Annotated in this window: 40 protein-coding genes, 1 tRNA gene, 2 pseudogenes and 1 riboswitch; of the genes and pseudogenes, 42 read left to right on the top strand and 1 reads right to left on the bottom strand. The window is 52.1% G+C overall.

Translation table 11 applies throughout. From position 1 onward, the window contains the following. From TX77_RS01330 to TX77_RS01310, 5 genes and pseudogenes are all read left to right on the top strand, one after another. Positions 1-315: flavodoxin family protein (locus TX77_RS01330; RefSeq protein ID WP_230197993.1), on the top strand; the 315-nt coding region annotated here is incomplete at its 5' end. Next, a complete protein-coding gene (gene hutW / locus TX77_RS01325) occupies positions 312-1,862 on the top strand; it encodes a heme anaerobic degradation radical SAM methyltransferase ChuW/HutW (RefSeq protein ID WP_044503041.1) in 1,551 nt (516 codons plus the stop codon). The genes TX77_RS01330 and hutW, both read left to right, overlap by 4 nt. Before the next feature lie 159 nt (positions 1,863-2,021). Continuing rightward, positions 2,022-2,837 (top strand): pyridoxamine 5'-phosphate oxidase family protein, encoded by an 816-nt coding sequence (locus TX77_RS01320; RefSeq protein ID WP_044503040.1) that lies wholly within the window; start codon positions 2,022-2,024, stop codon positions 2,835-2,837. Between the two features lie 10 nt (positions 2,838-2,847). Continuing rightward, on the top strand, positions 2,848-3,810 hold the full coding sequence (locus tag TX77_RS01315) for a helix-turn-helix domain-containing protein (RefSeq protein WP_049917261.1): 963 nt from the start codon (positions 2,848-2,850) through the stop codon (positions 3,808-3,810). A gap of 240 nt (positions 3,811-4,050) precedes the next feature. After that, positions 4,051-5,940 (top strand): annotated as a pseudogene (locus TX77_RS01310) (TonB-dependent receptor plug domain-containing protein). 144 nt (positions 5,941-6,084) lie between these two features. Here TX77_RS01310 and TX77_RS14305 read toward each other — a convergent pair. After that, entirely contained in the window at positions 6,085-6,513 is a 429-nt protein-coding gene (locus TX77_RS14305) for a hypothetical protein (protein ID WP_288159864.1), read from the bottom strand. A gap of 1,026 nt (positions 6,514-7,539) precedes the next feature. Here TX77_RS14305 and TX77_RS13980 point away from each other — a divergent pair. The 37 genes and pseudogenes from TX77_RS13980 to sufU all read left to right on the top strand — a co-directional run bounded on the left by TX77_RS13980 (position 7,540) and on the right by sufU (position 51,077). Next, a pseudogene (locus TX77_RS13980) lies at positions 7,540-9,113 on the top strand (type I restriction-modification system subunit M). Beyond that, positions 9,110-10,120: a hypothetical protein gene (locus TX77_RS13975; RefSeq protein WP_230197991.1), complete on the top strand. Its 1,011-nt coding sequence runs from the start codon at positions 9,110-9,112 to the stop codon at positions 10,118-10,120. The pseudogene TX77_RS13980 and the gene TX77_RS13975 overlap by 4 nt, the downstream one beginning before the upstream one ends. Next, positions 10,113-14,498, top strand: coding sequence for a type I restriction endonuclease subunit R, EcoR124 family (locus TX77_RS01290; RefSeq protein WP_081651670.1), 4,386 nt, complete (start codon positions 10,113-10,115; stop codon positions 14,496-14,498). Before TX77_RS13975 ends, TX77_RS01290 begins: the two co-directional genes overlap by 8 nt. A gap of 47 nt (positions 14,499-14,545) precedes the next feature. Next, positions 14,546-15,475 (top strand): site-specific integrase, encoded by a 930-nt coding sequence (locus tag TX77_RS01285; protein ID WP_044503036.1) that lies wholly within the window; start codon positions 14,546-14,548, stop codon positions 15,473-15,475. Between the two features lie 107 nt (positions 15,476-15,582). Then, on the top strand, positions 15,583-16,422 hold the full coding sequence (locus TX77_RS01280) for a DUF4357 domain-containing protein (RefSeq protein WP_044503035.1): 840 nt from the start codon (positions 15,583-15,585) through the stop codon (positions 16,420-16,422). A gap of 268 nt (positions 16,423-16,690) precedes the next feature. Then, positions 16,691-16,767: transfer RNA gene (locus tag TX77_RS01275), tRNA-Val, on the top strand. 182 nt (positions 16,768-16,949) lie between these two features. Further along, entirely contained in the window at positions 16,950-17,243 is a 294-nt protein-coding gene (locus TX77_RS01270) for a helix-turn-helix domain-containing protein (RefSeq protein WP_044503034.1), read from the top strand. A 275-nt stretch (positions 17,244-17,518) separates the two neighbouring features. Beyond that, positions 17,519-18,391 (top strand): Rossmann-like and DUF2520 domain-containing protein, encoded by an 873-nt coding sequence (locus tag TX77_RS01265; protein WP_044503033.1) that lies wholly within the window; start codon positions 17,519-17,521, stop codon positions 18,389-18,391. Beyond that, the gene (panB, locus tag TX77_RS01260; RefSeq protein WP_044503032.1) at positions 18,384-19,223 is read left to right on the top strand and encodes a 3-methyl-2-oxobutanoate hydroxymethyltransferase; all 840 of its coding nucleotides are present in this window, start codon (positions 18,384-18,386) and stop codon (positions 19,221-19,223) included. Before TX77_RS01265 ends, panB begins: the two co-directional genes overlap by 8 nt. 281 nt (positions 19,224-19,504) lie before the next feature. Next, positions 19,505-20,323, top strand: coding sequence for a transketolase (locus tag TX77_RS01255; protein WP_044503031.1), 819 nt, complete (start codon positions 19,505-19,507; stop codon positions 20,321-20,323). Next, positions 20,320-21,255, top strand: a complete 936-nt coding sequence (locus TX77_RS01250; protein ID WP_044503030.1) for a transketolase family protein — start codon at positions 20,320-20,322, stop codon at positions 21,253-21,255. The genes TX77_RS01255 and TX77_RS01250 overlap by 4 nt, the downstream gene beginning before the upstream one ends. Before the next feature lie 182 nt (positions 21,256-21,437). After that, the gene (locus TX77_RS01245) at positions 21,438-22,889 is read left to right on the top strand and encodes a nicotinate phosphoribosyltransferase (protein WP_044503029.1); all 1,452 of its coding nucleotides are present in this window, start codon (positions 21,438-21,440) and stop codon (positions 22,887-22,889) included. 133 nt (positions 22,890-23,022) lie between these two features. Continuing rightward, positions 23,023-23,856 carry an ATP-dependent sacrificial sulfur transferase LarE gene (larE, locus tag TX77_RS01240; protein WP_044503028.1) on the top strand — a complete coding sequence of 278 codons (834 nt, stop codon included), beginning with the start codon at positions 23,023-23,025 and terminating at the stop codon, positions 23,854-23,856. A 1-nt stretch (position 23,857) separates the two neighbouring features. After that, the gene (nth, locus tag TX77_RS01235; protein WP_044503027.1) at positions 23,858-24,505 is read left to right on the top strand and encodes an endonuclease III; all 648 of its coding nucleotides are present in this window, start codon (positions 23,858-23,860) and stop codon (positions 24,503-24,505) included. A 73-nt stretch (positions 24,506-24,578) separates the two neighbouring features. Next, positions 24,579-24,677, top strand: a riboswitch (SAM riboswitch). A gap of 85 nt (positions 24,678-24,762) precedes the next feature. Then, a complete protein-coding gene (locus TX77_RS01230; RefSeq protein ID WP_044503026.1) occupies positions 24,763-26,079 on the top strand; it encodes a branched-chain amino acid transport system II carrier protein in 1,317 nt (438 codons plus the stop codon). A 111-nt stretch (positions 26,080-26,190) separates the two neighbouring features. Continuing rightward, positions 26,191-27,603 (top strand): aldehyde dehydrogenase family protein, encoded by a 1,413-nt coding sequence (locus TX77_RS01225; protein ID WP_044503025.1) that lies wholly within the window; start codon positions 26,191-26,193, stop codon positions 27,601-27,603. A 24-nt stretch (positions 27,604-27,627) separates the two neighbouring features. Then, on the top strand, positions 27,628-28,884 hold the full coding sequence (locus tag TX77_RS01220; RefSeq protein WP_044503024.1) for an NAD(P)-dependent malic enzyme: 1,257 nt from the start codon (positions 27,628-27,630) through the stop codon (positions 28,882-28,884). Positions 28,885-29,125: 241 nt separating this feature from the next. Beyond that, complete coding sequence (gene nadA, locus TX77_RS01215) at positions 29,126-30,031, top strand: quinolinate synthase NadA (RefSeq protein WP_044503023.1); 906 nt, start codon at positions 29,126-29,128, stop codon at positions 30,029-30,031. A gap of 15 nt (positions 30,032-30,046) precedes the next feature. Then, positions 30,047-31,372 carry an L-aspartate oxidase gene (locus TX77_RS01210; protein WP_044503022.1) on the top strand — a complete coding sequence of 442 codons (1,326 nt, stop codon included), beginning with the start codon at positions 30,047-30,049 and terminating at the stop codon, positions 31,370-31,372. Beyond that, entirely contained in the window at positions 31,341-32,192 is an 852-nt protein-coding gene (gene nadC / locus TX77_RS01205) for a carboxylating nicotinate-nucleotide diphosphorylase (RefSeq protein ID WP_044503021.1), read from the top strand. The genes TX77_RS01210 and nadC overlap by 32 nt, the downstream gene beginning before the upstream one ends. A gap of 125 nt (positions 32,193-32,317) precedes the next feature. Next, on the top strand, positions 32,318-33,376 hold the full coding sequence (gene mutY / locus TX77_RS01200) for an A/G-specific adenine glycosylase (RefSeq protein WP_044503020.1): 1,059 nt from the start codon (positions 32,318-32,320) through the stop codon (positions 33,374-33,376). Positions 33,377-33,379: 3 nt separating this feature from the next. Beyond that, complete coding sequence (locus TX77_RS01195) at positions 33,380-34,606, top strand: metallophosphoesterase (protein ID WP_044503019.1); 1,227 nt, start codon at positions 33,380-33,382, stop codon at positions 34,604-34,606. 15 nt (positions 34,607-34,621) lie between these two features. Next, positions 34,622-35,623, top strand: coding sequence for a nucleoid-associated protein (locus tag TX77_RS01190; protein ID WP_044503018.1), 1,002 nt, complete (start codon positions 34,622-34,624; stop codon positions 35,621-35,623). Between the two features lie 47 nt (positions 35,624-35,670). Next, positions 35,671-37,791, top strand: a complete 2,121-nt coding sequence (gene uvrB, locus TX77_RS01185) for an excinuclease ABC subunit UvrB (RefSeq protein WP_230197990.1) — start codon at positions 35,671-35,673, stop codon at positions 37,789-37,791. Positions 37,792-37,827: 36 nt separating this feature from the next. Then, positions 37,828-40,683 (top strand): excinuclease ABC subunit UvrA, encoded by a 2,856-nt coding sequence (uvrA, locus tag TX77_RS01180; RefSeq protein WP_044503016.1) that lies wholly within the window; start codon positions 37,828-37,830, stop codon positions 40,681-40,683. Positions 40,684-40,686: 3 nt separating this feature from the next. Beyond that, complete coding sequence (uvrC, locus tag TX77_RS01175) at positions 40,687-42,513, top strand: excinuclease ABC subunit UvrC (RefSeq protein WP_044503015.1); 1,827 nt, start codon at positions 40,687-40,689, stop codon at positions 42,511-42,513. A 48-nt stretch (positions 42,514-42,561) separates the two neighbouring features. Further along, on the top strand, positions 42,562-43,212 hold the full coding sequence (locus tag TX77_RS01170) for an RsiV family protein (protein WP_044503014.1): 651 nt from the start codon (positions 42,562-42,564) through the stop codon (positions 43,210-43,212). A gap of 92 nt (positions 43,213-43,304) precedes the next feature. After that, a complete protein-coding gene (gene rd / locus TX77_RS01165; RefSeq protein ID WP_044503013.1) occupies positions 43,305-43,466 on the top strand; it encodes a rubredoxin in 162 nt (53 codons plus the stop codon). Between the two features lie 130 nt (positions 43,467-43,596). Beyond that, complete coding sequence (locus TX77_RS01160; protein WP_044503012.1) at positions 43,597-43,992, top strand: hypothetical protein; 396 nt, start codon at positions 43,597-43,599, stop codon at positions 43,990-43,992. A gap of 73 nt (positions 43,993-44,065) precedes the next feature. Next, positions 44,066-44,206 carry a six-cysteine ranthipeptide SCIFF gene (gene scfA / locus TX77_RS13090; RefSeq protein WP_014017076.1) on the top strand — a complete coding sequence of 47 codons (141 nt, stop codon included), beginning with the start codon at positions 44,066-44,068 and terminating at the stop codon, positions 44,204-44,206. Between the two features lie 69 nt (positions 44,207-44,275). Next, the gene (gene scfB / locus TX77_RS01155; RefSeq protein ID WP_044503011.1) at positions 44,276-45,715 is read left to right on the top strand and encodes a thioether cross-link-forming SCIFF peptide maturase; all 1,440 of its coding nucleotides are present in this window, start codon (positions 44,276-44,278) and stop codon (positions 45,713-45,715) included. Next, positions 45,708-45,914, top strand: coding sequence for a hypothetical protein (locus TX77_RS01150; protein WP_044503010.1), 207 nt, complete (start codon positions 45,708-45,710; stop codon positions 45,912-45,914). Before scfB ends, TX77_RS01150 begins: the two co-directional genes overlap by 8 nt. A 170-nt stretch (positions 45,915-46,084) precedes the next feature. Continuing rightward, complete coding sequence (gene sufC / locus TX77_RS01145; RefSeq protein WP_044503009.1) at positions 46,085-46,819, top strand: Fe-S cluster assembly ATPase SufC; 735 nt, start codon at positions 46,085-46,087, stop codon at positions 46,817-46,819. A gap of 56 nt (positions 46,820-46,875) precedes the next feature. Further along, the gene (gene sufB, locus TX77_RS01140; protein WP_154651841.1) at positions 46,876-48,288 is read left to right on the top strand and encodes a Fe-S cluster assembly protein SufB; all 1,413 of its coding nucleotides are present in this window, start codon (positions 46,876-46,878) and stop codon (positions 48,286-48,288) included. 14 nt (positions 48,289-48,302) lie between these two features. Next, the gene (locus TX77_RS01135) at positions 48,303-49,439 is read left to right on the top strand and encodes a SufB/SufD family protein (protein ID WP_044503007.1); all 1,137 of its coding nucleotides are present in this window, start codon (positions 48,303-48,305) and stop codon (positions 49,437-49,439) included. Further along, on the top strand, positions 49,402-50,622 hold the full coding sequence (locus TX77_RS01130) for an aminotransferase class V-fold PLP-dependent enzyme (RefSeq protein ID WP_044503006.1): 1,221 nt from the start codon (positions 49,402-49,404) through the stop codon (positions 50,620-50,622). The genes TX77_RS01135 and TX77_RS01130 overlap by 38 nt, the downstream gene beginning before the upstream one ends. A 17-nt stretch (positions 50,623-50,639) precedes the next feature. Then, the gene (sufU, locus tag TX77_RS01125; protein WP_044503005.1) at positions 50,640-51,077 is read left to right on the top strand and encodes a Fe-S cluster assembly sulfur transfer protein SufU; all 438 of its coding nucleotides are present in this window, start codon (positions 50,640-50,642) and stop codon (positions 51,075-51,077) included. Positions 51,078-51,109: the final 32 nt, after the last annotated feature.

Raw genomic sequence — 51,109 nt, 5'->3', positions numbered from 1 at the left:
CCGAAGGTCGCCCTCTTTGCAACCCTCGGCGCAGATCCCCGGTCGGAACACGCGCAAAAGAGCCTCGACGAAGGTGCACGACTCCTGCCCGAAGGGACGGACGTCGTCGGGACCTTCATCTGCCAGGGCGCAGTGGATCCGAAAATCATTGAAATGATGTATAAAAAATTTCCTGCCGGCCATCCCCACGGACGCTCTCCGGAACGGGATGCTCGCCATGCCGAAGCGGCTAAGCACCCCGATGAAGACGACTTGCAGCGAGCCTTTGATTTTGCTGCCGATATCCTGCACTGGCTGGAAGGAGGCGGGCAATGAGCTTACAGGCTTATTACGACAGTCTGTCGCCGGAAGAGCAGGCCCTGCAGTTTGGCCTCTCCGGCGGCGATCCCTTAGGGCACGCCTTCCCGAGAAAGCGCGTCGTCCACGCCGGATTGAGCGGAAAGATCATCGCTCCGGCCGAGTCGCAGCAGATCTGGCAGGACGTCATGAGCCGTCGGCCTGCTGGGCGGGAAATCCAAACGGCATACATCCACATTCCGTTTTGCAAAACAAAATGCTTGTATTGCGGTTTCTTTCAAAACGGAACCGAGCAGGAGGCCGAAGACGAATACGTTCGCTGTCTCGTCGACGAACTGGAACAATCTGCCGACAGCCCCCGCCTGCGGGACGGTTTGATCCATGCCGTCTTCATCGGCGGCGGCACGCCGACATCGCTGTCGCCGGCTAATGCCGACTTGCTTTTGAAAACGATTCGCCGCTGCCTGCCCTTGGCCAATGACTACGAACTGACCTTGGAAGGGCGGATCCACGACGTCGTCCCGGAAAAGATGGATATTTGGTTTGAAAACGGCGTCAACCGCGTGTCTCTCGGCGTCCAGTCCTTTGATACGGCTGTCCGCCGCTCCGTCGGCCGCCTCGACGACGAGGAGACCGTCCTCCGCCGACTCGATGACGTAAGGGCTTATAACCAGGCGGTCATCGTCATCGATTTGATGTACGGCCTGCCCGGTCAGACCATGGATGTCTGGCGCCGCGACCTGCGCCTTTTGACGGAATGTGCCGCCGACGGGGCCGACTTATATCAGCTCAACGTCTTCGACGGCAGCGACTTGAATAAAGCTATTTCCGAAGGTCGATTGGAACGGGCGGCCGAAACGTCCGTCCAAGCGCAGATGTTCCACGAGGCGAAAGTCTATTTGGAACAACGGGCTTATCGGCGCCTTAATATCTGCCACTGGAGCCGGACCAACCGGGAGCGCAGCCTGTATAACGTGCTGGCCCGGTCGGGGGCCGCCATGTTTCCCTTCGGCAGCGGCGCCGGCGGTCACGTCGACGGCTACGAAACGATGCTTCACCGGGCCATTTCGCCGTATCAAATGTTTGTCCGCCAGGGGCAGAAGCCCTTCATGGCCCTCATGAAACAGTCGCCCCTGCGGCCGCTGATCGACTTCGTCCAGGTCCAAATGGAACAGGGCTATCTCGATTTGAACGGTCTCATCGCCAAGGACAGTCGCTTAGGCGATTTGAAGTGGCTTTACGACCTTTGGCAGGCGCGGGGACTGGTGACCGACAACGGCACCCTCTATATGCTCACCGAAGCCGGGCAGTTCTGGCAGGTCAACCTGACCCAGACGACGCTGGAATGCATGCAGTATCTCCTGACAGGAGAATCGGTCATGAACTTAGCTGCCGTCGCTGCTCAAGATTCAGCCAAGTCCGAGGCCATGGCGGCGGCGATGAAAAAAATGAAAGAGAAGGGCGTTCAGCCCGGCATGGAAGCCATGAAAAAGATGGCAGAAGCGATGCAGCATCTTTCACCGGAAGAACTGAGCGCTGTCATGAAGCGCATGGGTTCTATGTAACTCCCCTATAGATGGGCCGGCCCTTCACCGGTCCGAAGCGACTGCTGCCCGGAGCCACTCCCTTGCTTCGGGCGGCAGTTTTTACTTGTATTTGACAAGGTTTACGGCTATCCATTAAAATTATAATGAGAGTCAATATTATTTATAAAGGAGGCTCTAATGAATACGCTCTATCTCTATGAGGATGAGGCAACCAGAAAAATAGCCCTTATGGTCAGCCGAATGGTCGGCATGGGGGCCTGCGCGTTTTATGAATCGCCTCCGTCGTGGCAGCGTTACGGCCGGGTTGTCTTGGTCATGGGGGAAAGGGGAGACATGCTCTCGTCCCTTCCCGAATGGCGGGAGCCCCTTTCAGGGAAAGCCTTGGTTCTTTTGCTTACGGCCAAGACTGAAATCAGAGAAGGCCCGGCGGCTGTCGAAGAGGGACTGGGACGGTCTTTAGCGGCGTCCTTTTTCGTTTCTAGTGAAAATTTTCTCGAAGACACGATGGAAACGGCTCGGCGCCTCAAGGCCCTGTGGTCGGAGCCTTTTGCCGATGAAGAGGCTGTGCAGGCCATGGAAGATTTTCTGGCCCAGCATAATACGGGTGTTCTGACGACTGGAAGCAACGGCACCTTGCGGGCTACGCCCATCGAGTACGTTTTCGTCGGGCAAAAGCTCTATTTCTTCAGTGAAGGCGGAGAAAAATTCATTCATCTCTACCGAAATCCCCGGGCGGCCTTTGCCGTCTTCGATGCTTTTACCGATACGGACCACTTGGGAGGCCTTCAAATCGAAGGCTCCGTACGACTGTTAGAACCCGATGACCCGGCCTATCAAGCTGCGGCGGCCGCCAAGGGGATTTCCGAAAAACGGCTGGCAGCCATGGCCGTCGTTCTCCACGGCATCGAATTGACGCCGCAGCGGATGACCTTTGTCTGGTCCGGCTTTGCCAAACGGAAGCAGCCTTTACGCCAGACTTGGTGCATACTTTAAGGAGGTTATCATGGATTATACGACGACGATCAAGATGGTTCGCCACGACGGACCGCTGACGGTCCTGTCTTTAGAAAATGAAACGGGGACGGCCGAAATGAACAACTGGGAAGTCTACCCCGGCATTACCCTCAGCTATCTCGAAGCCCATATGGAAGAATTTTCCTGCTATGCGCCTCTGCGGCCCGACGTCTTTGCCATCAATCACTGCGAAGAAGGCCGCATCGAATGCCGATTTAAAAACGGAGAATACCTGTACATGGGCAAGGGCGACATGTCCGTCGGCCGCCGCAGCTGCAGCGATTACTGCCACATGGCTTATTTCCCGTCATCCCACTATCACGGCTTGTCGGTCCTGGTCGATGAAAAACGGGCTCAATCCGTCGTGGACCGCCTGCTGGAACAGGAGAGCTTCTCTTTGATGTCCCTGTGCGACCGCTTTTGCAGCGATTCCGATTTCGGCATTATCGTTCAGGAAAACGAGGCCATGAAGCATCTGTTTTATGAACTCTACCACGTGCCGCCGGCCATCCGCCATCGATATTTCCGCCTGAAGATTTTAGAAATTTTTCTCTTCCTCAGCACCTTTGAAGGCAAGATGCGACTGGACCGCCCGTACCTGACGCGGCGCCAAGTCGAAACCGTGAAGGCGGTCCACCAGGAATTGGTGGCTGATCTGAGCTGCCACTGCACGATAGAAGCCATGGCCGAACGCTACAACATGGCGCCGACGTCGCTGAAGCGCTGCTTCAAGGATGTCTACGGGACGACGATGTATCAGTACCAGAAAGAACTGCGCATGGCTAAAGCCATGGAACTCTTGGTGAAGACTGAAAAGAGCGTCCTCGAAGTCGCCAACTGCGTGGGCTATGAAAACAGCAGTAAATTTGCCGTGGCCTTCAAAAAAACGGCCGGCTGCCTGCCTCGGGAATACCGCAAGCAGCAGGCCTTTTCGGACCGATTGGAGGCCTGAGTTCACCGGCTGGTGAAAGCGCTCGATCAGGCGGAGGAAGACCTTGATTTGTGAAAAAAATGTCGTAATGGAGTGCTTTTTGGCTGAATGGAGTAGAATGTGACTACGAGATATGGTACCCTTTTAAACGAGAAATGTTTTCAAAATCACTAATGAAAGAGGGGACTTATCAAACGATGAGGCATAAAAGCGCTGCTTATGTAACTTGGGGCATACTGATGGCCCTGTCCCTGCCGGCCTATGCGGCAGATGCACAGGGATACGGAACAAGGATTGACGACGAAGGATGTCGTCGTTACGGCGACCAGGACGGAAGCGGAGGTCAAGACCGTGCCGCAGACCGTCGAAGTCATTACCGCCGAGGACATTGAAAAATTAGGCGCCACCGACGTCTATTCGGCCCTGCGGTTGGCCGATAATATACAGATCATGAATACCAGCACCGGCTTCGGTCACCGCATTTCCATGCGCGGCATGGCCAGCAACAGTGCCCTTATCCTGATCAACGGCCAGCGGACGGCCATTGAAGATACGTCGACGACACAGAACCTGTTGGCCCTCGACCGACTGAACGTCCATACCATCGAGCGTATCGAAATCGTCCGCGGTGCCGCCTCGGCCCAGTACGGTTCCGATGCCCTGTCCGGCGTCATCAACATCATTACCAAGAAGTCGTCCGGCGAACCGTCGGTTACCATGGGCGTTGCCACGGGGACGACCAACATATCCAATTACTACCACATCGATTTAGGGAAGCAGGGCAAGTTCAGCGGCACCTTCGATATGAATTTTTCCAAGGACCGCCAGTGGACGGAACATGAGGTATCGGGCCTTCCGGTCAAGAACCTCGAAGGGCCGAAGCAGAGCTACAATTTCAGCGGTACCTATGAACTCGGCGAAAATAAGAACCTCAACCTCGACCTCGGTTACTATAAAGATAAGCTGACCGGCGACTGGAGCCATAAAGAATATAACCTCGGCGCCTGGGGCGGCATCGTTCGCCTGGCCGACGCCAAGCTGGAAACGGAACGGCGCGACGCCAGCCTGAGCCTGACCGGTAAGACCGAGAACGACGACTATATGATCCGCACCTTCTACAGCAAGCTGAATAAATTCCGCTTCCTGCCCTATACGGCCTTGGCCAAAGAATACGGAGAAACGAATAACTACAGCATCTGGGGCATTGAAGGCAAGAACAGCCATAAGATCAACGGCGACCATACCCTGACGTACGGCACGGAATACAATCGCTACAGCGTCGACGGCGTCAACTTCGGAAGCGACGGAAGCGACGGCAAGGACGTCAGCACTTACGCCGCCTACATCCAGGACGAATGGCTCATCGGCGACAAATGGGTCATCATCCCGGCCGTCCGCTACGACCATCACAGCCAGTTTGGCAGCAAGACGACGCCCCACATCGGGGCGACGTACTTCCTCAACGACAACAACCGCTTCAAGGTCAATTGGGGCGAAGGCTACAAGGCGCCGAGCGTCAGCGAACTCTACATGGACTATACCCACATGGGGGTCCTGACCTTGGGCAATCCCGACCTGAAGCCCGAAGAATCGAAGAATTGAGACATCAGCTATGAAGGGGAATGGGGCAAGACCTTCGGCAAACTGACCTACTTCCACAACGATATTGAAAACATGATATCGACGCATACCGTCGGCAGCGGCCGCAGCGGTTGGAGCCAGTATTACAACATCGACGGCACGACCAAGACCCACGGCGTCGAATTGACCTTAGGCCGCAAACTGTCCGACCGCTGGGATACGAAGGTGACCAGCAACTGGACGTCGGCCAGCAATAAATCGGCATCGGCAGAAGCATCAGCTCACGGCGTCGACGGCATTGCCGACAACATCACGACCTGGCAGCTTACCTATGACGACCATAAGAAAACGGGCTGGAATGCCACGATTTGGGAACAGTGGGTCCATAATTACTACGAAAGCGATACCCATAAAGCCTACAACTATCAAACCTTCAACTTCGTCGTCAACCGTAAATTCAATGAAAAGACCCGCCTTTTCGCCGGCATCGACAACGTCTTCAATAAAAAGATCGACGCCATCTACCTCGACGGACGCATTTGGCGCACGGGCATTGAAATTACCTTCTAATACACCGGCTTCTTCCTCGTAAGTACCGGTCAGCCAATCCCTTTTTCCCTATAGCCATGTTCCGGACGAATGCCGTTCGGGCATGGCTTTTTTTATGGAGTTAACGCGACTACTCGTTTGACAATAAAAGTCGAAAAACGTATACTAAAGAAAAGTCAAAGTACGACTGACCTTTGGAAAACCTATTTCAGGGCCAAAAACCCCGTAGGTTTGAAAATTTCCAAAATGGCTACAAATGGCGTAACCAAGCCGATAATCGCCATTGCCTGATTTTTGTTTTTCACCTGGGTCCCCGAAAAAGACGAAAAAAGCCGGAGGTTTGAAAAAATCGCCTGTGAGCCCAGTCTGGGAGCGGGTACTGAGAGACAGAGTCGGCGTACCAAAATCCCCGTAAGGGGACTGAAACGCGTACGATCCGGAAACAACCAGATATTTTCCGTGGCTTTTCGTCGGCGTACCAAAATCCCCGTAAGGGGACTGAAACGGTAGATACTGCCACCATGCGGCTTGAAGCAATTGGCGTCGGCGTACCAAAATCCCCGTAAGGGGACTGAAACAAGTCAAATCCAACATCGATTACATACCTATATTCGTGTCGGCGTACCAAAATCCCCGGATTTAACTAGACTCCTTTTAGGAAAAGGAGTTTGTGCCATAGGGGGACCGAAACAGGATTGTCTTGATATTCCGCGGCTTTCCGGGTTTATCAGTAAGAGTACCAAATCCCCGTAAGGGGACTGAAACTCCGGCAACGGCGCATAAGTGGCAGAAATCGTCATCGTCAGAGTACTAAAATCCCCGTAAGGGGACTGAAACTTTACAAACCACGCAACTTCTTCGACGGCTTTATCGGATAAGCCAGAGTACCAAAATCCCCGTAAGGGGACTGAAACGTTCAGTTGACCAAGACATGCGATCTGTGTTGTTGGCAGTCGCATTACCAAAATCCCCAGGTCTAAATTGACTCCTTTTAGAAAAAGGAGTTTGTGCCATAGGGGGACTGAAACAAGCTTTCGCCGAACAAGTTTGACCAGCTCAACCGTCGCATTACTAAAATCTCCAGATTTAATTGGACTCCTTTTAGAAAAAGGAGGTAATGCTATAGGGGGACTGAAAACTGAATCTTGCATGAGAAAAGCCGATATAGGGCATCTTTTAGGGATGTCTTGTATCGGCTTTTGTTAGGTTGTTTTATTCTGTTTGTAAGAATACTTTTGGAATGATAACTTACTTGTCTTCTAAAAACTCTAACTTTGTCTCCAAAGATATTGATCCTCATGGAAAAGACATAGCTGCTTTCGTATAAAAACGTAAAACGACCTTTAAAGGCAAATAAGATCATCGTTTGACTCTGAATAAACAGGATGTTCTGTGACTTTGTCATAGGATATCCTGTTTTCATCCTATTGTTACTGACGGATGAGTGATGATACGGACTCCTGTCGGTGTTTCTTTTCTAAAGGATGGAATGATGATATACTATTTATTATGCAGGATAATCGTTAATAATAAGGAATATTACGATGATAACGGCACTTTATTGAGATTAGAATCAAACGTTTGACTATTGAACGAATATATAGTAAGGAGTATACTTCAATGAATAAACAACAGCTGGCTGCGAAAATATGGGAATCTGCAAACCGTATGCGGTCGAAAATCGAACCTAATGAATATAAAGACTATATCCTTGGCTTTATCTTTTATAAATATTTGTCTGATAAGGAAGAGCAGTGGCTTCTGTCCCAAGAATATACGAAGGAAGATATTATAAATTATGTAAATGAAGAGGATTTCGAAACGGTTCGTACTGTTCAGAAAAATCTCGGGTACTTTATCTCCTATAAAGATCTCTTTTCAACTTGGATTCACTTAGGTTCTGATTTTTCTGTAGACAATGTGCGTACCGCATTATCTTCCTTTACTCGTCTCATTTCTCCTTCTCATAAAAAAGTATTTGAAGGGATTTTTAATACCCTCGAGACGGGACTTTCCAAGCTGGGTGAAAACACTAAGTCCCAAACCAAATCTGTTCGTGATCTGGCGCATCTCATTGATGAAATCCCTATGCAGAAAAAACAGGATTATGATGTATTGGGCTTCATTTATGAATATTTGATCTCAAACTTTGCCGCCAATGCCGGAAAGAAGGCAGGGGAATTTTATACACCCCATGAAGTTTCTCTCCTCATGTCTGAAATTGTGGCCAATCAACTGAGAGGCAGAGAAAACATCAAGATTTATGATCCGACGAGTGGCTCCGGCAGTCTTCTTATCAACATAGGCCAGACGACGGCAAAATATATGGAAGATAAAAATCGTATTCGCTATTATGCACAGGAACTAAAGTCCAATACTTACAATCTGACCCGGATGAATCTTGTTATGCGCGGTATCTTGCCGGATAATATCGTGACTCGCAATGGAGATACCCTGGAAGATGACTGGCCGTATTTTGAAGACTCCGATCCGGTCGGGACGTATGATCCACTCTATGTGGATGCTGTCGTTTCTAATCCGCCCTATTCTCAACGCTGGGATTCGTCTGGAAGAGAAAATGATTTACGCTATTCCAGGTACGGCCTTGCGCCTAAGTCTAAAGCTGATTATGCATTTTTACTGCATGATCTCTATCACTTGCGGCCTGATGGTATTATGGCAATCGTCTTGCCTCATGGGGTTCTGTTCCGTGGCGGTGAAGAAGGACAAATTCGTAAGAACCTTATTGAACAGAATAATATTGATGCGATTATCGGACTTCCGGCGAATATCTTTTTCGGTACAGGGATTCCAACCATTATTATGATATTGCGGCAAAAAAGAGAAAATACAGATGTCCTTGTAATCGACGCCTCTAAGGGATTTACAAAGGAGGGAAAAAATAATAGATTGAGGCCTTCTGATATTCGCCGTGTCGTGGATACAGTGAAAGGACGGCTGAGTATAGAAAAATATCCCGCTTGGTCAGCCGTGATGAAATTAGGGCCAATGACTATAATTTGAATATTCCGCGTTACGTGGATTCTTCGGAAGAGACGGGAAGTTATGATATTTACGCTTCCATGTTTGGCGGGATTCCTGTGAGTGAACTTGCTGTCCTAGATTCTTATTGGGAGGTTTTTCCATCTCTTAAAGAAATCTCTTTACCGGCGATGATGAATATGTTTCTGTGAAGAATGAGGACATTAAAACAACGATTCGGAATAATCTTGATGTTCAGAATTTTCTGGGACGTTTTCACAGTCGATTTGCTGATTTCGGGGAATATTTGGATAAAAATCTGATTGATCAGTCTTTGTCGCTCTCTATCCCTAAAATGGAGGAACAAATTGCTTCAGATCTTTTTGATCATTTTTCGGGTATTCCGATTTTAGACCCTTACCAGGCGTATGAAAGTTTTGAAGAAAAGTATAGCATCATCTCTGGAGACTTAGAGCTCGTTCAGTCAGAAGGAATAGATACTTTTAAAAAAGTTGATCCCAACATGGTTGTAAAGAAACAAAAAGGGAAAGAAGTTGAGGTTCAAGAGGGGTGGAAAGGGCATGCATTTGAATTCGAGTTGGTCCAAGAATTTTACCTTTCTGAGCAATTGAATGCATTGTCGAAAAAACGCGATGAGCTCGCTGAAATTCCCCATGCTTATGAAGAACTGATTGAGACTTTGAGTGAAGACGATAAAAACACTATTAGCGATGCTTTGAATGAATCAAATGATGAGTTTGTATTCAAGAATATAAAAGGTGTCATAAAAGTACTCAAGGAAGATGAAGCGGACAACAAGGTATTGATTCAAATTCTTAAGAGTGCTCAAAGTTTGAATGACAAGGAAAAAAGTCTAAAAAAACAAATCAAAGAAGAAGAAACTTCGTTGCATCTTTTGACAAAAGAGACGATTGAAAACTTTTCTGATGAAGATGTACGGCAGCTTCTTCATAAAAAATGGGTTACCCCGATTGTAAATAACATCGCCGCTCTTGCTGATGCCATGATTGACGATTTTACGAAACGAGTGGAATTACTGGCACAAAAATATTCTGTCACTATGAAGGATATTGAAGACGATATTAGACGTACGGAGAAATTACTATCTTCTATGCTATCGGATCTGACCGGGTCTGATGCCGATATGGCGGGAATCCGAGAATTACAAAAATTGATAGGTGGTGAAACTGATGAATAAGACGAAAAAACCACGCATTCGCTTTAAAGGCTTCACTGATGATTGGGAACAGCGTAAGTTAGGAGACATTGCCACATTTATAAACGGGAGAGCGTATTCTCAAACTGAATTATTAGATGAAGGAAAATATAGAGTTTTGCGTGTAGGGAATTTCTATACAAATGACTCGTGGTACTATTCTAATATTGAACTTCCAGAAAGATATTATGCAAATGACGGAGATTTATTATATACATGGTCTGCTACTTTTGGCCCTCATATTTGGCACGGGGAAAAAGTCATTTATCATTACCATATTTGGAAAATTGAGTTAGCTAATACGGGTAAGAAACATTTTATGGTTCAATTACTTGATAGGGATAAAGAGGCGTTATTGGCAGGGCATAATGGCTCAACAATGATTCATATTACAAAGTCAGGGATGGAGCAAAAACATGTAATGATTCCAGTCGATGCCACGGAACAAGATAAAATAGGTGTGTTTTTCACGTATTTAGATAAAACCATTACCCTTCATCAGCGTAAGTGTGAAAAGTTGAAAATTATTAAAAAATCGATGATTGAAAATTGTTTTCCGAAAAATGGACAAAAAGTGCCGAAAATTCGATTTTCTGGTTTTACGGGCGATTGGGAACAGCGTAAGTTGGGTCACATAGTTGGACGAGTTACAAGAAAAAATAAAGACCTTGTATCTAATCTACCACTGACAATATCGGCTCAATATGGATTAATCGATCAGAATGAATTTTTTGACAAACGTATTGCGAGTAAAGATGTCAGTAATTATTATCTTATTCATAAAGGTGAATTTGCTTACAATAAAAGCACATCTACTGATGCGCCTTGGGGAGCAATTAAACGCCTTGATCGATATGAGAATGGGGTTTTATCGACACTATATATTATTTTTAGAATTCTTGATGAAAACCAGGTGGATTCAGATTATCTTGCTTCTTATTATAATACTGCTTTATGGTATAAAAGTATTCGGATGATTGCAGCAGAAGGAGCAAGAAATCATGGATTGCTGAATATTGCTCCGGATGATTTTTTTGAAACAACTTTAATGATACCTAGGGATATAGCTGAACAGAAGAAAATCGGAGCTTATCTAAAAAATCTTGACGATCTCATTACCCTTCATCAACGAAAGCTGAATTTATGGAAATTTTGTAAGAATAGGAGTAAAGTTATGGATGATTTTGATAAAGAAGTAGATTTTGAAGCGGCCTTGATTACTGCATTGCAGCGTTACGGTTGGGGACAGGATGTCATTAAGTATCCGACAGAAAAAGAATTGATTCAAAACTGGGCGAATATTCTTTTTGAAAACAATCGGAGTATCGACCGCTTGGGTGATTTTCCTCTTGTTCAAGAAGAAATCGATGATCTTCTGGAACAAATCAATCGTCTTCGGACTCCTTTGGCTTTAAACGGCTTCATCAATGGGAAAACTGTATCCATAACTCGAAAAAACCCTAAAGATACCTTGCACTATGGCAAAGAAGTAAGCTTGAAAATCTATGACCGCATGGAAATTGCCGCCGGACAAAGTCGCTACCAGATCGTTCAACAACCTCGATTTGCCCGTCACGAAAAAGTATTGCAAGACCGACGCGGTGACTTGATGTTACTGATTAACGGCATGCCTGTTTTTCATATCGAACTGAAGAAGTCCGGTGTTCCCGTAATTGAAGCGGCCAATCAAATTGAAAAATACGCTCATGAAGGGCTTTTTACTGGCTTTTTCTCTCTTATCCAGATTTTTGTGGCAATGAATCCGACCGAGACTTTGTATTTTTCGAATCCGGGCCCCGATGGACGGTTCAATCCAGATTTTTATTTCCACTGCGCAGATTTGAATAATGATCCTATCAACGATTGGAAGCGTGTTGCCGAGCTGCTTTTGTCAATTCCCATGGCTCATCAGTTAGTCGGGTTCTATACCGTTGCAGATGATGCTGACGGGGTTTTGAAAGTCATGCGGAGCTACCAATATTATGCTGCCAATAGGATTTCTGACCGTGTGGCTAAACATGACTGGGAAGAAGGAAATCAGCTTGGGGGTTATATTTGGCATACAACGGGATCTGGCAAGACGATGACTTCCTTTAAATCAGCTCAGCTTATCGCAGCTTCGAAAGATGCGGATAAAGTCGTATTCTTGATGGATCGGATTGAACTTGGTACACAGTCGCTCAAGGAATATCGGGCTTTTGCCGATAATGCCGATGACGTGCAGGAAACAGAAGATACGGTCACTCTGATAAGCAAGATGAAAAGCAATGATCCTAAAAATACCTTGATTGTTTCTTCCATTCAGAAGATGAGCAATATCAAAGACGATGCAGAAGTTAGCATGAAGGCAAAAGACCTTGAGGCCATGAAATCTAAACGTCTCGTATTTATTATTGATGAATGTCATCGTTCTACCTTTGGCGAAATGCTTTCCACTATTAAGGCGACATTCCCCCATGCGCTCTTTTTCGGATTTACGGGAACGCCTGTATTCCGTGAAAATGAAAAAGTTATGACGACGACGGCTGATATTTTTGGTGATGAATTGCATCGCTATAGTATTGCAGATGGTATTCGTGATAAAAATGTTCTCGGCTTCGACCCCACGATGGTAATGGTCTATAAAGACAACGAGTTGCGAAAGAAAGTTGCCTTGCAGGAATCCGGGGCAAGTTCTGAGGAAGAGGCTGTAACGAATCCAAGTATGAGCAAGAAGTACTATCATTTCATGTCGCCATCTGAAGTGCCCATGGCAGGACAACGCCAGGAGGACGGAAAATACCTGAAGGGGATAGAAGACTATGTAGGAGATGAAGCCTGGCAGACCGATGAATATGAATGGGCGATAGTCGATAATATCGCCGAAAACTGGTTGACCCTGTCAAGAAATCATAAATTTCATGCTTTATTTGCTACCAGCAGCATTCCGGAAGCTGTCCGTTACTATCGTAAATTCAGGGAAAAATATCCCAAACTGAAAGTAACCGGGCTTTTTGATCCGACGATTGATAATCAAGGTGGAAAACGTTCGCTTGATAAAGAAGACGGACTAAAAGCGATGCTCGAAGATTATAATAAAACCTTCGGCCAGTGCTTCGATATCGGCGGATACGCTAAGTTTAAAAAAGATGTATCGGCAAGATTGGCCCACAAGAAGCCCTATGAACGAGTCGAACCTGAAATGCAGTTGGACTTGCTGATTGTCGTCAATCAAATGCTGACCGGCTTCGATTCTAAGTGGATTAACGTCCTTTATTTGGATAAGGTTTTGGTTTATCAGAATTTAATCCAGGCATTTTCGCGTACTAACCGGCTTTTTAACATCAATGAAAAACCGTTTGGTTCCATTCGTTATTACCGAATGCCTCATACGATGAAGCGGAATATTGAAGACGCTGTGCAGCTCTATTCCGGCGATCGTCCCCAAGGTCTTTTTGCGGACCATCTGCCTGATAATGTTCGCCATATGAATGTAACTTTTGCCGATATGGTAGATATTTTTAAAAATGCCGATGTCCCGGCTATGGATAGATTACCGGAAGATCTTCCTTCAAAAGCAAAATTTGCCAAACTTTTCCGTGAATTTTCTACCTATTTGCAGGCGGCAAGAATTCAGGGCTTTACTTGGGATAAGACTGAATATTCTTCTATCATTGATGCAGAAGATACGAGCAAGGAAGAAATCATTCATCTGCTGCCGACGGAAGAACAGTATAATATCCTCCTTCAGCGGTACAAAGAATTGCGCAAACCTGATGATGGAAATAGAGGGGATGATGATGACATTACCTTCCCCATCGATCCTTATCTCACCGAACAGAACACGGGGGTTATTGACAACGACTATATGAACTCTCGTTTTGAAAAGTGGAGAAAACAACTGAGCGATCCCAATGCGGATCCGGCTGCTGTAGAAGCGACGCTGACGGAACTCCACAAATCGTTTGCCTTCCTCTCACAGGAAGAACAAAAGTATGCTAACCTCTTTCTTCACGATGTACAGACCGGGGATGTTTGCTTTACGGAAGGCAAGACTTTCAGAGATTATATTGTAGAGTACGCTAGCAATGCAAAGAGACGGCAAGAACGGAGACTTTCTGACTCCCTTGGCTGTTCTGAGGAGCTCCTGCAAAAAATGATGGATGCTCATGTAACAAAAGATAATTTGAATGAATACGGGCGGTTTGATGAATTGAAAGCGACGGTAGTAAGAGAAAAGGCCCAAAAGTATTTCACGAAAGTCGATGGGAAAAGCTTACCTCCATTCCGCGTGAATAACCGCGTGGATGAACTGCTCACTAAGTTTATCCTCGAAGGCGGGATTGACATTCCGGATCCGGATGAAGAAGAAAAATCGTAAATAATTAATGGCCTCCAATCCTTCATCGGCGTAGGGAGGAGGCACTTATGGCAATTGAAAACAGATCAACGGATTATTTGAAGGATTATTACCGAAACTGGATTGCTGTGTATAAGGAAGGCGCTATTCGCAGTGTGACCCTTTCTAAGTACCGTATGAGCCTTTCTTGGCTGGAGCGTCTGGCTCCGAATCTTAGACTTTGCGATGTGACGCGGGTGGCCTATCAGCAAATCATTAACGAATATGCCAAGGAACATGAACGTCAGACAACCATGGATTTTCATCATCAGTTAAAAGGGTCAATCCTTGATGCTGTTGATGAAGGTCTTATCCCTCGCGATCCGACCAGAAAAGTTATTATCAAAGGAAAAGCCCAGTCCCAAAAGAAAATCAAATATTTGAATCAGTTTGAACTTCATACGTTATTGAAAAGCCTGAATCTCGGGAATGAGGTTAATTGGGACTGGTTTATCCTTTTGGTTGCCAAGACGGGAATGCGTTTTTCAGAAGCCCTTGCAATCACTCCGGCTGACTTTGACTTTGCCCATCAGACACTTTCTGTCAGCAAAACATGGGATTATAAAAATGGGGGAGGTTTTTCGCCGACAAAGAATAAGTCTTCTGTCCGAAAAATTCAAATTGATTGGCAAGTAATTATGCAATTTGCTTTTCTTGTTAAAGATATGCCGCCGGATAAACCGATTTTTATCACCAAGAAAAAGGTATATAATTCTACTGTAAATGATATCCTGGAACGTTGCTGTAAGAAACTTGAAATTCCTGTAATTTCTGTTCATGGACTTCGTCATACCCATGCATCTATTCTGCTTTTTGCCGGGGTTTCCATTGCAAGTGTGGCACGGCGGCTCGGGCATGCCAGTATGACGACTACACAGAAAACATATCTGCATATTATACAGGAACTTGAAAATCAGGATATAGATCTTATTATGCGATCATTGTCTAATCTTATGTAACTAGTAAATGAGACTGCGCCGATGGAGGATTTTTACACAAAAATCGACATGCGGCCTCAGTTAGAAGCAAGTCGATCTAAAAATATAATTTAAGGAGTGATTGTTCAATGCGCGGCCTAAAAATATATTTAGCGGATGGTACTTATGAGGGCACCGTTACGATGAGCAGCGATTCATCGAAAATATCCGTAATTAAAGTCAAAAAAGAAAATATAAAGGACTATGAAAATGAATTAAATGGGCCGGGTATTTATTTGCTCCTTGTTGCATCCGAGGCGGTATATGTTGGACAGACGGGATTGGATACGATTCAAAGAAGAATTTTGAATACGCATTCAGGCGACATCGATTCATCGTGGCATACTGTTTTAGGGTGCAAGTTTGCCGATCCGAATATCAGTAGTAATGAGCTGCAATTCATTGAAAATGCCATGTGTGAATATGCACATAATCACTTTAGAAAATGTCTGACTACTAGTCCTAAAAAGATGAATTGTACGCGGTCGTTTAGAAAACGACATTATCATCTTAACGGAGGGCAGATACATACTTGTGAAAATTATATTCAAGATATCGAATTTTACCTGGATATATTTCCCAATGGGATTTTTGGCTATACGCACAGTAAATCAGATATAGAAATTCTTCATCTTGCAAGTAGACAGGTCGCGGCAACGGCTTATATTGCGGGGAATCGCTTTGTCGTGTGCAAGGGCTCCAGTTTCAGTGCAGTAGAACGCCCGTCGTGCCCTAATTCTATCCATAACCGTCGAAGAATGTTGATCGCTGAGAACAAAATTAAAAACGGATGCTTCGTCGAGAATGTAGCTTTCGACAGCCCTTCTACGGCTGCTGCCTGTATTATTGGCGGAAGTGCAAATGGTCGAATTATGTGGTTGTATCCAGATGGCCAGAGCATTAAGGACAAGGAATCTCATGAATCTTGAGGTAGGTACTATACGCGATAGTCTTTTAGTACAAAGAGCAGTTAAGGATGGATAAGGTCGTCAAAAGATTTAGGTTGAACCTATCCTGTAGGTAAGTTGAAATAAAAGATATGCTTAAAAGATTCAGACATTGCAGGCCAGTTTCTTTGCAATGTCTGAATCTTTATTTACTATGTGACTGACCTTCAAAATAAAAATAATCAAAAGGACTTGCCAAGACATCGAGGATGCGTTATAATAATAAAGTCGCATGACAAATTCATATTGAGGGCGGTTAGCTCAGTTGGTTAGAGTATCTCGTTGACATCGAGGGGGTCGATGGTTCGAATCCATTACCGCCCACCACAGCAAACATATCCGAATGTGGCAGGAATGCCGATTCGGATATGTTTATTTTTTTGCCCTAATTACGGCGTATCTGTAACGACGTGCGGCGTAGGGCGCTAGCTATTTGTTTAAGATACAGCCGGTTCTTTTCTTGATTATACCCGATTGAATAGGGTATGATGGGGATAGAGGTGATTGATATGAGTGAAGCTTTTGATATCTTGTCCGGGGCATTAGAAGAAGCTATAGCTGATACTCGAACTAAAGCGTTGCCGCGGCGTACTCGAAGGATTGTGATTGAACCGTTGGCATCGTATTCTTCTCAGGACATTAAGGCGATTCGGCAAGGCATGGGGTATACGCAGGCGTTATTTGCCGAGTTCTTTGGCGTATCTTTAAAGACGGTGGAAGCTTGGGAGTCGGGCAGGAATAAGCCGTCCGGTCCGTCGCGTCGATTGCTGGCTTTAATTGCCAATAAGAAAATCTCTATTTGAAGGATGTTCAGATAGTTCTATTATCTCGATTGCGCCGGGCGAAGATGAATGTCTATTCCTAAATGATATTGGTAAAATTTTCACAAATAGTGTATTCTGTAGTTGTAACCGGGATTGGACGGAATCCGTGGGATCCGTACCGCTAAGGTCTCGGCTGCACATATTTTTAATTTCATAGCATGTCGCTTGGATCGAAAGACTGGGACGAAATTTGTAGACGTAGGCTTTTTGTGCGCATTCCCGGGTGGAATGCGCTTTTTTTGAGGGAGTACATCATGCGTTTAGGGATTATCGGTGCCGGCAGAGTCGGCACTTCTTTTGTTTTAGCCATGCCTTCGGCCGTTGAAGGTATTCTTTGTTCCACAAAAGAACATACGACGCAGCGGGCGCAGTCCCTTCAGGTCAAGGCCTATTCCGACGGGGCCGATCTTCTTCGGCACTGTGATGTCCTGCTGCTGACGGTACGTGACGATGTGATCGGGAGCGTTGCCGGGGCGCTGGCAGAGGCTCTTTCCGGGGATGACGGGGCTTGTGATACGGTTATCCTTCACTGCAGCGGGGCCATGGATTTGTCTTCTCTTGAGCCGTTGTCGGCCTTGGGATTTTCTGTAGGCAGCCTTCATCCGCTGCAGAGCTTTGCCGCACCGTCGGGAGATTTGCTACGCCATATTTATATGGCTGTCGACGGCGATGACCGGGCTAAGGAAGCGGCCCTTTCGCTGGTGACGTCTCTTGACAGCAAGCCTCTTTTTGTGCCGCCGGAAGAACGGGTCCTCTACCACGCCGCTGCTTGTTTTTGCTCCAATTACGTCGTGACGGCTGTCGCGCTCGGGCAGCGGCTCATGCGGCGCTGGACGGAGACGGACAAGGAGGCTGCACAGTCGCTGATGCCTCTCCTTAAGGGGACGGTAGGAAACCTCGAAGGCACCGATCGCTGGCAGAAGGCCTTGACCGGGCCTGTTTCTCGCGGCGATACGGGGACGGTGGCCAAACACCTGGAAGTCATGCCGGCCGATTTGGTGGGGCCTTATTGTGCCTTTAGCCGGGCCGCGGGAGAACTCTCTTTAGAAAACGGAACGATTACGGAAAACCAGTATGAAGTACTGAAAGAAATCCTTGCGATGGCGGAAGGAGTTCACAATGAATAAGAAAGTAACGAATCTGACCATCAAGAAAATGAAAGGGGAAGGGACGCCCATTTCCATGATTACGGCTTATGACTATGTCATGGCGCAGAACGTCGACGAAGCCGGGATCGACATGATCCTCGTCGGTGATTCTTTGGGCAACGTCGTCATGGGTCATACGTCGACCCTGCCGGTCACCATGGATGATATGGTCCATCATACGGCAGCTGTCGTCCGCGGGACGAAGCGGGCTTTGGTCGTCGCCGACATGCCTTTCATGAGCTATCAGGAAAGTGTCTGCCAGGCCCTTCACAATGCCGGACGGTTGATGAAGGAAACGGGCTGTGATGCCGTAAAATTAGAAGGCGGCGCCAGTGTCTGTGAAGCTGTCAAAGCCATGACGACGGCAGGCATTCCCGTCGTCGGCCATATCGGCCTTACGCCGCAGTCGGTCCATCAGCTCGGCGGCTACCGCGTGCAGGGGAAAAATGCCGAAACGGCGAAACGCTTAATTCAGGAAGCCTTGGCCCTAGAAGAAGCCGGTGCCTTTGCCATCGTCTTGGAATGCGTACCGACGGATATTGCAGCGGAAATTACGAAGGCCTTGAAACAGGCGGCCACTATCGGGATCGGTGCCGGCAATGTCTGCGACGGTCAGGTCTTGGTTTGCACGGACCTCCTCGGCATGAGCGGCGGTTTCCGTCCGAAGTTCGTCAAGACCTATGCCGACCTCCATCAGACCATCGTCGATGCCGTCGGTCAGTACATCAAAGACGTACAGGATCGGAGTTTCCCCAATGAGGAATATAGTTTTGCTGTCGATCCGGAAGTCGTCAAAGCCATGAAGGAGTAGTCGATTTTACAATTGCTGAGAAAGCCTTGTCTTTTCTGACAGGGCTTTTTTTGCGTTTTGGAGATGGGGGAGAGGCCCTTGCGATACTTGCATAAAGCGGCTTTGGGCCGTTGATTGCGATTGACTTGCGTATGTAATCATTGTACAATTAATTGAAGAAACGGAAGCGAATAACTGAGGTCGTTTGTCCGAACGCACGCGTACCGCCTGCCCGATGAAAGGGGAGTACTGCGGCGTTTTTTTCTTAATCGACCTGTATATTATTAGGAGGCTATGCGTTCATGAGGCATGATCTACGCGACGTCTGTATGCAGATACGGCGGGATACCGTGCGGTCTATTTACCGTGCCGGGTCGGGCCACCCGGGCAGCTCTTTATCGGCTGTCGAAATTATGGCCACGCTCTATTTTACCGATATATTTACGTGTTTTCCCGACAGGCCTCATGCGCCGGAACGGGATCGTTTCGTCTTGTCGAAGGGCCATGCGGCGCCGGCTTTTTACAGCACCCTGGCCCATAAGGGCTATTTCCCCTTGGAATGGCTCGATACGCTGCGGACCGTAGGAAGTCCCCTTCAGGGCCATCCTAACCTGCAGAAGCTGCCCTGTCTCGACTGTGCCGTCGGTTCTTTGGGGCAGGGCCTGTCCATTGCCAACGGCATGGCTTTGGGCTTGAAGCGAAAGGGGCAGATGCAGCAGGTATTCTGTCTCATCGGCGACGGTGAGCAGCAGGAGGGACAGGTCTGGGAAGCGGCGGCCTTTGCCGGTCAGCACCATTTGGACAACGTCTGTCTCATCGTCGACTGCAACGGCTTGCAGCTCGTCGATTCCATGGCCGGCATCAAGGATATGGAGCCCATGGATGCCAAGTGGGACAGCTTCGGCTGGCATGTCCTGCGCGTCGACGGCCACGATACGGACGCCCTCTATGATGCCTACGGGGAGGCCAAGGCCCGCACGGATAAACCGACGGTCATCCTGGCCAAGACGGTCAAGGGCAAGGGTGTTTCTTATATGGAAAACCAGGCCGAATGGCACGGGGCTGCGCCCGATGAAGCCCAGTACGAGCAGGCTATGAAAGAATTGGAGGTGCGGTCATGAACCGAGTACCGATGCGTGACGGCTATGGCAAGGCCCTCTTAGAATTATGCCGCCTTCACGATGACGTCATGGTCCTCGACGCCGACGTGGCCAAGTCGACGCGGACCGAATGGATTCGCAAGGAATTCCCGGATAAATACATCAATGTCGGCATTTCGGAACAAGATCTCGTCGGCACGGCAGCCGGCCTGTCTTTGACGGGCTTCGTCCCCTTTGTGTCGACGTACGGCGTCTTTTTGACGGGCCGCGGCTGGGGACAGATCCGCAACACGGTCTGCTATAATAAATTAAACGTCAAGCTCGGCGGCGCTCACGCCGGCATTTCCGTCGGTCCCGACGGAGCGACCCATCAGGCTCTCGAGGATATCGCTCTCATGCGGACCATTCCCAACATGACGGTCATCACGCCCTGCGACTGGTGGGAAACGTACAAGGCGACCCTGGCCGTCTATGACATTCAGGGGCCGTCGTACGTCCGCTTCGGCCGCAATCCGGCACCGGTCATTACGTCGGAAGACACGCCTTTTGACCTCTATAAGGCGGCTGTTTTCCGCGACGGAACCGATGTGACCCTCTTTGCCAACGGCCTCATGGTCCATGAAGCCTTGGTGGCGGCAGAAGCCCTTGAAAAGGAAGGGATTTCGGCCCGCGTCGTAAACGTCCGCATCGTAAAACCCCTCGACGTCGATACGATCTGTACCTGTGCGGCTGAAACGGGGGCGGCCGTCGTCTGCGAGGAACATCAGATCATGGGAGGCCTGGGCGGTGCCATCTGCGAAGCCTTGGCCCAGCATCATCCTATTCCCGTCGAACTGGTCGGCATTCAGGACCGCTTCGGCGAATCGGGGAAGCCCGATGATTTATTGAAGGCCTATCATTTATCGGCCGAAGACGTCATCGCCGCTGCCCGTAAGGTTATGAAAAGAAAATAATGACCAAGCTGCTCATCCTGTATGAATCGGAAGAGCAGCTTGTTTCATATCCGGCATACATAAAGGGCTGTCATGCTAAGTTTGTATAACATTTTGAAAAGCATGCAAAATCGGTAATTGATTATCTCTTTTGGACTAACTGATGTATAATAGGTATAACATCTTTTTGGAGGCGAGTTATTTTGTACACGAAAGCGTTGTTGACAGACCTGTATCAGTTGACGATGATGCAGGGCTTATTTTTTGAAGGCAAGCACGAGCAGCAGTGCGTGTTTGACCGCTATTACCGCAGTAATCCTTTTAAGGGAGGCTATACGGTCGTCGCCGGCTTGGAACACCTCATCGACTATGTGGAAAACATCCACTTCAGCGACGATGATTTGGCGTACTTGAAGAGTACCGGCTTTTTCCGTCAGGAATTCCTCGATTATTTGAAGGAACTGCGCTTTACCGGCGATATTTATGCCATGCCCGAAGGCACCGTCGCCTTTCCGCAGGAAGTCCTCCTTCGCGTCCAGACCAAGAAGGACGAAGCCTTGCTCTTGGAAACGTGCATGTCCATGATCATGAACCATGAAAGTCTCATTGCCACGAAAGCTCGCCGCGTTCGGACTGTTGCCGGCAATGACAATCTTATGGAATTCGGCCTGCGCCGCGCTCAGGGCAAATCGGCCGGTGTCTACGGCGCCCGTTCGGCTATGATCGGCGGTTTCAATGGGACCAGTAACGTCCTGGCCGGGGCCAGATTCGGCATGCCCGTCTTAGGGACGATGGCCCACAGCTGGGTCATGAGCTTCTCGTCGGAACTGGAAGCCTTCCGTCACTATGCCGAACAGTATCCCAACAACCTCATTTTGTTGGCCGATACGTATAATACGTTGAAGCAGGGCGTTCCCGATGCCATTACGATCTTCAAGGAAATGAAGGCGGCCGGAACCCTGCCCAAGGTCTACGGTATCCGCCTCGACAGCGGCGACTTGGCTTATCTTTCGAAGGAAGCCCATAAGATGTTTACCGCTGCCGGTTTCCCCGATGCCATCATTGCGGCCTCGAACGACCTCGATGAAAACCTCATTTCCGAATTAAAAGCCCAGGGCTGCGCCATCAATTCCTGGGGCGTCGGCACCAACCTCATCACGGCCAAGGACAGCCCGTCCTTGGGCGGCGTCTTCAAGCTCGTCGGACAGTACGACGACGGCAAGTTCGTACCGAAGATCAAGATGAGCGACAATGCCGAAAAGATTTCCAATCCGGGCCTCAAGAACGTCCTTCGCGTCTATGACAAGAAGACGGGCAAGATGAAGGCTGACATCATCATCCTCGAAGGGGAAAGCATCGATGAGTCGAAGGATCTGCTCTTAAAGAGCGACAAGGCTCCCTGGCGTTTCCGGACGATTCCGGCCGGGACCTACCGCGTTCAGGAAATGCTCATCCCTATCTTTAAAAAGGGTGAATTAGTATATAAAAAACCGAATCTCAAGGACATCATGACCTATGCCGATGAACAGATTCAGACCTTGTGGCCTGAATACCTGCGCTTGGTCAATCCGGAAGAAATGTGGGTCCAGCGCAGCAGCAAGCTGTCGGCCCTGCGGGATGCCGTGTTGAAGGAAGAATCGGCTCATTTCTTCTAAGCCGGCCATTGAGGGGACGATGGCCGAACAGGGAGGCTCTTTCTGCTTTCCTTTCCGCGGCGGCTCTTGGGGGCCCTCTCGGGAAGAGGGGAGAAGGCGCCTTTTCTGCACTATTGTATAAGGGGGAATCCTTATGGTTTCAACAGATACGCGCAAGAAATATGAAAAACTGCAAGATATATTAAAGTCGCTGGGCAGTGTCGTCGTCGGCTTTTCCGGCGGCGTGGACAGTACTTTTTTGACCTATGCCGCCCATGAAGCGCTGGGTGATAAGGTCCTGGCCATTACGGCCGTATCGGCCACCCTGCCGGGGAGTGAAGCGGCTGATGCCAAGGCCATGGCGGAATTCATCGGCGTCGAACACCGGTTGGTCAATTCGACGGAGTTCGACGATCCGACGTTTGTGGAAAATCCGCCGGAACGCTGCTATTACTGTAAGAAGATTCGCTTCACGGCCTTGGTGAACCTAGCTAGGTCCGAAGGCTATCAGTGGGTCATCGACGGCGGCAATGTCGACGATCTCGGCGATTACCGGCCGGGCATGAAGGCCCTTAAAGAGCTGTCTGATTCGGTCCGCAGTCCCATGATCGAAGCCGGCTTAGACAAGGCCGATATCCGGGCCCTGTCGAAGGAATTCGGTCTCCAGACCTGGAATAAGCAGAGTGCCGCTTGTTTGGCCAGCCGCGTTCCTTACGGCGTCCGCCTGACGCCGCATCTCCTGGCTCAGATCGATGCTGCCGAAGCCGCTGTGGCTCCTTACGTTCAAGGGTCGCTGCGGGTCCGCTATCACGGCGACGTAGCCCGTATCGAAGTCGGCTTAGACGAGATCCCGTCGGTGTTGGCCCATCGCCAGGAAATCGTCCGGGCCATTAAGGATACGGGGTTCTCCTACGTTACCCTCGACCTTGGCGGCTATGAAATGGGAAGTCTCAATGATGTCATCGATACCGATGAGGAAGTAAAGTGATATGGCTGTTACCAAGAAAGTAAAAGATGAAATGCTCCAGCGTTTCCAGGATCAATACGGCATCATGAAGCCGGCCCTGCACTACAATTCGCCCTTTGAACTGATGATTGCCGTCATCTTGTCGGCTCAGTGCACGGACGAACGGGTCAATATCGTGACGGCCGGCCTCTTCCCGGAATATAATACGGCAGAAAAGATGCTGTCCCTCGGCCTCGACGGCCTCGAAGAAAAGATTCGCACCTGCGGCCTTTATCACAGCAAGGCCAAGAATATCCTGGCCAACTGCGCCATCCTCTGTGAAGACTATGGTGGTGAAGTACCGCAGACCTTTGACGAATTGGTGAAACTGCCCGGTGTCGGCCGCAAGACGGCCAATGTCCTGGTCAGTGTCTTGTTCGACATCCCGGCCATCGCCGTCGATACCCACGTCTTCCGCGTATCCAATCGGCTTCAGCTGGCCAAGGGCAAGACGCCCCTTGAAGTCGAAAAGGGACTGCAGAAGGCCATTCCCAAGGAATGGTGGAGCCGGGCTCATCATTGGCTCATCTGGCACGGACGACGGGTCTGCAAGGCCCGAAAGCCTTTATGCGACGAATGCTTCCTCTCTGATTTATGCCCGGGAAGTCAAAATAAGCCGTCGAAGAAGTAATTTTGTTAAAAAGTTATTGACAAACAGCGAAAAGTTTTATAAAATACTAGCAATACATACAAAATTTCATACCGCAATATCCAGAGCAGCTGAGGGATGGGCCCGATGACGCTGCGGCAACCTGCCAATGGTAAGGTGCCAATTCCTACAGGCTATTCCTGAAAGATATGATGTGAATTGAGGCGCAGCTTGAGGGCAGCGCCTCTTTTTTGTATGATGCACTTATTCTTTATTATGGGGTTGGGGGGACTTTTCTTATGAATGATTCCAGCAGACAGACGATTCGGAAACGGGATGTCATCATCCTGGGCTTTGCTTTTTTTGCCACCTATTTCGGGGCCGGCAATCTTATTTTTCCGCCGCACTTGGGGCTCAACAGCGGCAGTGATTTCTTGTCGGGCCTGGCCGGCTTGACCTTGTCGGGGATTTTCCTGCCTATTTTTACGCTCATCGTCATCGGCCTCAACGGCGACGTCCATACGATTACGGACAAGGTCGGAAAATATACGTACCGCATTCTCTTGGCGGCTTTGATGCTGGTCTGTACCTTCGTGTCCATTCCGCGGACGGCGGCGACGGCCATCCAGCTCGGCGTACAGGGGAATTTTCCGGCAGCGCCCATGATTCCTTTAGTCGTCCTTTATTTCCTGCTCTGCTATTTCTTCGTCGCCGACCCGCATAACGTCATGGACCGCATGGGCAAGTATTTGACGCCGGCCTTGGCCTTCATTTTGGTGGCCATCGCCATTGCCGGGATTTTCTTCCCCTTGGGGACGCCGGCGGAACCTGCCGCAGACAATCCCTTCGTCAATGCCTTCCTCGGCGGCTACAATACGGGCGACGTCCTGGTCAGCTTCATCATGGCTGCCGTCTTCCTCAGCTCCATTCGCGGCAAGGGCTATACGGGCGTCGGCCAGCGCAATAAGGTCCTCATCTACTGCGGCGTCGTCTCCTTCGTCCTGCTGCTCATCATCTACGGCAGCCTGCTCTACATGGGGGCCAGCGTCAGTTCCTACTATCCCCAGTCCATCGGCCGGGCTGAACTCTTGGTAGCCATCATCCACCGCATCGGCACCTGGGTCATGATTCCCATGGGCATCGCCGTCGTCTTGGCCTGCCTGACGACAGCCATCGGTCAGATCGCTGCCGTTGCGGAATTCACCAGTACGACCGTTGGTGGCCGCATCACTTATAAACAGGCGGCTGTCGCCTGCTCGATCCTCTCGGCCCTGACGGCCTTCCTCGGCGTCGACGGCATCGTCACCTACATCGGCTGGATCTTCGGCGTCGCTTATCCGCCGTGCCTGGCCTTGCTGGTGTTGGGCATCGTCGGTCCCTTGCTTCCCAATCAGTGGGCCTATAAGGGTTCGGTCTACTTGGTCACGGTCTTCGCCTGCTTGGAATCCCTGCCGGGCCTTAGCAGCCTGGCCGTTGCCAAAGCCATCGTCGCTGCCGTTCCCTTGTCGGTGTACGGCTTCGGCTGGATCGTTCCCTTTGTCGTCGGTCTTGTCGGCGGGTCTGTTCTGGGGCATTTCGCGTCGGAATCGGAGGCCTTGGAAGTCGAGGCAAAATAATGGTAAAGGCATTGTACTTAAATTTTTCAGAGTACGATGCCTTTTTTGTTGCACAATGGAGAATTTCTATCTATAATGGTAGCATAAATCAGCGCAAAGGAGGTTTTTTTCATGGACTTTAAAAAATTGTATATCGATGGCCAGTGGGTAGCTCCCTTATCCGGCCAATACATCGACGTTGAAAATCCGGCGACGAAGGAAGTTTTCACGACCGTTGCCGCTGCCGGTGAACAGGATGTCGCCGCTGCCTCAGCTGCTGCAGCCAAGGCCTTTCCTGCGTGGGCGGCAAGGCCGATGGAAGAACGAATTGATTTTATGAGAAAATTGCTTAAAGAGCTCATTCAGTTTGAACCGCAGATGGTCGATGCCACCGTCAAGGAATTGGGCATCCCCGTTTCCTTCGTTAAGACCAACCACATCGCCTACCAGTTCGTACGGACCCAGTCTTATATCGACTTGGCCCCGGACCTGCCCTTAGTCGAAAAACTGCCCCAGTCCGTCGTCTACCGCCGTCCCTTAGGGGTCATCGGCTGCATCACGCCGTGGAACTATCCTTTGGGCCAGGTTATCCAGAAAGTCATCCCGGCTATTTTAGTCGGTGCCACCGTCGTCTTGAAGCCCAGCCAGTCTACGCCGGTAACGGCTTATTATTTGGCCGAAGCCTTTGATCGGGCCGGCTTCCCGAAGGGCGTCTTCAACTTCATCCCCGGCCGCAGCGGTGAAATCGGCAACGCTATCTGCGACGACCCCAATATCGCCATGATATCCTTTACGGGTTCGACCAAAGCCGGTATCAAGGTCTCCCAGCGGGCCTTGGCTTCTATGAAGCGCATCAGCATGGAATTGGGCGGCAAATCACCCTTTATCATCCTGCCCGGGGCCGACTATGAAAAGGCCGTCCGCATGTGCTTCAATTCGCTCCTGCTCAACAGCGGCCAGACCTGCACGGCTCTGTCGCGGCTGATCATCCCGAAGGAAGCGAAAAAAGAAATCGAAGACATCATCCTCAAGGTCCTGCCGGAATATAAGGTCGGCGACCCGACCTTGGAAACGACGAAAGTCGGCGCTGTCGCTTCGGCAGAACAGTGGAAGATCGTCGATTCGTACATTGCCAAAGGCATCGAAGAAGGGGCGACGGTCCTGGCCGGCGGCCGTCCGGAAGCGCCTGAAAAGGGGTACTTCATCAATCCGACGGTCTTTACCGATGTGACCAACGACATGACCATTGCCCAAGAAGAAATCTTCGGGCCCGTCCTCTGCGTCCTCACTTATGACAGTGTCGACCAGGCCCTGGCCATTGCCAACGATACCAAGTACGGCCTCAACGGTGCCGTCTGGGGTCCCGATAAGGAAGAAGCGACGAAGGTTGCCGAAGGCATCTTGTCGGGCAACGTCTACGTCAACGGCAGCCCGCGCGACGTCACAGCGCCTTTTGGCGGCTTTAAGGACAGCGGTCTCGGCCGTGAAGGCGGCAAAGACGGGATGCTCGAATTTACAGAACCGCAAGCTATTTTTAACGCATAAACTATTGTAGAGGAGTTTTTTGACATGAATTTTGATGAACAAGCCATGAAGATCCGCCGAGGTAAACAGGGGATTCTCGAAACCTTCCCTCGGGCCGTCTTACAGACCAACGACGATTTGAGTGTACTCTACACGCCGGGCGTTGCCCAGCCGTGCCGGGAGATCACCAAAGATCCGGATCTGTCCTTTGACCTGACCTGCCGGGGCAATATGATTGCCGTCGTATCGGACGGGACCCGCGTCCTCGGTTTGGGCGACATCGGCCCGGAAGCGGCCATGCCGGTCATGGAAGGGAAATCTATCCTGTTCAAGGTATTCGGCGGCGTCAATGCCGTTCCCATCTGCCTGGACACGAAGGATCCGAAGGAGTTCATCGAAACGGTCAAGCGCCTGCAGCCGTCTTTTGCCGGCATCAATTTGGAAGACATTTCTTCGCCGAAATGCTATGACATCGAAGAAACGCTGAAGCGCGAAATGGACATCCCCGTCTTCCATGACGACCAGCACGGTACGGCCATCGCCGCCTTAGCCGGCGTCATCGGAGCCCTGCGCTTCGTCAAAAAGGACCTCAAGACGGCCCGCATCGTCATCAACGGTGCCGGTGCTGCCGGAGCTTCCATCGGCCGCCTCTTGGTCCGGGCCGGTGCCGAAGACGTCACCATGGTCGACCGTCCGGGCATCCTCTATGCCGGCATGGAAGGCCTCAATCCCGTCCAGGCTGCGTTGGCAGACGTGACCAACAAGGCGAAGAAACAGGGGACCCTGGCCGATGCCGTCAAGGGCGCCGACCTCCTCCTCGGTGTTTCGGCACCGCATATTTTCACGAAAGAGCTCATCGAATCCATGGCTTCCGACGCCGTCGTCTTTGCCATGGCTAACCCTATTCCCGAAACGGACTACGCCTCGGCCAAAGAAGCCGGTGCCAAAGTCGTCGGTACGGGGCGGTCCGATGCGCCTAACCAGATTAACAACGTCATGGTATTTCCGGGCATCTTCCGCGGAGCTATGGCCGTCCGGGCCCGCAGCATCAACGAGGATATGAAACTGGCCGCAGCCTATGCCATCGCCTCCTTAGTTTCGGACGACGAACTGGCTGAAGACCACGTCATTCCCAATGCCTTTGACGAACGGGTAGCTCCGGCCGTCGCTGCAGCCGTTGCCAAAGCGGCCATGGACAGCGGCGTCGCCCGCATCACCCGCGATCCCGAAGACATCCGCCGGGAAGCGGCCGAAACGATTGCCAAGTTCCGCGCCGTGTCGGAATCGGTCAATGGGCACTAACGTTATGATGATCATGAGCCGTCTTTTGAGACCTTTGTCTTGAAGGACGGCTTTTGTTTGTCTTTGGCAGAACGACATTGCATACCGGCCTGATTTCTATTGTCATGACAGTAGTATTGTCAAAAATCGGTCAATAGGGTATAATTGATGTAAATAAAAATTGTCGTCAGCCTTAGGGACTGGCGGTTTGAACGGGACTTGTCCAAAGGGCGGTCCCGTTTCCCTGAAAGGATGGAAACCTGTGTATATTGAAGATGAGATCGCTGCCCTGAAAAAAGAAAAAGAGGCCATTATCCTCGCCCACTATTACGTGCCCGATGAGGTTCAGGCCTATGCTGACTACGTCGGCGACTCCTTTGGTCTGGCCAAAAAGGCCGTTGAAACGGATGCTAAAATCATCGTCTTTGCCGGCGTCGATTTTATGGGTGAGAGCGCCAAGATGCTCAATCCCAAAAAGAAAGTCCTCATGCCCGATCGGACGGCGTCCTGTCCCATGGCCCACATGGCCGATACGGCGACGATCGAAAAGGCCCGCGCCGAGTATGACGACTTGGCCGTCGTCTGTTACGTCAATTCGACGGCAGCCGTAAAAGCTGCGTCCGACGTCTGCGTCACGTCGTCCAATGCCGTCAAGATCGTCAAGAAGCTGCCCCAGAAGAATATTTTCTTTACGCCGGATAAAAACCTGGGACACTACGTTTCGACCCAGGTGCCGGATAAGCATTTTATCCTCAATCAGGGCTTTTGTCCCCGTCACGATACGGTCGATCCGGACTACGTAAAGAAGGTACAGGCCGCTCATCCTCAGGCCCTGTTCCTGGCCCATCCCGAATGCCGCAAGGAAGTCCTGGCCCTGGCCGATTACGTCGGCAGCACGTCAGGCATCATCGACTATGCCGGTTCGTCGGATGCCAAGGAATTCATCATCGGAACCGAAGGCGGCGTCTTTTATGAGCTGGAAACGCGGAATCCCGATAAGGTCTTTTATCCGGCCATGGAAGATGCGTACTGCATCAATATGAAGAAGGTCACCTTGGAAAAGGTCCGTGACTGCCTGCGCGACGAAACGAACGAAGTCTTTGTCGATGCCAAGATGGCAGGGAAGGCCGTTCAGGCTTTGGAACGGATGCTGGAGTTAGCCAAATAGAAGAAGGTAGATGTCATGGAAACAGAAAAAACAGATGTTGTCATCGTCGGCACCGGTGCCAGCGGTCTCTTTGCCGCCCTCCACGTACCGCGCGATAAGAAAGTGCTCATGATTACGAAGGATGACGTGGAAAACAGCGATTCTTTCCTGGCTCAGGGGGGGATCTGCGTCCTTCACGATGAAAACGATTACGACAGCTTCATGGAAGATACGTTGAAAGCCGGCCATTACGAAAACCGCCGCGAATCGGTGGATATCATGATTCGCTCGTCGCGGCGCATCATCGATGAACTCGTCGGCTACGGCGTCGACTTTGCCCGAAAGGCCGACGGCTCTTTCGACTATACCCGCGAAGGCTGTCACTCCCGGCCGCGGATCCTCTTTCATAAGGATATTACAGGGAAGGAAATCACCAGCCGCCTCTTGGCCGCCGTTCGGGAGTTGCCCAATGTGACTATCTGCGACTACACGACCATGGTCGACATCCTTACCGACGGAAACACCTGTCTCGGTATCCTGGCCCGTGAAAAGGACGGAGCCTACCGGGCCATTGAAGCCGGCAACACGATCTTGGCCAGCGGCGGCATCGGCGGCCTTTACGACCACTCGACGAATTTCCCGCATCTTACGGGCGACGCCTTGGCCATTGCCATGCGCCACGGCATTGCTTTGGAAAACATCGATTACGTCCAGATCCATCCGACGTCCCTCTATTCGTCCCGTCCGGGCCGGAGTTTCCTCATTTCCGAATCGGTCCGCGGCGAAGGGGCTAAATTGCGCGGGAAAGACGGAAAGCGCTTTGCCAATGAAGTCCTGCCCCGCGATTTGATGACCGCTGCTATCCGCAAACAGATGGAAAAGGACCAACGGCCCTTCGTCTGGTTGGATATGACCGGACTGGGAACGGACGTCATAAAGGGCCATTTCCCCAATATTTATGAACGCTGCCTGGAAGACGGCATCGATGCCACCGTCGACTGGGTCCCGGTCACGCCGGCCCAGCACTACTTCATGGGCGGCATCCACGTCGACGGCCACAGTCGGACGACGATGGACCACCTCTACGCCGTCGGTGAAACGAGTTGCAACGGCGTTCACGGCCGCAACCGCCTGGCCAGCAATTCCCTCTTGGAAAGCCTGGTTTTCGGCAAACGGGCGGCCTTGGATCTGGCTGAAAAGGGCGACAGTCACGGCGATTTCAGCCTGGCCTGCGCTCAGGCTTCGGACTACGTCAGCCGTCATGAAGGGGGCCTGGCCGAAGTGTATCGCAAGAGCATCTTAGGGGAAATGGAAAGGGAGAAAAAGAGTCATGAACAACGTAACCATGAAATTGCAGGCTGATCCTTTGATTTTACAGGCCCTGCAGGAAGATATTACCGGTGAGGACGTGACGACCAACGCCATTTTGCCCGAAGACAGCCGGGGACAGGCGGAACTCTTGGCCAAAGCCGACGGCGTCATTGCCGGCCTTGCCGTTTTCGCCCGGGCCTTTACCCTCTTGGATGAAGGCGTAGAAGTCCGGTTTACCGTAAAAGACGGCGATACCGTCCGCAAGGGGCAGAAACTGGCTGACGTGACCGGCAGCATGCGGTCCATCTTGTCGGCCGAACGGGTCGGCCTCAACTATTTGCAGCGCATGAGCGGCATCGCTACGTATACTCGGCAGATTGCGAAACTGTTGGAAGGCAGCCGCATTAAACTGGTCGACACGCGCAAGACGACGCCCAATATGCGGGTCTTTGAAAAGTATGCCGTCACCGTCGGCGGCGGGGGAAACCACCGCTATAACCTGTCCGACGGCGTCCTCTTGAAGGACAATCACATCGGCGCTGCCGGCGGCGTCAAGAGAGCCATTGCCATGGCCAAGGCCTATGCGCCCTTCGTCCGCAAAATCGAAGTCGAAACGGAAAACCTGGACATGGTCCGCGAAGCCGTCGAAGCCGGGGCTGACATCATCATGCTGGACAACATGAGCCACGACATGATGAAGGAAGCCGTAGCTATCATCGACGGCCGGGCCGAAACGGAATGCTCGGGCAACGTCACTAAGGAAAATATTGCCGCCCTGATCGATATCGGCGTCGATTATATTTCCAGCGGAGCCCTGACCCATTCGGCGCCCATCCTCGATTTATCCTTGAAAAATCTGCATCCTTTGTAAGTCGTAAATCCTTTCTTTTTAGGACTGACGGGATGAGAAAAAATAATAGAACACGTGTTTGACAAAAGGCCTCTTGATTTCTATACTAGTAAATAACAGTGTAGAAAGAAAGAGGCTTATTTCATATGAATATAAAAGAAGACAATTGGAGTTCTTTACTGCTCGACTGGTTCGATGCCCATGGGAGGGACCTGCCCTGGCGCGATGAATCGCCGCGGGATCCCTACAAGGTCTGGGTGTCGGAAATCATGCTGCAGCAGACGAAGGTCGAAACGGTCCGCCCCTATTACGACAGCTGGATGGAACGGTTTCCCAATATAAAGAGCCTGGCGGCGGCGTCACAGGACGATGTGCTGCGCCAGTGGCAGGGCCTCGGTTACTACTCTCGGGCCCGCAATCTTCATGACGCCGTTCAGGAAGTACAGGCAAAATATGGCGGCCGCGTACCGGATACGAAGAAGGAAGTACGGGCTTTGAAAGGCGTTGGTGACTATACTGCCGGCGCTATTTTAAGCTTAGCCTACGGGAAGAAGGAAGCTGCCGTCGACGGCAACGTCCTGCGGATTTTTGCCCGTCTCTACGATATTGAAGAAAACGTTTTGACGACGGCCGTCAAGAAACAGGTGGCCGCCCTGGTCGAAGAACAGATGCCCGAAGATCGCCCCGGGGCCTTCAATGAAGCCCTCATGGATTTGGGCGCCACGATCTGCATTCCCAAGCATCCCCGCTGTGAAGACTGCCCCTTAGGGGACATCTGCCTGGCCCGTGCTGCAGGGAAGGAGGGCGACCTGCCCATTCGTCAGGTCAAGAAGAAGGCGCCTGTCGAAAAGATTACGGTCGTCGTCCCTTGTCACGGGACGAAGTGGCTCGTCCATCGCCGGCCGCCGAAGGGCCTTCTGGCGTCCATGTGGGAGTTTCCCAATGCGCCGGGAACGGGACAGGACGGAATCGACGCCGTCCGTCGGATGCTGGCCGAAAAGGGCCTGCAAGTTTCCGTCGACGCCAGTCCGGCCGGGACCTTGAAGAGTATTTTTTCGCATAAAGTCTGGCAGCTGACCGTTTATGAAGGCGAGCTGACCGACGGAAATATCAAAGAAGAGGAGAACTGGCAGTGGATTGACCGCAGCGACTACGATGCCCTGCCTTGGGCCGGTCCCCACGGTAAGATCACAGCCATGGTATAAGCCATGAAGGGAACTTTTTTCATTACGTTCATGATTTTTACGTCCTGCGTCTGCGTCCTGGCGTCTTTCTTATGGGACTACACCTTCCGCTCAGGCCACCGCAAGGCCCTGATCTTGGGGACGCTGGGGCTGACATTGTTGTCCGTTGCCGGATTCAGCCACTATGAAGAGGCCTTCCCGGGCTTGATTCTGTCCGGTTGGGACGGACTCTATGACGGCCGAAGCATGGCGGCCCTGGTTTGGCTCTTGGCCTTTTTTCTGGCCTTGCCCTGCCTCATCGTCGTCGCCCTGGCTGCGGCGGTCCATCGTTTTTGGCACCGCAAGGAGAAACCGGCCCCTCAGGGGATGACCCGTCGGACCTTCGTCAAGGGCCTGGCCGCCCTCATTCCGGCGGCGGCCTTTGCCACCAGCGGTGCCGGCAATGTCCTCGGCGAAAGCGATTTAGATACGACGCACCACGTCTTAAGGTATAAGAATTTGCCGGACTACCTCGACGGCTATAAAATCGGTCAACTCTCGGACCTGCATATGGGACTCTTTTTCAGCCCCGAGCGCCTTCAGGAATCGATCGATGCCGTCGCCGCACAGGGCGTCAACCGGCTGGAAATTACGGGCGATCTCATCGATGAGATCGTCCTTCTGCCCAAGGCCCGGGATATTATCAATGCCAATGCCGGCCGTTTTCCTGACGGCATCGATTTTTGCTACGGCAATCATGAATATTACCGCAATTTTTCGGCCATTACGGCCATGCTCGAAGATACGCCGGTCCGCATCCTGCGCAATGCTTCCTTTGAGGCCAGCCCCGGCTACGGAAGGGGCCTAAAGGGGAGGAGGGGCAGCGACAGCCGACCCTTCTACATTGCCGGTACGGACTACAGTTTTGCCCAAGGGGAAGAAGCCTTTGCCGAACAGCGGCAGGACTATGTCCGCCAGACCTTGGACGGCGTGCCGGAAGATGCCTTCGTCATCATGCTGGCCCACCATTCGGCCTTCATCGACGAAGCTTTTGAACGCAATATTCCCCTGACCCTCTGCGGTCATACCCACGGCGCTCAGTTTGCCCCCATCGGCCCCTTGGTTACAGCTGTGGGCTTTAAATACCTGCGCGGCATGTTCCGCAAGGGCGAAAGCCGGGGCTACGTCAACCGCGGTACCGGCCACTGGCTGCCTTTCCGCGTCCTTTGTTCCCGCGAAGCCAGTGTCTTTGAATTACGAAAACAAGCGTAGAGGATGATATAGATTATGATGATCAACGCAGCAGTGCTCCATATTTTTGATTTCAATACCAACGTCTGCATCGTGTCCCAGAAGGCCCTCGACTTCAGCAGCGACGTCGTCTATGAATACGTCAATAAGAGGCTGAGCCGGATCCTCGGCGATGCGTCCCAGCAGACGGGCGTCTTCTATGCGACCAGTGCCTTTCAGCCCAAGCTCCAAGCTGTCATCGACGGCAGCCTGACCTTTGACGAACTGGCGGCGGATACGGCCCGCGAACTCTACCAATTGGTGGCTCACTGCGATGAACCGGAGTCGACAGACCTCTTGGTCATCGACTTTCAGGATGACGACGACGTCCGCAATATCGCCGTCCTCATGCTGGACAATAAGACGGCCTATACCCATCAGATCCTCGACGACGAGGGGACGGTCTATAACAAGCTCATCAAGCACTACGCCATTCTGCCCGGTATGGCTCAGAAGGCCGAAGCCTATGCTCTCATCCGCCTCAGTGACTTTTCCATCCACTTCGTCGACAAGAAGCGCAAGATGGATGGCGAAGACGTCTACCTCCTGCCGGACCGCCTGCTCCAGTGCACGTCGGTCATTTCCAGTAAGGAAGCCGTCAAGGTCGTCAGCAAGATCGCTGAAAAAGTCGCCGAAGACCACGGTGCCAGCACGGTCGAAGCCTTGTCCAAGGCCAAGACCTATTTAGTGGAAAACGCCGAAAATGCCGATTCCTTCTCGCCCCAGGACATGGGGACGGAGGTCTTCGGTAGCTCGCCGGCCATGGCTCAGGAATTTCAGCAGCAAGTGGCCGAAGCTAAACTGCCTGACGTCGTGGCCATTGAAAAGGAATACGCCCAGAAGGCCGGCCGCAGCCATAAGATCAAGACCGATACGGGCATTGAAATCACCTTCCCGTCCGAATATATCGAAAACACCGATTTTATCCGCTTCATCAACAATCCCGACGGCACCTTGTCCATCGAGTTGAAGAATATCGGAAAGATCGTCAATAAATAGTTATTTTGTCCGCAGCCGACAGCTGCAGCGAGGTGGCCCTTATGGATATGTCTCATTACAATAAAGATTACGATACGTCCCATCCCTTCCGCGTCGTCGCCCCTTATGAACCGATGGGGGACCAGCCCGAGGCTATTGAATCCCTGGCCGAAGGCATCGAGTCCGGCCAATGGGCCCAGGTCCTTCTCGGCGCCACGGGGACCGGCAAGACCTTTACCATGGCCAAGCTCATCGAAAAGGTCCAGAAGCCGACGCTTGTCATCGCCCACAACAAGACCCTGGCAGCCCAGCTGTGCAGCGAATTCAAGGCCTTTTTCCCGGATAACGAAGTCGGCTATTTCGTCAGTTATTACGATTTTTATCAGCCTGAAGCCTACATCGCTTCGACCGATACGTATATCGAAAAGGATGCGTCCATCAACGATGAAATCGATAAACTGCGCCACTCGGCGACGATGAGCCTCTTTGAACGGCGGGACGTCATCATCGTCGCTTCCGTGTCCTGCATCTACGGCCTCGGTGACCCCGAAGACTACAGCGAACTCGTCGTCTCTTTGCGCCTGGGACAGGAAAAGACGCAGGAAGAAATCTTGAGGAAGCTCGTCGACATCCAGTACAACCGCAACGACATGAACCTCGACCGCGGGACCTTCCGCGTCCACGGCGATACGATCGAAGTCTTTCCGGCGGCCTTCGACAAGTCCATTATCCGCATCGAAATGTTCGGCGATGAAATCGATCGCCTGACCGAAGTCGACGTCCTGACCGGGGAAGTCATTGCCGAGCGCAAGCACGTCGCCATCTACCCGGCCAGCCATTACGTCACGACCAAGAACAAGATGGAACGGGCCTTGGGCACCATTAGCAAGGAATTGGACGAACGATTGAAAGTACTCAAAGACGGGGAACACCTGTTGGAAGCCCAGCGCCTGGAACAGCGGACGCGGTACGACATGGAAATGATGGAAGAAATGGGCTACTGCTCGGGCATCGAAAACTATTCCCGCCACCTAGCCGGCCGTAAAGCCGGACAGGCGCCGTACACCCTCCTCGATTATTTCCCTGACGACTTCATGATCCTCGTCGACGAATCCCACGTCACCCTGCCTCAATTGCGGGCCATGTACGCCGGTGACCGGTCGCGGAAGGAAAGCCTCATCGAATACGGCTTCCGCCTGCCGTCGGCCCTCGACAACCGGCCCTTGAAATTCGACGAATTTGTCGAACGCATCAATCAGATCGTCTACGTCAGCGCTACGCCCGGTCCCTATGAAATGGATGTCGAAACGAATATGGCCCAGCAGATCATCCGCCCGACGGGCCTCCTCGATCCCAAGGTCGAAGTCCGTCCCATCGAGGGCCAGATGGATGACCTCTTAGGGGAAATCCGCAAGCGGACCGACAAGGACGAACGAGTCCTGGTCACGACTTTGACCAAGAAGATGGCCGAAGATTTGACGGACTATCTGAAGGAAATGGGCGTCCGCGTCCGCTACCTCCATTCGGATATCGCTACCATCGAGCGGGCTGAGATCATCCGCGACCTGCGGGTCGGCGAATTCGACGTCCTGGTCGGCATCAACCTCCTGCGCGAAGGCCTGGACATGCCGGAAGTCTCTCTGGTGGCCATCCTCGATGCCGATAAAGAAGGCTTCCTCCGTTCCGATACATCCCTCATCCAGACCATGGGCCGGGCGGCGCGAAACGTCGAAGGGACGGTCATCATGTATGCCGATAAGATTACCGATTCCATGGCACGGGCTATGGATGAAACCCAGCGCCGCCGGGAAATTCAGGATACTTACAATAAACAGCACCACATTACGCCGAAATCGGTCAAAAAAGACGTGGTCAACCTCATCGAATTGACGAAAGTTTCCGAAGAGGATGCCAACTACGGCAGCAAACGAGGCGACAAGGGCAAGGCCATGACCCGCGAAGCCCTGAACAAGGTCATTAAGACCATGACCCTGCAAATGAAGGAAGCGTCGAAGCGGCTGGAATTTGAAAAGGCTGCCGAACTGCGCGACCGCTTAGGGCAGCTGCGCCAACAGTTGGCCGATATGAGCCACGACGACACCCTGCCGAAAGAAATGGGCGGGGAAGACATGCCCAGCCGCCGCTACCGGCGAAAGATCAAGCGGCCCGATGCCAAGAAGAAGCGCTAGGCCGCTGCGGTAGGAAGATAGAGGAAGGAGTTTACCTTGCAAGATAAATATATTGTCATCAAAGGTGCCCGCCAGCACAATTTAAAAAATATCGACGTCAAGATTCCCCGGGACAAGCTGGTCGTCTTTACGGGCCTGTCGGGATCGGGCAAGTCGTCCCTGGCCTTCGATACCATCTATGCCGAAGGCCAGCGGCGCTACGTCGAATCTCTGTCGGCCTATGCCCGCCAGTTTTTGGGCCAAATGGACAAGCCCGACGTCGACTATATCGAAGGCCTGTCGCCGGCCATTTCCATCGACCAGAAGACGACCAGCCGTAATCCTCGGTCGACGGTCGGCACGGTTACCGAAATCTACGACTACCTGCGCCTGCTCTATGCCCGTGTCGGCGACGCTTTCTGCCCGCACTGCGGCAAGCCCATTCGCCAGCAGACCATCGAGCAGATGGCCGACGCCGTCATGGCCCTCGGTGAAGGGGAGAAGGTCATGGTCATGGGCCCTGTCGTCGACGGCCGCAAGGGGACTCATCAAAAGCTCCTGGCCCGACTGATTAAAGACGGTTATACCCGGGTCCGCGTCGACGGCGAGGTCTACCTCTTGTCCGACGACATTCCCTTAGATAAGAATAAGAAGCATACCATCGACGTCATCGTCGACCGCTTGGTCATCAAGGACAGCATCGTCATGCGTCTTACGGACTCCTTGGAAACGGCAGCCAAACTGGCCGACGGCATCGTCCACATCTTCCGTATGGCTACGAAGGAGGTACTGACCTTCAGCCAGCACTTTGCCTGCCCGGACTGCCATATCAGCCTGCCGGAAATCGAGCCCCATCTCTTTTCTTTCAACAGTCCCTTCGGCGCCTGCCCGGACTGCTCGGGTATCGGCAGTACGATGGAAGTCGATGCGCACCTGGTCTTGCCGGACAAGAAGAAGTCCTTTGCCGACGGGGCCATTGCCGCCCTCAGCAGCAATCCCGATTCGTGGTTCATGCGTCAGCTCGGCGGCCTCTTGAAGCCCTACGGCTTTACCTTGGACAGTTGTTACGACGACTTGCCAAAAGACCTTCAGGATCAATTGATGAACGGCTCGGACGAAAACTGCGTCTTTGAATATGAAAACCTGCGGGGCGAAGTGAAGACCTTTTCCCTGCCTTTTGAAGGCGTCCTGCCCATGGTCCGCCGCCGTTACCGTGAAGCCTCTTCCGATATGATGCGCGACCAGTTTGCCCAGTTCATGACGGTCAAGCCCTGCTCGACCTGTCACGGCACGCGCCTTCGCCACGAAGCTCTGGCCATTAAAATCGGCGGCCTCAACATTGCCGAGCTGACCGATTTGCCCATCCGCGACATGATTCCTTTCTTTGACAATCTGAAACTGACGGAAAAGCAGCAGCTTATCGGCCAGCAGGTCTTTAAGGAAATCAAGGCTCGCCTGGCATTCCTCCAGACCGTCGGCCTCGATTACCTGACCCTGTCGCGGACGGCAGGCACCTTGTCCGGCGGCGAAGCCCAGCGTATCCGCCTGGCCACTCAGATCGGATCGGGCCTGGTCGGCGTCCTCTACATCCTCGATGAACCGTCCATCGGCCTTCATCAAAGGGACAATGACCGCCTCCTCGACGCCTTGCGCAACCTCCGCGATTTGGGCAATACCCTCATCGTCGTCGAACACGATGACGATACCATGCGGGCTGCCGACTACATCATCGATATCGGCCCTGAAGCGGGGGAACACGGCGGCACTATCGTCGCCCAGGGGACGGCAGCCGACATCATGGCCTGCCCGAAGTCCCTGACCGGCCAATATTTGAAGGGGACGAAATATATTCCCATCCCGGAAGAACGGCGAAAGGGAAACGGTTCCTTCATCAAAATCATCGGTGCTGCCGAACACAATTTAAAGAACGTCGACGTTTCCATTCCCATCGGGACCCTGACCGTCGTCACCGGCGTTTCCGGATCGGGCAAGTCGACCTTGGTCAATGAAATCCTCTATAAGGCCATGGCCGAAGCCGTCTACGGCACGCCCCACCGGCCGGGGAAATTCAAGGCCCTCGAAGGGGTCGAACACATCGATAAGATCATCAACATCGACCAGTCGCCTATCGGCCGGACGCCGCGGTCCAACCCGGCGACGTACACCGGCGTCTTCGATGCTATCCGCCAGCTCTACAGCCAGACGTCGGAAGCCAAGGTCCGAGGCTATAAAGCCGGCCGCTTCAGCTTCAACATCAAGGGCGGCCGCTGTGAAGCCTGCAAGGGCGACGGCATCATCCGCATCGAAATGAACTTCCTGCCCGACGTCTACGTGCCCTGTGAAGTCTGCCACGGCGCCCGCTATAATCGGGAGACGCTGGAAGTAAAATACAAGGGCAAGACCATTTCCGACGTCCTCAACATGACCGTCGACGATGCCTGCAAGTTCTTTGAAAACCAGCCGCGCATCGTCAATAAGATGAAGACCCTCCAACAGGTCGGCTTGGGCTATATCCGTTTGGGTCAGCCGGCGACGACCTTGTCCGGCGGCGAAGCCCAGCGGGTCAAGCTGGCGACGGAACTGTCTAAGCGCAGCACCGGCCGGACCTTGTATATCCTCGATGAACCGACGACGGGCCTCCACGCCGCTGACATCCATAAATTGATGGACGTCCTGCAGATGCTCGTCGACGGCGGCGATACGGTCGTCGTCATCGAACACAACTTAGACGTCATCAAGACGGCGGACTACCTCGTCGACCTCGGCCCGGAAGGCGGCGACGGCGGCGGTACCGTCGTGGCTACGGGGACGCCGGAAGACATCTGCAAGGTCCCGGCCTCCTATACGGGTCAATTCTTGAAGCCCGTATTGGAACGGACGAGGGCCTTTATGGAACAGGGAGAAGGGAGGTAAGCCATGGCTGTCAGTGAAGCCGTACGCAAGAAAGTACAGAACCTGCCCGGCCAGCCCGGGGTCTACCTGTGGAAGGACGAGAACGGGAAGATCATCTACGTCGGCAAGGCCGTCAACCTCCGCAACCGCGTGACCAGCTACATCCGTCACGACGTCAACCGCTCGCCTAAAGTGGCTGCCATGATCAGCCATGCCGCCGACCTGGAGACCATCGTCGTCGCCACCGAGATGGAAGCCCTGATCTTAGAAAACAACCTCATCAAGAAGCATCATCCCCGCTACAACATCATGCTCCGCGACGACAAGACCTATCCCTATATCAAGGTCACCGTCCAGGAAGACTATCCGCGGATCTTCATGACCCGCCGCGTCAGTCGGGACGGCGCCCGCTATTTCGGCCCCTTTGCCGACTCGACGGCGGTCCACCGGGTCTTGAAACTGATGCAGCGGGCCTACCGCATCCGCTCGTGCCGCGTCATGCCCAATGATCGGCCCTGCCTGCAGTACCACTTGCACCACTGCGATGCACCCTGCGTCCACTACATTACCAAGGCCGACTACAATGAGAGGGTCGACCAGGCCGTGGCCGTCCTCGAAGGTAGGGACAAGGGCATCGTCCGGACCTTGCAGGATAAGATGGCTGAAGCGGCGGAAGCCATGGAGTTTGAAAAAGCGGCCATGTACCGCGACCAATTGAAGGCCGTCGCCGTCATTCAGGAACAGCAGAATATCGTCAACACCGACGGCGGCGACATGGACGTCATCGGCCTGGCCCGTCAGGCCGGTCAGACCTGCGTCCAGATTTACACCGTCCGCATGGGGAAACTCATGGGAAGGGAAACCTTCTCGTTGGACAACAGCAGTGACGAAGAAGAAGGGGCCCTGATGAATGCCGTCCTCGACCAGTATTACAGCGACGGTACCTTCGTTCCGACGGAAGTCGTCGTCCCGGCTATGGAAGACGGGGAAAGCTGTGAACGCCGCCTGAGCGAACAGAAGGGCAAGAAGGTCAGCGTCATCGTCCCCCAGCGGGGAACGAAGAAACAGCTCTTGGCTATGGCCTGTGAAAACGCCGCCGCCCTCTTGGAACAGAAGCGCCTCCAGTGGCAGCACGACGTGGACAAGACGACGGGAGCCGTCGAAGGCTTGGCGCGGATCCTCAATCTGCCCTATCTTCCCGAACGGATGGAATGCTTCGATATTTCCCATACCCAGGGGATCGAGACCGTAGCCTCCATGGTCGTCTTCGAACACGGCCAGCCGGCCAAGAAGGAATACCGCCGCTTTAAATTGAAGACCGTTCAGGGCAAACCGGACGACTTCAAGTCCATGGCCGAAATCATGGGCCGCCGCTACGGCGAAAAAGACTGGCCCGTGCCGGACCTCATCATTATCGACGGCGGCAAGGGCCAGCTCCACGCGGCCCTTCCCATCATCCGCGATGCCGGCTGTGAAGCGCCGGTCATCAGCTTGGCCAAGCGCATCGAAGAAGTCTTCGTCGAAGGCAGCAGCGAGTCCATCATCCTCAGCCATCACACGCCGGAACTGCAGCTCCTCCAGTCCATCCGCGACGAAGCCCACCGCTTTGCCATTACCTATCACCGGAATCTGCGCGGCAAGCGCAGCCTGGTATCGGTATTGGACCACGTCGAAGGCATCGGGCCCAAGCGCCGCAAGGCCTTGTGGACGGCCTTCAAGACCCTGGCCGACATGAAGGCAGCGTCCATCGAAGAACTGGCTGCCGTGCCGGGCATGAACCGTCGTGCCGCTGAAAATATCTATGACTTTTTCCGCTTAGGGAGCGATGAAAAGCGGAAAATTGTCCAATAAATATGGTATAATAAAGAAACAGAAAAAAATAAAGAGGAGGGATTCCTTATGATAAACAAGAAATTGCTCACCCTTTTGTGCGGAGCCTGGCTCATGGGGGCTGTTGCCATGGCAGCCTCGCCGGCCGTCATTGAAGACGCACCGAAGGCTGTCTATACCCATGACGATGGCAGTGTCCTGACCATCCAGTATCCGTCGGTCACCGTCGAAGGCAATGCCGCGGCGGCCGCTGTCATCGCCAATTATTTTGCCGATGAACAGGCTCAGGCTCAGGAATTTTTTGCCCAGCAGGGGACGAAGGGCGTCAAGCTGACCGAAGAAAAGCATTACACCGTTACATTGAACAATGGGAAATACCTGTCGTTCCTCGATGAAGGCTACCTCTATTTCGACCGAGCCGCTCATCCGACGAGCTGGAAGACGGGTGTCGTCTTCGACCTGGAAACGGGACGGCGCATTACGGACTGGCGCGAACTGGTCAAACCGGGTGATGAAAAGGCTTTCACCCTGCAAAAGATCACCAACAAGCTGACCTTGAGCGACCACGTCTTGTCGACGTATTTCAACGGCCTGACGGAAGATCCCAAGAATTTTTACCTCGATAAGAAAGGCAATATCCACTTCATTTTCGGCCAATATGAAGTAGCCCCATACTCGTCGGGCATCATCGATATTAATATGGGAAAACAGGCAAAATAGCCTTGCAATTTTTAAGACAATATGATATTATAATTGTGTAAAAATAATTAATAAGTATTATTTATTAATACGTCAATCAGGAGGGAAAGATTATGGATAAGTACGAATGCACAATCTGCGGCTACATTTATGATGAAGCTGAAGGCGACGCTGACAACGGTATCGCTGCTGGCACGAAGTTTGCTGATCTTCCGGAAGATTGGGTATGTCCGACCTGCGGTGCTGACAAAGGTTCCTTCACGAAGATGGACTAATGCAGCCATGAAAGCTGTCGCTTCGGCGGCAGCTTTTTTTTTATTGACAATCTCCTGAATGCACGATAAAATTAATACGTTAGACATAACCATTCTTCATGCTCCACATGATTTTGCAGGAGGTGCTTCTGTGAATTTAAAATATGTCAAAGGCAGCTACATGGATGAAATCATGGTTGACGGCCGCCCCGTTTTGTTTACCCTCGACGGACTTCCTGAAGGCCGGGAAGAACAGGCACAACAGTATGCTGAGGAAATCTGGAACTGGGTCTTGGAACACCAATCTCAGGTCGTTTCCCACGCACCGCTCATCGCCGGTTTCAAGAATAAAAAATGGCGTTCCGAGGGTGAGCCGGAAGTGTCTGCTGATGATATCATCGGCTGTCTGCAGCGCATTACCTCGATTTATGCCACCTATCAAGAAGGCTTTGACGTTTTCTTTGACACCAACGCGGTATTTGAAGAAAGATCGCTGGTCATCAGCATCGGCAAGAACTTCTTCTTTGAAGGTTTTAAACTCTTATAGTTTTGACTTCTGTTGTAGAATCGTCTGTAATGTGGTAAAATAAAGCATAATCTTTGATAGCGAGGTGAAGATCATGGCAAAACACATCATTACGATTAATACGGAATCGATCCAGAAGACGGCACAGCACGCTGGCTGCAGCGAATGTCAGACGTCCTGCCAGTCCGCCTGCAAGACTTCTTGCACCGTTGGCAATCAGATCTGCACAAAATAAGTTATTCAAGGAAAAGGGGCGTCGCTCACGCGGCACCCCGTTCTTTTTTATATGGAGGAAAGATTATTCATGGCTGAAATTAAACCAATGATTCATAAATACTGTCAAAACGGTACCTACATGCTCCTCGACGTCAACAGCGGCATCATCAACGTCATCGACAAGATGACCTACGATGTCCTCGACGTCTACGACGGCACGAATAAAGACGCCGTCTACGAAGCCTTTGCCGGTACGTACGATAAACAGGACCTCGACGACATCCTCGGCGAGCTCGATGAACTGATCAAGAAGGAACTCCTCTTCGCGCCCATGACGGAAAACTTCAAAGTCGTCGCCGAAGAAGAACCGGTCATTAAATCTCTGTGCCTCAACATCGCCCACGACTGCAACCTGCGCTGTCAGTACTGCTTTGCCTCCCAAGGCGACTACGACACGCACAAGCGGGAACTGATGAGCTTCGACGTAGCCAAGAATGCCGTCGACCTCTTGATTCGCAGCACTGAAGGCAAGCGCCAGCACTGCGAAATCGACTTCTTCGGCGGCGAACCGCTGATGAACTTCGGCGTCGTCAAACAGACCATCGAATACATCCGGGAGCAGGAAAAGATCCACGATAGGGTCTTTAAACTGTCTCTTACGACCAACGGCATGCTCCTCGACCCGGCTAAGGTCAAGTACCTGACGGACAACCACATCAGCCTCATCCTGAGCCTCGACGGCCGTCCCGAAGTCCACGACCGGATGCGTCCCGACGCCGGCGGCCGCAGCTCCTATAAGACCTGTGCCGACAACCAGGTCTATGCGGCCAAGCACCGCAACGGGGAAGAGTACTACGTCCGCGGCACGTACACGACGTACAACCTGGACTTTACGAAAGACGTCGAACACATGGCCGACCTCGGTTTTGAAGGCCTGTCCATGGAACCCGTCGTCGGCGACGACCTGTCCTACGCCATTACCGAAAAGGACCTGCCCCGCATCTTCGACGAATACGACAACTTAGCCGAATTCTACTTGAAGCGCCTCGACGAAGGCCGTCCCTTCATCTACTATCACTTCATCATGGACCTCTACCGCGGCCCCTGTATCGCCAAACGCCTCCGCGGCTGCGGTGCCGGCCACGAATACATGTGCGTCGTCCCCAACGGCGACATCTATCCCTGCCACCAGTTCGTCGGCCAGGACGAATATGTCATCGGCAACGTCTATGACGGCGTGACCAATACGACCCTGCCGCCCTTGTTCCGTGATATGCACGTCCTCAACAAGCCCATCTGCTGTGACTGCTGGGCCAAATTCTTCTGCAGCGGCGGCTGCCATGCCAACAACATCAAGTACGGCGGCGACATCAAGACGCCGTATGACCTGAGCTGCCGGATCCAGAAGAAACGCATCGAATGCGCTATGTATATCCAGGCGACGCTGGCCCTGCGCGGCCAGAAGGCTCGTCTCTTCGGCGACCCTGAAGAAGGGGAAGACTGCAACGGGTGCAACGCCTGTGGCTAAGCTGACGAAGATGATGAAACTCAAGCTGTTTCTGTGGCTCGTCGTCTACGCCTTTTTGATTTATGCCCTCATCGTCGACGGTCCGTCAACAGGTCTTTTGGGCCTGCTGGCGGCAGCCGTCGTCGTCTGCGGCATGCAGCTCTGGCTGCGCAGCGATTTGCGGGCCCGCTGGATGAAGGACAAAGGCCATAAAAAATAGTCAAAAAAGCGACTAAATAGGTTGACTTTGTGGCGTTTATGGAGTACATTAAGAACAGTACAGTAAGTGTATCTAAATGGTATACTTTATCAATATAGGAAATCATTACGTTTTTGCATCGCCGTGCAAGATTGACGTAAAACGTAGAACTTAACGTAGGAGTGATAATGATGAGTGAATTATTAAGAGTAGAAGGCTTGCATATCGCCGTCGAAGGCAAAGAAATCCTCAAGGGCCTCGATTTGACGATCAATACGGGCGAAACGCATGTCATCATGGGTTCCAACGGCGCCGGGAAATCGACGCTGTTCAATGCCATCATGGGCAATCCGAAGTACGTCGTCACGGCCGGGAAGATCTTCTTCGAAGGTCAGGACATTACGGAAGCTCCGGTCAACGAACGCGCCAAAGCCGGCATCTTCATGGCTTTTCAGCAGCCCATCGCCGTCCAGGGCATTTCCGTTGAAAACTTCGTCCGCAACGCCAAGAGCACCATTTCCGGCCAGCAGCGCATCATGCCTTTCCGCAAGAAGCTTCACGCCCAAATGGACCAGCTGAAGATGGATAAGTCTTACGCCGAACGCTATGTCAACGACGGCTTCTCCGGCGGGGAACGGAAAAAGACGGAAATCCTTCAGATGTGCATGCTCGAACCGAAGCTGACCATGCTCGATGAAATCGACTCGGGCCTCGACGTCGATGCTGTCCGTATCGTATCGGAAACGGTCGCTCAGTACCACAATGAAAACAATTCGATTATGGTCATTACTCACCACAGCGAAATCCTGCAGCAGCTCAAACCGGATTTCGTTCACATCCTGATCGACGGCAAGATCGTCAAGACCGGCGACGCATCCCTCATTCAGGCGATTGAAGCCAACGGTTACGACGCATACAAAGGCTAGTGGGAGGTACAGCTATGGCTGATAACAACGAAAAATTTGCCTCACAGCAGGCGAAGATGGCTGACGAACGCAAGACCATCGACACCTTTGCTGACTTTGGCAATATGTATAATTTTAAAAAAGATTTTACCTATTCCTATAAGACCGATGCCGGTCTGACGGAAGACATCGTTCGGGAAATCTCGGAAAAGAAGCACGAACCGCAGTGGATGCTCGATTTCCGCCTCAAGTCCCTGGACCTGTTCAACCGCATGGAATATCCGAACTGGGGTCCTGACATCAGCGAACTCGACATGGACAACATCGTCACCTACGTCCGCCCCAATTCCCAGATGAAAGGCAATTGGGACGAAGTACCGGACGATATCAAGGATACCTTTGACCGCCTGGGCATCCCCGAAGCGGAAAAGACGTCTCTGGCCGGTGTCGGCGCTCAGTACGACTCGGAAGTCGTCTATCACAGCATCCAGGACGAACTCGTCCAGCAGGGCGTCGTCTACACCGACTTCGACACGGCCCTCGATCAGTACGAAGACATCGTCAAGGCTCACTTCATGAAGCTCGTCCCGCCGACGGACCATAAGTTTGCCGCCCTTCACGGCGCCGTTTGGTCCGGTGGCTCCTTCGTCTACGTGCCGGCCGGCGTCGACGTATCGATTCCTTTGCAGAGTTATTTCCGCCTCAATGCACCGGGGGCAGGCCAGTTCGAACACACCATGATCATCGTCGAAAAGGGGGCCAAGGTCCACTTCATCGAAGGCTGTTCGGCTCCGAAATACAACGTAGCCAACCTCCACGCCGGCTGCGTCGAACTGTTCATCGGCGACGATGCAGAGCTGACCTATTCGACCATTGAAAACTGGTCCAAGAATATGTACAACCTCAATACGAAGCGGGCCATCGTCGGCAAAAACGGCCGCATCAACTGGGTCACGGGCTCCTTCGGTTCCCATACGTCGTGCCTCTATCCCATGAGTATCCTCAATGGCGAAGGCGCGCACTGCGAATTTACAGGCGTCACCTTTGCCGGGGCCGGCCAGTTCCTCGATACGGGCTCCAAGGTCGTCCACAACGCGCCCAATACGACGAGCAACATCAACTCCAAGTCCCTCAGCAAGAGCGGCGGTGTCAGCATTTACCGCGGCAGCGTCGTCATCAACCCGCCGGCCGACGGAGCCAAGGCCAACGTCAGCTGCGAATCGCTGATGCTCGACGAAGAGTCCCAGTCCGATACGATCCCGGCTATCATCGTCAAGAACGACAACATCGACCTCGGTCATGAAGCTTCCATCGGCCGTATTTCCGATGAAGCCATCTTCTATCTCATGAGCCGCGGCCTCAGTGAAGATGACGCCCGGGCCATGCTCGTCCGCGGCTTCGTCGAACCCGTATCCAAGGCCTTGCCCCTTGAATACGCCGTAGAAATGAATAACCTGATCAACCTCGAACTCAAAGGTTCGTTGAAATAGGGAGGAGGAATATTATGGCAGCTAATACAGATAAAATCCAGTATAACCAACTCCCGCGCCCGACTTTTCGCTGGATGAAAGTTAATTACCTCGAATTGGACCGCCTGCCTGAACAGGAAGGTTCGGCCTATCGCCCGGAAGAACGCCACGACGGCGACGTTTCGGTGAACTTCTATGACGGCAACGGCATTCCCGACCTCGGTGATTTCGAGGGTTCCAATGAGGAAGCCCTTGAAAGTGCACTGCACAAGGCCAATTCCGGCGTTGCCGTTACCATCGGCGAACACCAGAAGGGCACGGTTCACTTGAAATACAGCGTCAGCTCGGACTTGCCCCAGCTTTCGGCACAGCTCAAAATCGAAGCGGCACCGTACAGCGATGTGACGGTCTTCCTCGAATTTGACGGCGACGCCGACGACGGCATGGTCAACTTCCTGACCTACGTCAAGACCGACGAACATGCCCGCGTCAAGATCAGCAAGGTCCAGCTCAACGGACGCAGCGTGCGCCATGTCGAACACCGCTACGGCGATGCCGGCAAGGAAAGCACCATCGACTACGTCAGCGCCGAATTAGGCGGCAAGACGGCCATTGTCTACTATAAGACCGACCTCATGACCGACGAAAGCAACTTCAACAGCCAGGCCATGTACCTCGGCGATGACGACCAGATCGTCGACTTCTCCTATTGGGTCCCGACCAAAGGGGTCAAGACCAATACGGACATCTTGACGACAGGGGCTCTCCTCGATACGTCGAAGAAATACTTCCGCGGGACCATCGACTTCCTGCGGGGCAGCAAGAAGGCCGTCGGGTCTGAATCGGATATCTGCATCCTCCTCAGCCCCCAGGTCCATTCCATCTCCGTACCGCTCCTGCTCTGCAAGGAAGACGACGTCGTCGGCAACCATGCCGCCAGCGCCGGCCAGATCGACCAGGACAAGCTGTTCTACCTCATGAGCCGCGGATTCAATGAAATCGGCGCCCAGCTGATTATCGTCGAATCCAATATCCGCCCGGTCATCGACGCCCTCGGTGACAAGGATTTAGAAAATAAAGCGCTCCAAGCTGTACGTGAAAAAATGCAGTTCTGCCGCAAGAAAGGTGATTGCCATGCTAAATGTACGCAAAGATTTCCCAATCTTGACTAAGGTCCATAACGGACATCCCATCGTTTATTTTGATAACGCCGCTACGACGCAGAAACCGCGTCAGGTCATCGACGCCATCGTAGATCTCCTCGAACATCACAATGGCAATCCCCACCGCGGCGCTCACATCCTCAGCATCGAAGCCGGCGAACTGTACGACGAAGCTCGTGAATCGGTCCGCCGCTTCATCAACGCTCCGTCGACGGAAGAAATCGTCTTCGTCCGCAATACGACGGAAGCCTTGAACCTCATTGCCCGCAGCTACGCTGAACCGAAGCTGAAAAAGGGCGACAAGATCGTCATTCCCATTTCCGAACACCATTCCAACCTGGTCACCTGGCAGCGGGTCTGCGAAAAGACCGGCGCCGTCCTGGAATTCATGTACCTCGATAAAGAAGGTCACTTCACGGATGAAGATTTGGCCAAGATCGACGACAAGACCAAGATCGTTTCCTTCGCGGCCGTCAGCAACGTCTTCGGCATGAAACGTCCCGTCAAGGACATTGTCGCCAAGGCTCATTCCGTCGGTGCCGTTGCCATTGTCGACGGCGCTCAGTCCGTACCGCACATGAAGACTGACGTTCAGGATCTCGACTGCGACTTCTTCGTATTCTCCGGTCACAAGATGTGCGGCTCGGCCAGCACGGGCGTCCTCTTCGGGAAAAAGGCCATCCTCGAAGGGATGGAACCCTTCCTCCTCGGCGGCGACATGATCGAATACGTCAAGGAACAGTCGACGACCTTCAACGAACTGCCCTTCAAATTCGAAGCCGGCTCGCAGAACGTCGAAGGCGCTGTGGCCCTCCACGCTGCCATCGACTACTTGGAAAACCTCGGCATGGATAAGGTCGAAGCCCACGAAGAAGCCTTGACCAAACGCTGCCTGGAAGGGATGGAAAAGATTCCTCACATCCACATCATCGGCAGCACCGATCCGACGGAAAAGACCGGTGTCATCACCTTCACCATCGACGGCGTCCATCCTCATGACGCAGCGACCATCCTCGACAGCTTCGGCATCGCCATCCGTTCGGGTCACCACTGCGCCCAGCCTCTCGGCGCTCATTTAGGCGTAGAAGCGTCGAACCGGGCCAGCTTCTATATTTACAATACGGAAGAAGAAGTCGACTACTTCCTGGAAAAACTGCCTCTCGTCCGCAAGCAGATGGGTTTTAAAGACTAAGGAGTGTTCAACGAGTTATGGAAAATATGAACGAATTGTATTCCGACATCATTCTGGAACACAATCAATCGCAAGCCAATAAACGCCTCTTGGACGTTGCCAACATCAGTGAACACGGCCACAATCCGAGCTGCGGCGACGATATTACCCTTCAGGCCGACATTCAGGACGGCGTCGTCAAAGATGCTGCCTATACGGGCCACGGCTGTGCCATCAGCCAGGCTTCGGCGGATATCATGATCGACCTCATCAAAGGTAAGAGCGTCGAAGAAGCCCTTCGTCTGGTCGATCTCTTCCTGGACATGATCAAGCGGGAAATCACCGACGATGATGAGCTGGAAGAATTGGAAGACGCCATCGCCTTGAAGAACATTTCCAACATGCCGGCCCGCGTCAAATGCGCCGTCTTGGCATGGCATACCTTAAAGGCTGCCTTGGAAAAAGGCCAAAACTAAATCTTCCTAAAAACAAAGTGCCTCTGTAGGGT

The organism is Megasphaera massiliensis, from assembly GCF_000455225.1.
Lineage (GTDB): Bacteria > Bacillota > Negativicutes > Veillonellales > Megasphaeraceae > Megasphaera > Megasphaera massiliensis.
This window is presented reverse-complemented; position numbering and strand designations above follow the sequence as displayed.

Coding starts and splice junctions, on each gene's coding strand:
- hutW (WP_044503041.1), top strand. CDS start 312: ATGAGCTTACAGGCTTATTACGACAGTCTGTCGCCGGAAGAGCAGGCC.
- TX77_RS01320 (WP_044503040.1), top strand. CDS start 2,022: ATGAATACGCTCTATCTCTATGAGGATGAGGCAACCAGAAAAATAGCC.
- TX77_RS01315 (WP_049917261.1), top strand. CDS start 2,848: ATGGATTATACGACGACGATCAAGATGGTTCGCCACGACGGACCGCTG.
- TX77_RS14305 (WP_288159864.1), bottom strand. CDS start 6,513: ATGTTGGATTTGACTTGTTTCAGTCCCCTTACGGGGATTTTGGTACGC.
- TX77_RS01290 (WP_081651670.1), top strand. CDS start 10,113: ATGAATAAGACGAAAAAACCACGCATTCGCTTTAAAGGCTTCACTGAT.
- TX77_RS01285 (WP_044503036.1), top strand. CDS start 14,546: ATGGCAATTGAAAACAGATCAACGGATTATTTGAAGGATTATTACCGA.
- TX77_RS01280 (WP_044503035.1), top strand. CDS start 15,583: ATGCGCGGCCTAAAAATATATTTAGCGGATGGTACTTATGAGGGCACC.
- TX77_RS01270 (WP_044503034.1), top strand. CDS start 16,950: ATGAGTGAAGCTTTTGATATCTTGTCCGGGGCATTAGAAGAAGCTATA.
- TX77_RS01265 (WP_044503033.1), top strand. CDS start 17,519: ATGCGTTTAGGGATTATCGGTGCCGGCAGAGTCGGCACTTCTTTTGTT.
- panB (WP_044503032.1), top strand. CDS start 18,384: ATGAATAAGAAAGTAACGAATCTGACCATCAAGAAAATGAAAGGGGAA.
- TX77_RS01255 (WP_044503031.1), top strand. CDS start 19,505: ATGAGGCATGATCTACGCGACGTCTGTATGCAGATACGGCGGGATACC.
- TX77_RS01250 (WP_044503030.1), top strand. CDS start 20,320: ATGAACCGAGTACCGATGCGTGACGGCTATGGCAAGGCCCTCTTAGAA.
- larE (WP_044503028.1), top strand. CDS start 23,023: ATGGTTTCAACAGATACGCGCAAGAAATATGAAAAACTGCAAGATATA.
- nth (WP_044503027.1), top strand. CDS start 23,858: ATGGCTGTTACCAAGAAAGTAAAAGATGAAATGCTCCAGCGTTTCCAG.
- TX77_RS01230 (WP_044503026.1), top strand. CDS start 24,763: ATGAATGATTCCAGCAGACAGACGATTCGGAAACGGGATGTCATCATC.
- TX77_RS01225 (WP_044503025.1), top strand. CDS start 26,191: ATGGACTTTAAAAAATTGTATATCGATGGCCAGTGGGTAGCTCCCTTA.
- TX77_RS01220 (WP_044503024.1), top strand. CDS start 27,628: ATGAATTTTGATGAACAAGCCATGAAGATCCGCCGAGGTAAACAGGGG.
- TX77_RS01210 (WP_044503022.1), top strand. CDS start 30,047: ATGGAAACAGAAAAAACAGATGTTGTCATCGTCGGCACCGGTGCCAGC.
- nadC (WP_044503021.1), top strand. CDS start 31,341: ATGAACAACGTAACCATGAAATTGCAGGCTGATCCTTTGATTTTACAG.
- mutY (WP_044503020.1), top strand. CDS start 32,318: ATGAATATAAAAGAAGACAATTGGAGTTCTTTACTGCTCGACTGGTTC.
- TX77_RS01195 (WP_044503019.1), top strand. CDS start 33,380: ATGAAGGGAACTTTTTTCATTACGTTCATGATTTTTACGTCCTGCGTC.
- TX77_RS01190 (WP_044503018.1), top strand. CDS start 34,622: ATGATGATCAACGCAGCAGTGCTCCATATTTTTGATTTCAATACCAAC.
- uvrB (WP_230197990.1), top strand. CDS start 35,671: ATGTCTCATTACAATAAAGATTACGATACGTCCCATCCCTTCCGCGTC.
- uvrC (WP_044503015.1), top strand. CDS start 40,687: ATGGCTGTCAGTGAAGCCGTACGCAAGAAAGTACAGAACCTGCCCGGC.
- TX77_RS01170 (WP_044503014.1), top strand. CDS start 42,562: ATGATAAACAAGAAATTGCTCACCCTTTTGTGCGGAGCCTGGCTCATG.
- rd (WP_044503013.1), top strand. CDS start 43,305: ATGGATAAGTACGAATGCACAATCTGCGGCTACATTTATGATGAAGCT.
- scfA (WP_014017076.1), top strand. CDS start 44,066: ATGGCAAAACACATCATTACGATTAATACGGAATCGATCCAGAAGACG.
- scfB (WP_044503011.1), top strand. CDS start 44,276: ATGGCTGAAATTAAACCAATGATTCATAAATACTGTCAAAACGGTACC.
- sufC (WP_044503009.1), top strand. CDS start 46,085: ATGAGTGAATTATTAAGAGTAGAAGGCTTGCATATCGCCGTCGAAGGC.
- sufB (WP_154651841.1), top strand. CDS start 46,876: ATGGCTGACGAACGCAAGACCATCGACACCTTTGCTGACTTTGGCAAT.
- TX77_RS01135 (WP_044503007.1), top strand. CDS start 48,303: ATGGCAGCTAATACAGATAAAATCCAGTATAACCAACTCCCGCGCCCG.
- TX77_RS01130 (WP_044503006.1), top strand. CDS start 49,402: ATGCTAAATGTACGCAAAGATTTCCCAATCTTGACTAAGGTCCATAAC.
- sufU (WP_044503005.1), top strand. CDS start 50,640: ATGGAAAATATGAACGAATTGTATTCCGACATCATTCTGGAACACAAT.